The sequence below is a fragment of the Salmonella sp. HY31 genome, assembly GCF_042604575.1.
GTDB lineage: Bacteria > Pseudomonadota > Gammaproteobacteria > Enterobacterales > Enterobacteriaceae > Salmonella > Salmonella diarizonae.
The window spans coordinates 4769320-4826990 of record NZ_CP170479.1 but is presented as its reverse complement, the minus strand read 5'-3'; the positions used below and the strand labels follow the sequence as shown (position 1 = coordinate 4826990).

At 52.2% G+C, this 57671-nt stretch carries 47 protein-coding genes, 3 tRNA genes, 3 rRNA genes and 3 pseudogenes (2 of these 56 only partly in view); 27 read left to right on the top strand and 29 right to left on the bottom strand.

Features of this window, described 5'->3' with window-relative positions; genetic code table 11:
* A protein-coding gene (gene yidC / locus ACE15A_RS23110; RefSeq protein ID WP_023247200.1) for a membrane protein insertase YidC crosses the window boundary here: on the top strand, positions 1 to 1380 show its 3' portion. It extends 267 nt beyond the left edge of the window; 1380 of the gene's 1647 nt are visible here — the last part of the coding sequence; its start codon lies beyond the left edge, outside the window; its stop codon occupies positions 1378 to 1380.
* A 295-nt stretch (positions 1381 to 1675) separates the two neighbouring features.
* Here the strand turns inward: yidC and ACE15A_RS23105 are convergent.
* Positions 1676 to 2734: pseudogene (locus ACE15A_RS23105) on the bottom strand (hypothetical protein).
* A gap of 175 nt (positions 2735 to 2909) precedes the next feature.
* Here ACE15A_RS23105 and mnmE point away from each other — a divergent pair.
* The 5 genes from mnmE (at position 2910) to ACE15A_RS23080 (ending at position 8046) form a co-directional block, all read left to right on the top strand.
* A complete protein-coding gene (gene mnmE / locus ACE15A_RS23100) occupies positions 2910 to 4274 on the top strand; it encodes a tRNA uridine-5-carboxymethylaminomethyl(34) synthesis GTPase MnmE (RefSeq protein ID WP_053511050.1) in 1365 nt (454 codons plus the stop codon).
* Positions 4275 to 4433: 159 nt separating this feature from the next.
* The gene (locus ACE15A_RS23095; protein WP_023247197.1) at positions 4434 to 5621 is read left to right on the top strand and encodes an MFS transporter; all 1188 of its coding nucleotides are present in this window, start codon (positions 4434 to 4436) and stop codon (positions 5619 to 5621) included.
* A complete protein-coding gene (gene yidZ / locus ACE15A_RS23090) occupies positions 5590 to 6549 on the top strand; it encodes an HTH-type transcriptional regulator YidZ (RefSeq protein ID WP_023247196.1) in 960 nt (319 codons plus the stop codon). The genes ACE15A_RS23095 and yidZ overlap by 32 nt, the downstream gene beginning before the upstream one ends.
* Before the next feature lie 157 nt (positions 6550 to 6706).
* On the top strand, positions 6707 to 7462 hold the full coding sequence (locus ACE15A_RS23085; RefSeq protein WP_023247195.1) for a 4'-phosphopantetheinyl transferase superfamily protein: 756 nt from the start codon (positions 6707 to 6709) through the stop codon (positions 7460 to 7462).
* Entirely contained in the window at positions 7462 to 8046 is a 585-nt protein-coding gene (locus ACE15A_RS23080; RefSeq protein ID WP_077918443.1) for an NADPH-dependent FMN reductase, read from the top strand. Before ACE15A_RS23085 ends, ACE15A_RS23080 begins: the two co-directional genes overlap by 1 nt.
* Positions 8047 to 8128: 82 nt before the next feature.
* Here the strand turns inward: ACE15A_RS23080 and adeP are convergent, their stop codons facing one another.
* A complete protein-coding gene (adeP, locus tag ACE15A_RS23075) occupies positions 8129 to 9466 on the bottom strand; it encodes an adenine permease AdeP (protein ID WP_053511052.1) in 1338 nt (445 codons plus the stop codon).
* 168 nt (positions 9467 to 9634) lie between these two features.
* Here adeP and yieH point away from each other — a divergent pair, with 168 nt between their 5' ends.
* Positions 9635 to 10300: a 6-phosphogluconate phosphatase gene (gene yieH / locus ACE15A_RS23070; protein WP_023247192.1), complete on the top strand. Its 666-nt coding sequence runs from the start codon at positions 9635 to 9637 to the stop codon at positions 10298 to 10300.
* Positions 10301 to 10428: 128 nt separating this feature from the next.
* Here the strand turns inward: yieH and phoU are convergent, their stop codons facing one another.
* From phoU to asnC, 20 genes are all read right to left on the bottom strand, one after another.
* Positions 10429 to 11154 carry a phosphate signaling complex protein PhoU gene (gene phoU, locus ACE15A_RS23065; RefSeq protein WP_000377800.1) on the bottom strand — a complete coding sequence of 242 codons (726 nt, stop codon included), beginning with the start codon at positions 11152 to 11154 and terminating at the stop codon, positions 10429 to 10431.
* 14 nt (positions 11155 to 11168) lie between these two features.
* A complete protein-coding gene (pstB, locus tag ACE15A_RS23060; RefSeq protein ID WP_053511054.1) occupies positions 11169 to 11942 on the bottom strand; it encodes a phosphate ABC transporter ATP-binding protein PstB in 774 nt (257 codons plus the stop codon).
* 106 nt (positions 11943 to 12048) lie between these two features.
* Entirely contained in the window at positions 12049 to 12939 is an 891-nt protein-coding gene (gene pstA, locus ACE15A_RS23055; protein WP_053511057.1) for a phosphate ABC transporter permease PstA, read from the bottom strand.
* Positions 12939 to 13898: a phosphate ABC transporter permease PstC gene (pstC, locus tag ACE15A_RS23050; protein ID WP_000741630.1), complete on the bottom strand. Its 960-nt coding sequence runs from the start codon at positions 13896 to 13898 to the stop codon at positions 12939 to 12941. The genes pstA and pstC overlap by 1 nt, the downstream gene beginning before the upstream one ends.
* 126 nt (positions 13899 to 14024) lie before the next feature.
* The gene (pstS, locus tag ACE15A_RS23045; protein WP_023247190.1) at positions 14025 to 15065 is read right to left on the bottom strand and encodes a phosphate ABC transporter substrate-binding protein PstS; all 1041 of its coding nucleotides are present in this window, start codon (positions 15063 to 15065) and stop codon (positions 14025 to 14027) included.
* Positions 15066 to 15355: 290 nt separating this feature from the next.
* Positions 15356 to 17185 (bottom strand): glutamine--fructose-6-phosphate transaminase (isomerizing), encoded by a 1830-nt coding sequence (gene glmS, locus ACE15A_RS23040; RefSeq protein WP_053511059.1) that lies wholly within the window; start codon positions 17183 to 17185, stop codon positions 15356 to 15358.
* A gap of 239 nt (positions 17186 to 17424) precedes the next feature.
* Complete coding sequence (gene glmU, locus ACE15A_RS23035) at positions 17425 to 18795, bottom strand: bifunctional UDP-N-acetylglucosamine diphosphorylase/glucosamine-1-phosphate N-acetyltransferase GlmU (RefSeq protein ID WP_064055826.1); 1371 nt, start codon at positions 18793 to 18795, stop codon at positions 17425 to 17427.
* 310 nt (positions 18796 to 19105) lie between these two features.
* Positions 19106 to 19525, bottom strand: a complete 420-nt coding sequence (locus tag ACE15A_RS23030) for a F0F1 ATP synthase subunit epsilon (protein WP_001251972.1) — start codon at positions 19523 to 19525, stop codon at positions 19106 to 19108.
* Positions 19526 to 19545: 20 nt separating this feature from the next.
* The gene (gene atpD / locus ACE15A_RS23025; protein WP_000190499.1) at positions 19546 to 20928 is read right to left on the bottom strand and encodes a F0F1 ATP synthase subunit beta; all 1383 of its coding nucleotides are present in this window, start codon (positions 20926 to 20928) and stop codon (positions 19546 to 19548) included.
* A 26-nt stretch (positions 20929 to 20954) separates the two neighbouring features.
* Positions 20955 to 21818: a F0F1 ATP synthase subunit gamma gene (atpG, locus tag ACE15A_RS23020; protein ID WP_000896506.1), complete on the bottom strand. Its 864-nt coding sequence runs from the start codon at positions 21816 to 21818 to the stop codon at positions 20955 to 20957.
* Between the two features lie 50 nt (positions 21819 to 21868).
* Positions 21869 to 23410, bottom strand: coding sequence for a F0F1 ATP synthase subunit alpha (atpA, locus tag ACE15A_RS23015; RefSeq protein ID WP_001176751.1), 1542 nt, complete (start codon positions 23408 to 23410; stop codon positions 21869 to 21871).
* Positions 23411 to 23422: 12 nt separating this feature from the next.
* Positions 23423 to 23956, bottom strand: coding sequence for a F0F1 ATP synthase subunit delta (gene atpH / locus ACE15A_RS23010; RefSeq protein ID WP_001288957.1), 534 nt, complete (start codon positions 23954 to 23956; stop codon positions 23423 to 23425).
* 14 nt (positions 23957 to 23970) lie between these two features.
* Positions 23971 to 24441 carry a F0F1 ATP synthase subunit B gene (gene atpF / locus ACE15A_RS23005; protein ID WP_001052212.1) on the bottom strand — a complete coding sequence of 157 codons (471 nt, stop codon included), beginning with the start codon at positions 24439 to 24441 and terminating at the stop codon, positions 23971 to 23973.
* A 59-nt stretch (positions 24442 to 24500) separates the two neighbouring features.
* On the bottom strand, positions 24501 to 24740 hold the full coding sequence (gene atpE, locus ACE15A_RS23000; RefSeq protein WP_000429386.1) for a F0F1 ATP synthase subunit C: 240 nt from the start codon (positions 24738 to 24740) through the stop codon (positions 24501 to 24503).
* Positions 24741 to 24786: 46 nt separating this feature from the next.
* Complete coding sequence (atpB, locus tag ACE15A_RS22995) at positions 24787 to 25602, bottom strand: F0F1 ATP synthase subunit A (RefSeq protein WP_000135628.1); 816 nt, start codon at positions 25600 to 25602, stop codon at positions 24787 to 24789.
* An 8-nt stretch (positions 25603 to 25610) separates the two neighbouring features.
* Positions 25611 to 25991 (bottom strand): F0F1 ATP synthase subunit I, encoded by a 381-nt coding sequence (atpI, locus tag ACE15A_RS22990; protein ID WP_023247186.1) that lies wholly within the window; start codon positions 25989 to 25991, stop codon positions 25611 to 25613.
* Between the two features lie 615 nt (positions 25992 to 26606).
* Entirely contained in the window at positions 26607 to 27230 is a 624-nt protein-coding gene (gene rsmG, locus ACE15A_RS22985; RefSeq protein ID WP_023247185.1) for a 16S rRNA (guanine(527)-N(7))-methyltransferase RsmG, read from the bottom strand.
* Positions 27231 to 27328: 98 nt separating this feature from the next.
* The gene (gene mnmG / locus ACE15A_RS22980) at positions 27329 to 29218 is read right to left on the bottom strand and encodes a tRNA uridine-5-carboxymethylaminomethyl(34) synthesis enzyme MnmG (RefSeq protein ID WP_023247184.1); all 1890 of its coding nucleotides are present in this window, start codon (positions 29216 to 29218) and stop codon (positions 27329 to 27331) included.
* A 378-nt stretch (positions 29219 to 29596) separates the two neighbouring features.
* On the bottom strand, positions 29597 to 30040 hold the full coding sequence (gene mioC, locus ACE15A_RS22975; RefSeq protein WP_023247183.1) for an FMN-binding protein MioC: 444 nt from the start codon (positions 30038 to 30040) through the stop codon (positions 29597 to 29599).
* Between the two features lie 89 nt (positions 30041 to 30129).
* Entirely contained in the window at positions 30130 to 30588 is a 459-nt protein-coding gene (asnC, locus tag ACE15A_RS22970; protein WP_000433017.1) for a transcriptional regulator AsnC, read from the bottom strand.
* A 150-nt stretch (positions 30589 to 30738) separates the two neighbouring features.
* Between asnC and asnA the strand changes: the two genes are divergently transcribed.
* The gene (gene asnA, locus ACE15A_RS22965) at positions 30739 to 31731 is read left to right on the top strand and encodes an aspartate--ammonia ligase (protein WP_053511063.1); all 993 of its coding nucleotides are present in this window, start codon (positions 30739 to 30741) and stop codon (positions 31729 to 31731) included.
* Between the two features lie 4 nt (positions 31732 to 31735).
* Here asnA and viaA read toward each other — a convergent pair whose 3' ends face one another.
* Positions 31736 to 33187, bottom strand: coding sequence for an ATPase RavA stimulator ViaA (gene viaA / locus ACE15A_RS22960; protein WP_023247180.1), 1452 nt, complete (start codon positions 33185 to 33187; stop codon positions 31736 to 31738).
* Positions 33181 to 34677: an ATPase RavA gene (gene ravA / locus ACE15A_RS22955; protein WP_129382518.1), complete on the bottom strand. Its 1497-nt coding sequence runs from the start codon at positions 34675 to 34677 to the stop codon at positions 33181 to 33183. Before ravA ends, viaA begins: the two co-directional genes overlap by 7 nt.
* A gap of 348 nt (positions 34678 to 35025) precedes the next feature.
* Between ravA and kup the strand changes: the two genes are divergently transcribed.
* From kup to rbsR, 7 genes are all read left to right on the top strand, one after another.
* Positions 35026 to 36894, top strand: a complete 1869-nt coding sequence (kup, locus tag ACE15A_RS22950) for a low affinity potassium transporter Kup (RefSeq protein WP_000102340.1) — start codon at positions 35026 to 35028, stop codon at positions 36892 to 36894.
* A gap of 216 nt (positions 36895 to 37110) precedes the next feature.
* Positions 37111 to 37530: a D-ribose pyranase gene (gene rbsD, locus ACE15A_RS22945; RefSeq protein ID WP_053511065.1), complete on the top strand. Its 420-nt coding sequence runs from the start codon at positions 37111 to 37113 to the stop codon at positions 37528 to 37530.
* 7 nt (positions 37531 to 37537) lie between these two features.
* Positions 37538 to 39043: a ribose ABC transporter ATP-binding protein RbsA gene (gene rbsA / locus ACE15A_RS22940; protein ID WP_001664794.1), complete on the top strand. Its 1506-nt coding sequence runs from the start codon at positions 37538 to 37540 to the stop codon at positions 39041 to 39043.
* Positions 39044 to 39048: 5 nt separating this feature from the next.
* Positions 39049 to 40014: a ribose ABC transporter permease gene (gene rbsC / locus ACE15A_RS22935; RefSeq protein ID WP_023247177.1), complete on the top strand. Its 966-nt coding sequence runs from the start codon at positions 39049 to 39051 to the stop codon at positions 40012 to 40014.
* A gap of 24 nt (positions 40015 to 40038) precedes the next feature.
* The gene (gene rbsB, locus ACE15A_RS22930) at positions 40039 to 40929 is read left to right on the top strand and encodes a ribose ABC transporter substrate-binding protein RbsB (protein ID WP_001056260.1); all 891 of its coding nucleotides are present in this window, start codon (positions 40039 to 40041) and stop codon (positions 40927 to 40929) included.
* Between the two features lie 131 nt (positions 40930 to 41060).
* Entirely contained in the window at positions 41061 to 41990 is a 930-nt protein-coding gene (gene rbsK / locus ACE15A_RS22925) for a ribokinase (protein ID WP_053511066.1), read from the top strand.
* 3 nt (positions 41991 to 41993) lie between these two features.
* A complete protein-coding gene (gene rbsR, locus ACE15A_RS22920) occupies positions 41994 to 42992 on the top strand; it encodes a ribose operon transcriptional repressor RbsR (protein ID WP_000224487.1) in 999 nt (332 codons plus the stop codon).
* Here the strand turns inward: rbsR and mdtD are convergent.
* Together mdtD and ACE15A_RS22910 are read right to left on the bottom strand one after the other, a co-directional pair.
* Entirely contained in the window at positions 42958 to 44385 is a 1428-nt protein-coding gene (gene mdtD, locus ACE15A_RS22915; protein ID WP_129382517.1) for a multidrug transporter subunit MdtD, read from the bottom strand. The two genes, rbsR and mdtD, sit on opposite strands and share 35 nt — an antisense overlap.
* Before the next feature lie 11 nt (positions 44386 to 44396).
* The gene (locus ACE15A_RS22910; protein WP_053511072.1) at positions 44397 to 45101 is read right to left on the bottom strand and encodes a FadR/GntR family transcriptional regulator; all 705 of its coding nucleotides are present in this window, start codon (positions 45099 to 45101) and stop codon (positions 44397 to 44399) included.
* A gap of 475 nt (positions 45102 to 45576) precedes the next feature.
* On the opposite strand from ACE15A_RS22910, the gene ACE15A_RS22905 reads away from it, so the two are divergent.
* The 6 genes from ACE15A_RS22905 to ACE15A_RS22880 all read left to right on the top strand — a co-directional run bounded on the left by ACE15A_RS22905 (position 45577) and on the right by ACE15A_RS22880 (position 50908).
* Positions 45577 to 47118 (top strand): 16S ribosomal RNA (locus ACE15A_RS22905).
* An 85-nt stretch (positions 47119 to 47203) separates the two neighbouring features.
* A tRNA-Glu gene (locus ACE15A_RS22900) sits at positions 47204 to 47279 on the top strand.
* 190 nt (positions 47280 to 47469) lie between these two features.
* Positions 47470 to 50377, top strand: a 23S ribosomal RNA gene (locus ACE15A_RS22895).
* 197 nt (positions 50378 to 50574) lie between these two features.
* Positions 50575 to 50690: ribosomal RNA gene (gene rrf / locus ACE15A_RS22890) — 5S ribosomal RNA — on the top strand.
* The 16S, 23S and 5S rRNA genes sit together here with 3 tRNA genes alongside, the layout of an rRNA operon.
* 57 nt (positions 50691 to 50747) lie before the next feature.
* A tRNA-Asp gene (locus tag ACE15A_RS22885) sits at positions 50748 to 50824 on the top strand.
* Positions 50825 to 50832: 8 nt separating this feature from the next.
* A tRNA-Trp gene (locus ACE15A_RS22880) sits at positions 50833 to 50908 on the top strand.
* Between the two features lie 93 nt (positions 50909 to 51001).
* Here ACE15A_RS22880 and hdfR read toward each other — a convergent pair.
* The gene (gene hdfR / locus ACE15A_RS22875) at positions 51002 to 51850 is read right to left on the bottom strand and encodes an HTH-type transcriptional regulator HdfR (RefSeq protein ID WP_077944465.1); all 849 of its coding nucleotides are present in this window, start codon (positions 51848 to 51850) and stop codon (positions 51002 to 51004) included.
* A gap of 106 nt (positions 51851 to 51956) precedes the next feature.
* Here hdfR and maoP point away from each other — a divergent pair, with 106 nt between their 5' ends.
* Positions 51957 to 52295, top strand: a complete 339-nt coding sequence (gene maoP, locus ACE15A_RS22870; RefSeq protein ID WP_000840996.1) for a macrodomain Ori organization protein MaoP — start codon at positions 51957 to 51959, stop codon at positions 52293 to 52295.
* A 24-nt stretch (positions 52296 to 52319) separates the two neighbouring features.
* Here the strand turns inward: maoP and ACE15A_RS22865 are convergent.
* Positions 52320 to 53228: pseudogene (locus tag ACE15A_RS22865) on the bottom strand (YifB family Mg chelatase-like AAA ATPase); the annotation flags it as partial.
* An 85-nt stretch (positions 53229 to 53313) separates the two neighbouring features.
* On the opposite strand from ACE15A_RS22865, the gene istA reads away from it, so the two are divergent.
* Complete coding sequence (gene istA, locus ACE15A_RS22860; RefSeq protein ID WP_000952373.1) at positions 53314 to 54486, top strand: IS21-like element IS21 family transposase; 1173 nt, start codon at positions 53314 to 53316, stop codon at positions 54484 to 54486.
* A complete protein-coding gene (istB, locus tag ACE15A_RS22855) occupies positions 54486 to 55283 on the top strand; it encodes an IS21-like element IS21 family helper ATPase IstB (RefSeq protein ID WP_000544830.1) in 798 nt (265 codons plus the stop codon). Before istA ends, istB begins: the two co-directional genes overlap by 1 nt.
* A gap of 59 nt (positions 55284 to 55342) precedes the next feature.
* On the opposite strand, the pseudogene ACE15A_RS22850 reads toward istB, so the two are convergent.
* Positions 55343 to 55975 (bottom strand): annotated as a pseudogene (locus ACE15A_RS22850) (magnesium chelatase domain-containing protein); the annotation flags it as partial.
* Positions 55976 to 56326: 351 nt separating this feature from the next.
* Between ACE15A_RS22850 and ilvL the strand changes: the two are divergent.
* From ilvL to ilvG, 3 genes are all read left to right on the top strand, one after another.
* Positions 56327 to 56425 carry an ilv operon leader peptide gene (ilvL, locus tag ACE15A_RS22845; RefSeq protein ID WP_024149608.1) on the top strand — a complete coding sequence of 33 codons (99 nt, stop codon included), beginning with the start codon at positions 56327 to 56329 and terminating at the stop codon, positions 56423 to 56425.
* A gap of 86 nt (positions 56426 to 56511) precedes the next feature.
* Entirely contained in the window at positions 56512 to 56562 is a 51-nt protein-coding gene (gene ilvX, locus ACE15A_RS22840) for a peptide IlvX (protein WP_193394364.1), read from the top strand.
* 2 nt (positions 56563 to 56564) lie between these two features.
* Positions 56565 to 57671 carry the 5' portion of an acetolactate synthase 2 catalytic subunit gene (gene ilvG / locus ACE15A_RS22835; RefSeq protein ID WP_053510955.1) on the top strand. 540 nt of this gene lie beyond the right edge of the window, so only the first 1107 of its 1647 coding nucleotides appear in the window; its start codon is at positions 56565 to 56567; its stop codon lies beyond the right edge, outside the window.

Sequence of the window (57671 nt, the reverse complement as noted above, 5' to 3'; positions counted from 1 at the left end):
GAACTGGGTTCCAGCGAACCGTTCCAACTGCTGGAAACCACCCCGCAGTTTATCTATCAGGCGCAAAGCGGCCTGACAGGGCGCGACGGCCCGGATAACCCGGCTAACGGCCCGCGTCCGCTGTATAACGTCGAGAAAGATGCGTTTGTACTGGCCGACGGTCAGAACGAACTGCAGGTTCCGATGACTTATACTGACGCCGCAGGCAACACGTTTACCAAAACGTTTGTCTTTAAGCGTGGCGATTATGCGGTTAATGTGAACTATAGCGTGCAGAACACCGGCGAAAAACCGCTGGAAGTCTCCACCTTTGGTCAGTTAAAACAATCCGTCAACCTACCGCCTCATCGCGACACCGGCAGCAGCAACTTTGCGCTGCATACCTTCCGCGGCGCAGCGTACTCCACGCCAGATGAGAAGTATGAGAAATACAAATTCGACACCATTGCCGATAACGAAAACCTCAACGTCAGCTCCAAAGGCGGTTGGGTGGCAATGTTGCAGCAGTATTTCGCTACCGCATGGATTCCGCGTAACGACGGCACCAACAATTTCTACACCGCCAATCTGGGCAACGGTATTGTCGCTATCGGCTATAAAGCGCAGCCGGTACTGGTACAGCCAGGTCAGACTGGCGCGATGACCAGCACCCTGTGGGTCGGCCCGGAAATTCAGGATAAAATGGCGGCTGTTGCACCGCACCTGGATTTGACCGTGGACTACGGCTGGTTGTGGTTCATCTCTCAGCCACTGTTCAAGTTGCTGAAGTGGATCCACAGCTTCGTGGGCAACTGGGGCTTCTCCATTATCATCATTACCTTTATCGTTCGCGGTATCATGTACCCGCTAACCAAAGCGCAGTACACGTCAATGGCGAAGATGCGTATGCTGCAGCCAAAAATTCAGGCGATGCGCGAACGTCTTGGCGATGATAAACAGCGCCAAAGCCAGGAGATGATGGCCCTGTACAAAGCGGAGAAGGTTAACCCGCTGGGCGGCTGCTTCCCGCTGATCATCCAGATGCCTATCTTCCTGGCGTTGTACTACATGCTGATGGGTTCCATTGAATTGCGTCATGCGCCGTTCGCACTGTGGATTCATGACCTGTCTGCACAGGACCCGTACTACATTCTGCCGATCCTGATGGGCGTAACGATGTTCTTCATTCAGAAGATGTCGCCGACCACCGTGACCGACCCGATGCAGCAGAAGATCATGACCTTTATGCCGGTCATCTTTACGGTGTTCTTCCTGTGGTTCCCGTCAGGTCTGGTGCTCTACTATATCGTCAGCAACCTGGTAACCATCATTCAGCAGCAGTTGATTTACCGTGGTCTGGAAAAACGTGGCCTGCATAGCCGCGAGAAGAAAAACTCCTGACCGTAAGGCCGGATAAGGCGTTTATGCCGACGTCCGGCTAATCTAACGGATGGTCAGTCAAGCCCTGAAAAAAACCGCAATGCGTAGCGTTGCGGTTTTTTTACCACTCGTAATATGGCCATCTTCTTCATTTCAGCCTGGCAGAACAAATATTATTCTGACGCGCTAATATTTTCACCCATACGCGAAATTTAAATGAGCCAAAATAAGTATAGTTAATTGCTCGGTTGATTCCTGGCTATTAAAAAGACTTAATGCCTTGTTGTTAGAGCACGGTGTTAAAACCCGCATACATCTATTGCATGATAAAATCAGATGGCTCGCTCATCAATTTTATTGAATCCCTTACTAAAGAACACACTATGCTACTCCATTTCTCAGGCAATTTCATTTCGTCCCCAAACATCTTTCCGAAAATTTGATTCGAAACGATGCTAACCATATCGGTGGTTATTGTTTTTTTGACCTCGCCGTCAGTAGAGGTTTGATTAATAAAACTGCCCCAGACTTTATCTTTATTTAACAATGTTAACACACAATGCTTTATTGAACTTTGTGCACAGGAACTATTTAACCGTAGGTCACACACACCTAAGTTATTTTTTACATGTTCAAAAACCCCCTCTTTTACTTGTTTTGATAATTTCACCTATTTCTCGCCAGAATGAATATCTATTGCTTTATTCACCATTGCCGAGATATAGGTTTCTTTTTCTTCATTTTGCCACAACCTGAAATTATCACCTTTTTGTACTGAGGTAATGAAGTTCAACACGCTCTGGTAAAACTCATTGAAATCTAAGTTAAATTCACCTATTCCATACGATGCTAAATAACAACCATCTTTTAACCATAATATACTATCAGAGCTTGATTGAGATTCACTTTCTTGAAAGATTATGGATAAATTTGGTGTGCTTGTTTCGCATTCCTGTTGAGAATGCGGCATTTGGCTGGTGTTAAAAATAAATGTTTTCCCAAGTATAGTATAATTACACAATCCTTCACTCATTTCTATATACAGAAAAACATCCCCATAGTTATCTTTAAGATACAAACTCCCCGTAGAAGACTCTTCAGCAAAATCATGAATAAATCTTTCCTGATATCCTGGTGAAGCTAGCTCTTTTAACCTAAAGAAACAAGATGTAATGTCTGTATCCTTTAAATCTGGTGTGGGGTTACATAATTTATGTAAACAATTTAAAGCTTCTCTTTGCCCTGTATCAAAGAAAAAATCTTTTATGCACTCCCATATAGTCATATGTGGGAGCTCATCGGAAGAGAACATTTTATTTATTGTTTCGCTGCTGATAGTAGCAGTAAAATATGAATGACCAACAGAAATCCCCATATGTCCGTCCTGTGAGTTCATAAAAAAACAAATATTATTATATTTGCTATTCCGCCTGATGGTGATAAGCTTTTTACCTTATTTGTAGGCCTGTCGGCTCCCGGAAACAGACATAGTCTGGTAAAAAAGGAACGGCTGACGACCGCCTTTTTATTCGTATTTTACGAGACATATCATGAGCCATAACGACACTATTGTCGCCCAGGCTACCCCACCGGGACGCGGTGGCGTCGGTATCCTGCGTATTTCCGGTTTGAATGCTAAAGAGGTCGCTCAGGCGGTACTGGGCAAACTGCCCAAACCACGCTACGCTGATTACCTGCCATTCAAAGATGCCGACGGCGCCACGCTGGATCAGGGCATCGCGCTGTGGTTCCCCGGCCCGAACTCCTTTACCGGCGAAGATGTGCTGGAGCTACAAGGGCATGGCGGTCCGGTGATCCTCGATCTGCTGTTAAAACGCATTCTGACGATTCCAGGCGTGCGAATTGCCCGACCAGGCGAGTTCTCAGAGAGAGCGTTCCTTAACGATAAGCTCGATTTAGCCCAGGCGGAAGCCATTGCCGACCTGATCGATGCCAGTTCCGAACAGGCGGCGCGTTCGGCGCTGAACTCGTTACAGGGAGCATTTTCCGCCCGCGTTAACCACCTTGTGGAAGCACTTACTCACCTGCGAATCTACGTCGAAGCGGCTATCGATTTTCCGGATGAGGAGATCGACTTTCTTTCTGACGGCAAAATCGAAACGCAGCTCAATGGCGTCATCGCCGATCTTGACGCCGTGCGCGCCGAAGCGCGCCAGGGCAGCCTGCTGCGCGAAGGGATGAAGGTGGTGATTGCCGGACGCCCGAATGCCGGAAAATCAAGCCTGCTAAATGCGCTGGCGGGCCGTGAAGCGGCGATTGTTACCGATATCGCAGGTACCACGCGTGACGTGCTGCGCGAGCATATCCATATCGATGGAATGCCACTGCATATCATCGATACCGCCGGTCTACGCGATGCCAGCGACGAAGTAGAGCGTATCGGTATCGAACGCGCCTGGCAGGAGATTGAACAGGCCGATCGCGTGCTGTTTATGGTGGATGGCACCACGACGGACGCCGTTGACCCTGCCGACATCTGGCCGGACTTTATCGCCCGTCTGCCCAAAAATCTACCGATTACCGTGGTCCGTAACAAGGCGGATATCACCGGCGAGACGCTGGGTATTAGCGAAGTAAATACTTACACACTTGTTCGCCTCTCGGCACGTACCGGCGAAGGCGTCGACGTGTTACGCAATCATCTCAAGCAGAGTATGGGGTTTGATACCAATATGGAAGGCGGCTTTCTGGCCCGCCGCCGTCACCTACAGGCGCTGGCGGAAGCCGCTGAACATCTTGAACAGGGCAAAGCGCAGCTATTAGGCGCATGGGCGGGAGAACTGCTGGCGGAAGAGTTACGCCTGGCGCAGCAAAGCTTAAGCGAGATTACTGGCGAGTTTACCTCCGACGATCTGCTGGGACGAATTTTCTCCAGCTTTTGTATTGGTAAATAACATTGATCGTGCCGGATGGCGGCTGACGCCTTATCCGGCCTACGTAAATGCCGGGGTGATATCTCATTGCCTCACAGGAAATTGCTGTTGTCCAAATGGCAACTCGTCTCGCGCAACGCCGCCCCGTATCCTTAGCACCACACTTTTCGTGAGGCCGCTATGAAACGTTTTCTACTGTGTAGTTTTGCCCTGGTTTTACTCTATCCTGCCGGTATTGATATGTATCTGGTCGGTTTACCGCGTATAGCCGCCGATCTGAACGCTAGCGAGGCGCAGTTGCATATCGCCTTCTCCGTTTACCTGGCCGGAATGGCGACGGCTATGCTGTTTGCCGGGAAGATAGCCGACCAGTCAGGTCGCAAGCCGGTCGCTATCGTCGGCGCGATCGTCTTCATGATGGCCTCACTGCTTTGTTCATGGGCGTCGGAAGGTTCGCTGTTTCTGAGTGGGCGTTTTCTTCAGGGGGTGGGAGCAGGCGGCTGCTACGTGGTGGCGTTCGCCATTCTGCGCGACACGCTCGACGAGCGTCGCCGGGCGAAAGTGCTGTCGTTATTGAATGGGATTACCTGCATTGTGCCGGTACTCGCCCCGGTGATGGGGCATTTGATTATGCTTCGTTTCCCCTGGCAAAGTCTGTTCTATACGATGTCCGCGATGGGCATTATTGTGGGCCTGTTATCACTGTTTATCCTACGCGAGACGCGCCCGGCAAGGCTGGCTCCACGCGATTTATCACGATCGTCGCACGCCGCCGAGTCGCTGATTAACCGTTTTTTTCTGAGTCGACTGGCGATCACCTCCCTTAGCGTGTCAGTGATCCTGACCTTCGTCAATGCCTCTCCGGTGCTGCTGATGGAGGTGATGGGATTTAGCCGTGGCGACTATGCCGTTACAATGGCGCTCACGGCAGGCGTCAGCATGGTTGTCTCTTTTTCTACCCCTTTTGCGCTAGGGTTATTTAAGCCGCGAACCTTAATGCTCGTCTCACAGGGGCTGTTTTTGACGGCTGGCGTGACGTTAAGCCTTGCTCATACCAATACCGTCACGCTCTTTGGCCTGACGCTTATCTGCGCCGGATTCTCGGTCGGTTTTGGCGTCGCGATGAGCCAGGCGCTGGGGCCGTTTTCGCTGCGCGCCGGTGTGGCCAGTTCCACGTTGGGTATCGCGCAGGTTTGCGGTTCATCACTGTGGATTTGGCTGGCGGCAATAGTCGGTATCAGCGCGCTGAATATGCTGATCGGGATTCTGATTGGCTGTAGCATAGTGAGTATTCTGCTGATACTCTCCGTCGCACCTAATAGGTCCGTATCCGAGCATGAAGAAATCCCTTACCAGTCTCGATCTTAATCTGCTGTTATGTCTACAGTTACTGATGCAGGAGCGCAGCGTCACTAAAACCGCAAAACGGATGAACGTAACGCCCTCTGCGGTCAGTAAATCGTTGGCGAAACTCCGGGCATGGTTTGACGATCCGCTGTTCGTCAATACGCCGCTGGGTCTGACGCCGACACCGCTGATGGTCAGTATGGAGCAAAGTCTGGCGGACTGGATGCAGATGGGTAATCAACTGCTTGATAAGCCGCATCATCAAACGCCGCGCGGTTTAAAATTTGAGTTGGCGGCAGAGTCGCCGCTGATGATGATTATGTTTAATTCGCTGTCGCAGCAGATTTATCAACGCTATCCACAGGCTACTATTAAGGTTCGCAACTGGGATTATGACTCGCTGGAGGCGATTACGCGTGGGGAAGTCGATATCGGATTTACCGGACGCGAAAGCCATCCCCGCTCGCGAGAATTGCTCAGTCTGTTGCCGCTCGCGATCGATTTTGAGGTGCTGTTTAGCGATTTGCCGTGGGTCTGGCTGCGGGAGGATCATCCGGCGTTGCGCGAAGCGTGGGATCTGGACACTTTTCTGCGCTACCCGCATATCAGTATTTGCTGGGAGCAAAGCGATACCTGGGCGCTGGATGATGTCCTGCAAGAAATGGGGCGCAAACGCCATATCGCGTTGAGCCTGCCGGGGTTCGAGCAGTCGCTCTTTATGGCCGCCCAGCCGGATCACACCCTGATAGCAACCGCGCCGCGCTATTGTCAGCACTACAATCAACTCCACCAGCTACCGTTAGTGGCGCGCCCCCTGCCTTTTGATGCGCAACGGCGGGAAAAACTCATGGTACCGTTTACCCTGTTATGGCACAAACGTAACAGTCATAATCCTAAGATTGTTTGGCTACGACAGGCTATCAACGCGCTCTGCCGTCGCCTTATCTAACCACCTATGTTGATAAATTAACCTTCCTCTTATCAGAAATGTAACCGTCTGATTAAAGAACCTTCTGAAATTGAATTTTTAGCGCGTAAAACCTATCCATAATTTACGTTAATGTTACTCTCGTCATTATCACGGCCCATTAATCACGGAGCGAAAAATGGCGACTCACTTTGCCAGAGGGATACTTACGGAGGGACAGTTGGTTTCAATTCGTCTCTCTTCGCCTTGTCATATTGAAGCCAGAAACCTACCTGCTCACCGACGAACGCGTTTTCTCGCCTCCAGAGGCCTTCTCGCCGAACTGATGTTTATGCTGTACGGGATTGGCGAGCTACCGGAAATCATTATTCAGGCGAAAGGTAAACCCGCGTTTCGTGATAAAAATCTGCCAGGGTTTTCTATCTCCTATGCCGGAAATATGGTTGGCGTGGCGTTGACCACCGAAGGAGAGTGTGGGCTGGATATGGAGTTGCAGCGCACCTCACGCGGCTTTCACAGCCCGCATTCGCTCGAACGCCACCCTTTCTCCCGTAATGAAAATTTATGGGTAGCCAATCAAAACGATCCCAACGAAGCACGAGCGCAACTCATTACATTGCGTCAGAGCGTGTTAAAACTCACCGGCGATGTCATGAATGGCGATCCGCGGGAGCTGCAACTTTTACCCGTTGCCGGACGCCTCAAGTGCGCGCATGTCACGCAGCTTGAAGCCGTGTGTGATGCGGAAGATGTGCTGGTGTGGTCCGTGGCCGTTACGCCAGCGATAGAAAAGTTGAAGGTGTGGGAGTTCGATGGAAAACTGGGTTGGAAAAGCCTGCCCGATATCCAGACGCGCGCCAATGAGCCACCCGGTCGCCTGATGCGATTCGCCCAACTCCCCGCCGTCAAATCGTATACGCTTAATCGTTCGTAATGAAAAAAGGGGCACGTATGTCTGAAACACTGAATGTGGTTACATTGCTGGGAAGTTTGCGCAAAGGTTCCTTTAACGGAATGGTGGCGCGTACGCTGCCTAAAGTCGCGCCGGCAGGAATGACGGTATCGCCGCTGCCTTCGATCGGAGATATTCCGCTGTATGACGCCGATATCCAGCAAGAAGAAGGATTTCCGGCCAGCGTAGAGGCACTGGCAGAGCAGATTCGCAACGCCGACGGCGTCATCATTGTGACGCCGGAATATAACTATTCAGTTCCAGGCGGCCTGAAGAATGCCATCGACTGGCTATCCCGTCTGCCTGAACAGCCGCTGGCGGGTAAGCCGGTCCTTATCCAGACCAGTTCAATGGGGGCGATTGGCGGCGCGCGCTGTCAGTATCATCTGCGCCAGATTCTGGTGTTCCTCGACGCGATGGTGATGAATAAACCGGAATTTATGGGCGGCGTGATTCAGAATAAAGTCGACCCGCAAGCCAGAGAAGTAATCGACCAAAGCACACTGGACCATTTAACGGGCCAACTGACCGCGTTTGGCGACTATATCCAGCGCGTAAAAGCGTAATCCGCAATGCCCGGCAGCGACGCTTACCGGGCTTACGCCAGGCCGGATAAGGTATTCACACCGCTATCCGGCAATACATGGATTAATGCGCGTCGATAAAGACAATCTTCAACACGAATAACAGCGCGACAATCACCACGCATGGGCTGAGATCGCGCAGGCGGCCGGTACCAATTTTCATCACGCAGTACGAGATAAATCCCAGCGCGATACCTTCGGTAATGGAGAAGCTAAACGGCATCATCACGGCGGTAATAAAGGCCGGAACGGACTCCGTTAAATCCTGCCACTTCACACGCGCCAGGCTGGATGTCATTAACACGCCCACGTAAATCAGCGCGCCGGCCGCGGCATAACCTGGCACCATCCCCGCCAGCGGCGACAGGAAAATGACCAGCAAGAATAGCAAACCGACTACCACGGCAGTGAGGCCGGTACGTCCGCCCACAGAGACGCCAGAAGAGGATTCAATATACGCGGTAACAGAGGAAGTACCGATAAACGCCCCGGTGACAGAAGAGACGCTATCGACAAACAGCGCCTGCTTCATGCGCGGAAATTTACCTTTCTCATCCGCCAGACCGGCTTTATCCGTCACGCCAATCAGCGTACCGGAAGAGTCAAACAGGTTCACCAGCATAAAAGAGAAGATGACGCCTGCCAGCCCCAGATTCAGCGAGCCGGCCAGATCGACATGACCAATTACCGTAGAGACGCTTGGCGGCGCGGAAACGATGCCGTTGTAATGCACATCGCCCAACATCCAGCCCAGCAGCGTGGTGACTATAATAGAGACCAGCACTGCCGCATGAATGTTGCGGGACGCCAGAATAGCGATGATAAAGAAGCCCAGAATGCCCAACAATACGCTGTGGGAAGTCAGGTTGCCGATGCTGACCAGAGTTTCCGGATTGGCGACGATCACGCCGGCGTTTTTCAGGCCCATCATACCGATGAACAGACCGATACCACTAGTGATACCCACGCGCAGGCTGACAGGAATGTTGGCGATCATCCAGTAACGCACGCGGAAAATGGTCAGCAGCAGCAGTCCGATTGCGCCCCAGAAAATCGCGCCCATCCCAACTTGCCACGGCAGTCCCATCGCCTGGACAACGACAAAGGCGAAGAAAGCGTTCAACCCCATCGCTGGCGCGAGCGCCACCGGCAGGTTAGCGAACAGGCCCATCAGAATACTGCCAAAGGCCGCAATCAGACAGGTGGTCACAAAGACGGCGCTGGTGTCCATGCCAGCTACGCCCAGAATTTGCGGGTTAACAAAAACGATATAAACCATCGTCAGGAAAGTGGTAAAACCGGCGATCACTTCGGTTCGTGCCGTCGTGCCATGTTCGCGTAGTTTAAACACGCGTTCCAGCATACCCTGACCAGAAGCCTGGGTGGTGTGTTGTTGACTCATTATCAATTTCCGGAGAAAGGAGGGAAAATTCGCCGTTATCCTATACCAAAATACGACACCTGGCGCAGTTGTGTGGTAATTTTTTTCACTCAATTTGTTAGTACGGCAACGATTGCGTCTCTCAATTCAACATTACGTAAACGTTAAACTTATTAAAATGGAAATGACATGTCCCAAATCGAAGCGGTGTTTTTTGACTGCGACGGCACGCTGGTCGACAGTGAAGTGATTTGTTCGCGCGCCTATGTCGCTATGTTCCGGCAGTTCGGCATTACGCTTGAGCTCGCGGAAGTATTCAGACGCTTTAAAGGCGTAAAGCTCTACGAAATTATCGATACCATCAGTAAAGAGCATGGCGTTGCGCTGGCAAAGGCGGAGCTGGAACCCGTGTATCGCGCCGAGGTTGCTCGTCTGTTCGATGCAGATCTGGAAGCCATTGCGGGCGCGAATATCCTGCTGGAGAGTATTAAGACACCCATGTGCGTGGTATCTAACGGGCCAGTCAGTAAGATGCAGCATTCGCTGGGTAAACTGGGCATGTTGCATCATTTTCCCGATTTGCTGTTTAGCGGTTACGATATTCAACGCTGGAAGCCCGATCCGGCGCTAATGCTCCATGCGGCGAACGCCATGAAGGTCAATGTTGAGAAGTGTATTCTGGTGGATGATTCCAGCGCAGGCGCACAGTCAGGAATCGCGGCAGGAATGGAAGTATTTTATTTCTGCGCCGATCCGCATAACAAGCCGATCGATCACCCTAACGTGACGACGTTTACCGATTTGGCGCAGTTGCCGGGATTATGGAAAGCGCGCGGGTGGGAGATTACGCGCTGAAAAAACAAAGCCGGATGGCTCGTAGGCCGGATAAGCGTTAGCATCATCCGGCGAATTACCCGGTGGCGCAAGCTTACCGGGCCTACGTTTTGTGGCGCTTTCGGATCGTTGCCCCCCCACCACAAACCTTATTCTTTTGGATCTTTACCCGCCAGCAGCTTATCCAGTTCGTCGCCGCCGACGTGACGGAAATCCTGTCCCTTCACGAAGTAGAAGATATATTCGCAAATATTCTGGCAGCGGTCGCCGATACGCTCGATAGAACGGGCGCAGAACAACGCGGTCAGCACGCTGGGAATCGTGCGCGAATCTTCCATCATGTAGGTCATGAGCTGACGCACGATTCCTTCATACTCCTGGTCAACCTTCTTATCTTCACGATAGATGCGCACCGCTTCGTCGAGATCCATCCGCGCGAATGCGTCCAGTACGTCGTGTAGCATCTGTACGGTATGGCGGCCCAGCGATTCCAGACTCACCAACAGCGGCTGATGCTGTTGGGAGAATTTTTCCAGCGCGGTACGGCAGATTTTATCCGCCACGTCGCCAATACGCTCCAGTTCGGCGATAGTTTTGATAATCGCCATTACCAGACGCAGATCGCTCGCCGTCGGCTGGCGCTTGGCGATAATACGCACGCAGGCTTCGTCGATGGCAACTTCCATCATATTGACCTGATGGTCGCCTTCTACCACGCGTTTCGCCAGCTCGCTGTCCTGGTTGTGCATGGCGGTGATAGCGTCAGAAAGCTGCTGTTCCACCATGCCGCCCATGGTCATTACCTGAGTGCGGATGCTTTCCAGTTCAGCGTTGAACTGGCCGGAAATATGTTTATTAAGGTTCAGACTGTCCATTACGCACTCCTGAATTAACCGTAACGACCGGTGATATAGTCTTCTGTTTGTTTCTTCGCGGGCTTGGTGAACAGATCGTCCGTATTGCTGAACTCAATCAACTCGCCCAGGTACATAAACGCCGTATGATCGGAACAACGTGCCGCTTGCTGCATGTTGTGGGTCACGATCACCACGGTGTAATCCTGTTTTAGCTCGGTGATCAGCTCTTCAATACGCCCGGTGGAGATAGGGTCCAGAGCTGAACATGGCTCATCCAGCAGCAACACTTCCGGACGAATGGCGATACCGCGCGCAATGCACAGACGCTGCTGCTGACCACCGGAGAGAGAGTACCCGCTCTGGTGCAATTTATCTTTGGTTTCGTTCCATAATGCGGCTTTGGTCAACGCCCACTGCACGCGCTCATCCATATCGGCGCGAGGCAGCTTCTCAAACAGACGCACGCCAAAGGCGATGTTGTCATAGATGGACATCGGGAACGGCGTCGGCTTCTGGAATACCATCCCCACTTTCGCGCGAAGCAGCGCGATATCCTGGGTGTTGGTGAGAATATTGTCGCCATCCAGCAGAATTTCACCTTCGGCGCGCTGCTCCGGATAAAGCGAATACATTTTATTGAAGGTGCGCAGCAGCGTCGATTTACCGCAGCCGGATGGCCCGATAAATGCCGTTACCTGATTCTTCGCGATATCCAGATTAATGTTCTTCAGGGCATGGAATTTGCCGTAGTAGAAGTTCAAATCACGAACCTGAATCTTACTCGGGGCAGTTTCAACCATACTCATTTCACTCTTTTCCTCATCATGCCTGATAGCGCGTAGCTTTAAGGCCTACAAATGTATGCAACCCGTAGGCCGGATAAGGCGTTTATGCCGCCATCCGGCAATGTCTTTAACCGTGTTTTTTCTTCGCGAAAACAACACGCGCCAGAATATTTAGTAGCAGCACGCACAGGGTAATAATCAGCACGCCCGCCCAGGCCAATTGTTGCCATTCAGCAAACGGGCTCATCGCGAATTTAAAGATGGTTACCGGCAGGTTGGCGATCGGCTGCATCATGTCGGTGCTCCAGAACTGGTTGGAGAGCGCGGTAAACAACAATGGCGCAGTTTCCCCGGCAATACGGGCAACCGCCAGCAGCACACCGGTAATAATCCCGGATATGGACGCTTTCAGCGTAATGGCAGAGATCATTTTCCATTTCGGCGTTCCCAACGCATAGGCTGCTTCACGCAGGCTGTCCGGTACCAGCTTCAACATGTTCTCGGTAGTACGGATAACGATCGGCACCTGCAACAGCGCCAGCGCAATCACACCCGCCCAACCGGAGAAGTGCTGCATCTGCGCCACCACGATGGTGTAAACAAACAGCCCCACAACAATTGACGGCGCGGAAAGCAGAATGTCGTTAATAAAGCGAATGATTTCCGTCAGCCAGGATTTGCGGCCATATTCCGCCAGATAGATCCCGGCCATAATCCCCAGCGGCGTACCCAATACGGTAGCCCAGAGAATCAACAATCCACTCCCCGCCAGGGCGTTCGCCAGCCCGCCGCCCGCCGTGTTCGGCGGCGGCGTCATTTCGGTAAACAGCGCCAGCGACATACCATCAATGCCGCGCGTGATGGTGGACATCAAAATCCAGATCAGCCAGAACAGGCCAAATGCCATCGTCGCCATTGAGAGCGTTAATGCGATACGGTTCTTCATGCGGCGACGCGCCTGCATCTTGCGACGGGATTCCGCGAGCTGCGCGGTGTTCTGCATATCAAGCGTAGCCATTAACGTGCTCCCTCGTTCTTCGCAAGACGCATAATCATGAACTTAGACGCCGCCAGAACGATAAAGGTGATCACAAACAGGATCAGTCCCAGTTCCATCAACGCTGCCACGTGCAGGCCCGATTCCGCTTCGGCGAATTCGTTGGCCAGGGCGGAAGTGATGCTGTTGCCCGGCATATACAGTGACGCGCTGTCGAGCTGATAAGTGTTGCCGATGATAAAAGTGACCGCCATCGTCTCACCCAGCGCACGTCCCAGTCCCAGCATAATGCCGCCAATGACGCCATTTTTGGTGAACGGCAGCACGATGCGCCAGATAACTTCCCAGGTAGTACAGCCGATACCATAGGCTGACTCTTTCATCATTACCGGCGTTTGCTCGAAGACGTCGCGCATAACCGCCGCAATATAGGGGATTATCATGATGGCGAGGATGACGCCTGCCGCCAGAATGCCGATACCAAACGCCGGACCGGAGAACAACGCGCCGACAAAAGGAATGTTGGAAAGAATATTGCCGACCGGCTCCTGGAAGTACGTCGCAAACAGCGGCGCGAAGATAAACAGCCCCCACATGCCGTACACAATACTGGGGATAGCCGCCAGCAGTTCAATGGCAATGCCCAGCGGACGCTTCAGCCAGCCTGGCGCCAGCTCGGTTAAAAACAGGGCAATGCCGAAACTGACCGGAACGGCAATCAGCAATGCGATAAAGGAGGTCACCAGCGTGCCGTAAATGGGCACCAGCGCGCCGTAGATATCGTTTGGCGCATCCCACTCCTTAGTCCAAAGGAATGAGAAACCAAATTTCTGAATACTTGGCCAGGAGGAGATGATCAATGAGACGATAATACCGCCCAACATCAATAGCACAATCAGCGCAGCCAGTTTTACCAGCGCGCTGAAAATCATGTCGCCTTTTTTACCCGGCGGGTTAAAAGCAGGCTTGGTTGCAGCCATAAATCACTCTTTAAGTTAAACGCGTTTACGAAGTTGCCGGATGGCGCTGCGCTTATCCGGCCTACAGTCAGAACCGTAGGACGGGTAAACGTAAGCGTCACCCGCCATTTTCGTCAGAATACTAAATTAATACAATGCCTTACCGCTGCTGTCTTTTATGCTGGTCTTCCAGGCGGTACGAATCTGCTCAACGACGTTATCCGGCAGGCTGGCGTAATCCAGATCATTCGCCTGCTTAGCGCCATTTTTGTATGCCCAGTCGAAGAACTTCAACACTTCAGAACCCTGCTCAGGTTTCTTCTGCACTTTGTGGACCAGGATAAACGTGGTGGAGGTGATTGGCCACACATCGTCACCTTTCTGGTTGGTCAGATCCTGTGCGAAGGTTTTGCTCCAGTCTGCGCCTTTCGCCGCATTAGAGAAGCTCTCTTCCGTCGGGCTTACCGGTTTGCCATCAGCAGAAATCAGTTTGGTGTAGGCCAGATTGTTCTGCTTGGCATACGCATACTCAACGTAGCCGATAGCGCCTGGCAGACGCTGTACAAACGCTGCGATGCCGTCGTTACCTTTCCCCCCCAGGCCGGTTGGCCAGTTCACGGTAGAACCCGCGCCCACTTTCGATTTCCACTCGTCGTTGACTTTCGCCAGGTAACTGGTGAAAACGAAGGAAGTGCCGGAACCGTCAGCGCGACGCACCACGGCGATATTCTGTGAGGGCAGCTTCACGCCCGGGTTCAGTTTGGTGATGGCTTCATCATCCCACTTTTTGATTTTACCGAGGTAGATGTCGCCCAGCGTTTTACCGTCCAGCACCAGTTCGCCGGATTTGAGCCCTGGAATATTCACCGCCAGCACCACGCCGCCAATGACGGTCGGAAACTGGAACAGGCCTTCCTGATTCAGTTTTTCATCAGACAGCGGCGCATCGGACGCGCCAAAATCAACGGTATTTGCGGTAATTTGTTTCACGCCGCCGGAAGAGCCTATTCCCTGGTAATTGACTTTGTTACCGGTTTCTTTCTGGTAGGTATCCGCCCATTTGGCATATACCGGCGCAGGAAACGTTGCACCGGCACCTGTCAGGCTTGCTGCTGCAAAGGCAGAGAACGCGCTCATCGATAAGGTCGCGGCGACAACAGTTGCGACAGTGGTACGCATAACTTTCATAATGTCTCCTGCACGGTTTCGGTAAATCATTGTTTGAGTTGCTACGATGAGCAAAATAGGACAAACAGGTGACAGTTAAATGTACTTAATATTACAGTTTTATGACAATCAACAATATCGACATCACGATTTTATAAACATATTAAAAAACAATATGTTATTTATTATCACTATCGTCATATTGCAAAAAAATTTTCTTTTTATGACACGGAGAACAGGCAGGAAAGATGACAGTTTGTCATCATAAAATAATAAGAGAAATGCCCCGCTGCTGCGGGGCATGGAGGGGGTTATTCCACCGTTACTGATTTCGCCAGGTTACGCGGCTGGTCAACATCGGTGCCTTTAATCAGCGCCACGTGATACGCCAGCAGTTGCAGCGGAACAGTGTAGAAGATGGGCGCAATGACCTCTTCCACATGCGGCATCTCAATGATGTGCATGTTGTCGCTGCTGACGAAACCCGCATCCTGATCGGCGAAGACATAAAGCTGACCGCCGCGAGCGCGAACTTCTTCGATGTTGGATTTCAGTTTCTCCAGCAGTTCGTTGTTCGGCGCCACCACAATAACCGGCATATCGGCGTCAATCAGCGCCAGCGGGCCGTGTTTCAGCTCGCCTGCCGCGTAAGCTTCAGCATGAATGTAAGAGATTTCTTTCAGCTTCAGCGCGCCTTCAAGCGCAATCGGATATTGATCGCCACGACCGAGGAACAGCGCGTGATGCTTGTCGGAGAAATCTTCTGCAAGCGCTTCGATGCGTTTGTCCTGCGAGAGCATCTGCTCAATACGGCTCGGCAGCGCCTGTAGGCCATGAACGATGTCATGCTCAATGGACGCATCCAGGCCTTTCAGACGCGCCAGTTTCGCCACTAGCATTAGCAAAACGGTCAGTTGGGTGGTGAACGCCTTCGTAGAAGCAACGCCGATTTCCGTCCCGGCGTTAGTCATCATCGCCAGATCGGATTCACGCACCAGAGAAGAGCCCGGTACGTTACAAATGGCGAGCGATCCGAGGTAGCCCAATTCTTTGGATAAACGCAGGCCCGCTAAGGTGTCTGCCGTTTCGCCAGACTGGGAGAGCGTGATCATCAGGCTGTTACGGCGCACCGCAGATTTGCGATAGCGAAATTCCGAGGCAATTTCCACGTCACACGGAATTCCGGCCAGCGCTTCAAACCAGTAGCGAGAGACCATCCCGGAGTTGTACGACGTACCGCAGGCGATAATCTGGATATGTTCAACCTGAGACAACAATTCGTTGGCTTTCGGCCCTAGCTCGCTTAAATCCACCTCACCGTGGCTGATACGCCCGGTCAGCGTATTTTTAATCGCGTTCGGCTGTTCGTAGATCTCTTTCTGCATATAGTGGCGGTAAATGCCTTTATCACCGGCGTCATACTGCAGATTAGATTCAATATCCTGACGTTTCACTTCCGCACCGGTTTTATCGAAAATAGCGACCGAACGACGGGTCACTTCTGCGATATCGCCCTCTTCCAGGAAGATAAAGCGGCGGGTCACCGGCAGTAGGGCCAACTGATCGGAAGCGATAAAGTTTTCGCCCATGCCCAGACCGATAACCAGCGGGCTACCCGAACGGGCAGCCAGCAACGTATCCGGATGGCGGGTATCCATGATCACCGTGCCATATGCGCCACGCAGTTGTGGGATCGCACGTAGAACCGCGTCTCGCAGAGTACCGCCTTGTTTCAGCTCCCAGTGCACTAAGTGAGCAATTACTTCCGTGTCGGTCTCGGAAGCAAAGGTGTAACCGCGCGCTTTTAACGCTTCACGCAGCGGTTCATGGTTTTCGATGATGCCGTTATGCACCACCACGATGTGTTCAGAAACATGCGGATGCGCGTTTGCTTCTGAAGGTTCACCGTGCGTTGCCCAACGCGTGTGAGCAATCCCCGTCCCGCCGTGCAGCGGATGTTCTTCCGCGGCCTGAGACAGCATTTGTACCTTACCGAGACGACGTAGACGGGTCATGTGCCCTTGCGCATCCACCACGGCCAGGCCGGCCGAGTCGTAACCACGGTATTCCAGACGACGTAAACCTTCGAGAAGGATTTCAGCTACATCACGCTGCGCGATAGCGCCAACAATTCCACACATAGTTTAATTTCCTGATTATGGCATTTCGCCATGCGTTGTCGCTAACCTGTATGCCCGTCGTGGCGGGCGCCCCGAGCCTTGTAGAGAGTGGGGTTATTTTTATAAGTACTGCTCATTGAGCGGAGGATTATTTTATCCTCTCATCTCCGGTCTGCCGGATGGCGCTGACGCTTATCCGGCCTACAAAAACAGGTTGAATGTCGGGCGGGCAAGCGAAGCGCTCCCGCCATGATCGTGATTTACTTTTTCTTCACCGGACGCTGCCAGCCTTGCTTATGAACCTGCGGCACGCGGCTTAATACCAGTTCATTGTCGGCTACGTTACGGGTGACGGTAGTCCCTGCGGCGATGGTGGCCCCTTTACCGACAGTAACCGGCGCCACCAGTTGGGTATCGGAGCCAACAAACACATCGTCGCCAATAACCGTTTTGAATTTGTTCGCGCCATCATAATTACAGGTGATGGTCCCCGCGCCGATATTCACGTTGTCGCCGATATCCGCATCGCCCAGGTAGGCCAGATGGCCGGCTTTAGAACCCTTACCGAGGCGCGCTTTTTTCATCTCAACGAAATTGCCGACGTGAGCGCCCGCTAACAGCTCCGCGCCGGGACGCAGGCGGGCAAACGGGCCGATGGTACAGGCCGGATCTAAGCGCGCATCTTCCACCACGCTATAGGGGCTGATTTCACAGTCATCGCCAATCACGCTGTTTTTGATAATGCAGCCCGCGCCAATCTTCACCCGATGACCGAGCGTCACGTTACCTTCGATGATAACATTAGTATCAATTTCCACATCACGTCCGTGAACCAGATTACCGCGCAGATCAAAACGTGCCGGGTCACGCAGCATCACTCCTGCCAGCAGCAGTTTCTCTGCCTGCTCGGCCTGGTAAATACGTTCCAGACGAGAAAGCTGCAGACGGTTATTCACACCGTCCGTTTCACTGATGCGGGCCGGATGTACCGCGGCGATTTCCCGTCCTTCCTGATAAGCCAGCGCAATGATATCAGTGATGTAATATTCACCCTGCGCATTATTGTTAGTCAGCTTAGACAACCAGCGTTTCATGTCCGCGCCGTTGGCAATCAGAATACCGGTGTTAATTTCCTGGATCTGACGCTGTTCATCAGTGGCGTCTTTATGTTCAACGATGCCAGTCACTTTACCGTTTTCACGCGTAATACGACCATAGCCGCTCGGATCGTCCAGCTTCACGGTTAATAACCCAATACCGCCCTGCGGTTTGGCATCGCGCAGGCGCTGTAAGGTTTCAACCGAAATCAGCGGCACGTCGCCGTAAAGCATTAAAATATCTTCATCGTCGCTAAAGAAGGGCGCGGCCTGCTGCATTGCGTGACCTGTTCCCAACTGTTCCGCCTGAAGCACCCAGTTCAGGTTATCGTTTTTCAGCGTCTGTTTAAGCAGGTCGCCACCATGGCCGTAGACCAGATGTACCTGTGAGGCGCCTAATTCATTAGCAGCATCAATGACATGCTGCACCATTGCTTTACCCACAAGTGTGTGCAGCACTTTAGGAATATCGGAATACATGCGCGTGCCTTTACCTGCGGCAAGGATCACTACGCTCATAGCACTATTTAACATACGCGTCCTGACTGTAATTTGAGAACGAATTTATACTGTTTCACTTTGAAAATACTACATTTTTTTCATCGTAAAATGGAAGGAGGATAAAACGCTCGATCGCGGGGTTCCTCCGACGGCGATGGCGACATTTTCGACCATTGACGCGGTGTTTGTCTTGTGAAAAGTCGCGCTATGCCTTGATTAAAGCGTTAGGGTGATGTTTTTGCTATTTTTTTGAGCCATGAAGTAAGATTCGGCATAGGTCATAAATCACAGGTAAAAAAAAACCAGCCTGAGATCAGACTGGTTTTATGCTTTCAAGCCGGTGTTACATCGCTTTTTTGGTCAACTCGATAACGCGTAGTTTAGCGATCGCTTTGGCCAGTTCCGCAGACGCCTGAGCGTAATCCACGTCACCGTGCGAGCTCTTAATGTGCTCTTCGGCTTTACGCTTCGCTTCCAGGGCTCGCGCTTCGTCGAGATCCTGACCGCGAATCGCAGTATCCGCCAGAACGGTCACGGTGCCAGGCTGCACTTCCAGAATGCCGCCGGACAGATAGATAAACTCTTCATGACCGTGCTGCTTAACGATGCGAATCATACCAGGCTTAATGGCGGTGAGCAGCGGCGCGTGACCCGGGTAAATTCCCAGTTCGCCTTCGCTACCCGTAACCTGGATTTTCTCGACCAGACCGGAGAACATTTGTTGCTCCGCGCTGACGACATCCAGGTGGTAAGTCATTGCCATATCACCCTCCGATTAAGGCGTTAAAGTTTTTTGGCTTTTTCCACGGCTTCGTCGATGGAACCGACCATGTAGAACGCCTGCTCCGGCAGGTGATCGTATTCGCCTTCCATGATGCCTTTAAAGCCACGGATGGTGTCTTTCAGGGAGACGTATTTGCCCGGAGAACCGGTAAATACTTCCGCCACGAAGAACGGCTGGGACAGGAAGCGCTGAATCTTACGAGCACGCGCTACCACCAGTTTATCTTCTTCAGACAGTTCATCCATACCCAGGATGGCGATGATGTCTTTCAGTTCCTGATAACGCTGCAGGATGGACTGAACGCCACGCGCGGTGTCGTAGTGTTCCTGGCCTACTACCAGCGGGTCCAACTGACGGCTGGTGGAATCCAGCGGGTCAACGGCCGGGTAGATACCCAGGGATGCGATCTGACGGCTCAGTACCACGGTTGCATCTAAGTGAGCAAAGGTGGTGGCTGGAGATGGGTCAGTCAAGTCATCCGCTGGTACGTATACCGCCTGTACGGAGGTGATAGAACCGGTTTTGGTGGAGGTGATACGTTCCTGCAGAACGCCCATCTCTTCCGCCAGAGTCGGCTGATAACCTACCGCGGAAGGCATACGACCCAGCAGTGCGGATACTTCCGTACCGGCGAGGGTATAACGGTAGATGTTGTCGACGAACAGCAGAACGTCACGACCTTCATCACGGAATTTTTCCGCCATGGTCAGGCCGGTCAATGCAACGCGCAGACGGTTTCCCGGTGGCTCGTTCATCTGGCCATACACCAGGGATACTTTATCGATAACGTTAGAGTCGGTCATTTCGTGGTAGAAGTCGTTACCCTCACGAGTACGTTCACCTACGCCCGCAAACACAGAGTAACCGGAGTGCTCGATCGCGATGTTACGGATAAGCTCCATCATGTTTACGGTTTTACCTACACCCGCGCCACCGAACAGACCGACTTTACCGCCCTTCGCGAACGGACACATCAGGTCGATAACTTTGATACCGGTTTCCAGCAGTTCCTGAGAGTTTGACAACTCTTCGTAGGACGGCGCCGCGCGGTGAATCGCCCAACGCTCTTCTTCGCCGATCTCGCCTTTCATATCGACCGGTTCACCCAGGACGTTCATGATACGACCCAGCGTTGCTTTACCTACCGGGACTTCGATCGGGTGTTCGAGATCTTTTACATCAAGACCGCGACGCAGACCGTCAGAAGACCCCATCGCGATGGTACGCACGATACCGCCGCCAAGCTGCTGCTGAACTTCCAGCACCAGCTTCTCATTACCATTCTGCACCTCAAGAGCATCGTACACGCGTGGTACGGCATCCTGAGGGAACTCGACGTCGACCACGGCGCCGATTACCTGGACAATCTTTCCAGTAGCCATCTTAAATCCTCTACGAAATAACCTGGTTAAACCGCGGCGGCCCCCGAGACGATCTCGGTGAGTTCCTGAGTAATGCTGGCCTGACGAGCTTTGTTGTATACCAACTGCAGCTCTTTAATCAGGCTGCCGCCATTATCGGTTGCGGCTTTCATCGCCACCATTCGTGCGGCCTGCTCGCTGGCCAGGTTTTCTACCACGCCCTGATAAACCTGAGATTCCACATAACGACGCAGGAGAGTATCCAGCAGCGCTTTCGGATCTGGCTCATACAGGTAATCCCAGGCTTTACGCTTCAGATCATCATCTTCTGACGCCGGCAGCGGCAGCAGTTGAGTGATCGTCGGCACCTGAGACATGGTGTTAATAAATTTGTTGCTGACAATGTAAAGCTTGTCCAGACGGCCTTCGTCGTAGGCCTGCAACATCACTTTAACCGGACCGATCAGTTCGGACAGAGAAGGGTTATCCCCCATACCTGTCACCTGAGCGACAACGTTGCCGCCTACGGAATTAAAGAATGACACGCCCTTAGAGCCGATCATTGCGAGTTCGCACTGAACGCCTTTATCGGACCATGCCTTCATATCCGCCAGCAGCTTTTTGAACAGGTTAATGTTCAAGCCGCCGCACAAACCACGGTCGGTCGACACTACCAGATAGCCCACGCGTTTAACGTCGCGCTCTTCCAGGTAGGGGTGCTTATATTCCAGATTACCGTTCGCAAGGTGACCAATCACTTTGCGCATGGTCTCTGCATAAGGACGGCTGGCCGCCATGCGATCCTGCGATTTACGCATTTTGGAAGCGGCGACCATCTCCATCGCTTTAGTGATCTTTTGCGTGTTCTGGACGCTTGCGATCTTACTACGTATCTCTTTTGCGCCGGCCATGAGCTTCTCCTCAATGCCTTGCGGCCTGCCCTAAGGCAAGCCGCCAGACGTTACCAGGACTGGGTTGCTTTGAAGGAATCGAGGATGCCTTTCAGCTTGCCTTCGATTTCATCGTTATAGCCACCGGACTGGTTGATCTCTTGCATCAGCGGAGCGTGATCACGGTCGACGTAAGCCAGCAATGCGGCTTCGAAGCTACCGATTTTCGCCAGTTCGACATCCGCCAGATAACCACGTTCTGCTGCGAACAGAACCAGAGACTGCTGCGCGACGGACATCGGCGCATACTGTTTCTGTTTCAGCAGTTCGGTCACTTTCTGACCGTGGTCAAGCTGTTTACGGGTGGCATCGTCAAGGTCGGATGCAAACTGAGAGAACGCCGCCAGTTCACGATACTGCGCCAGCGCGGTACGAATACCACCGGACAGTTTTTTCATGATCTTGGTCTGGGCTGCGCCACCTACACGGGATACGGAGATACCCGGGTTAACCGCTGGACGAATACCGGCGTTAAACAGGTTAGATTCCAGGAAGATCTGACCATCGGTAATCGAAATTACGTTGGTCGGAACGAACGCGGAAACGTCACCTGCCTGCGTTTCGATAATCGGCAACGCGGTCAGTGAGCCAGTTTTCCCTTTTACTTCACCTTTGGTGAAGGCTTCGACGTAGTCGGCGTTAACACGCGCAGCACGCTCCAGCAGACGAGAGTGGAGGTAGAATACGTCTCCCGGGAATGCTTCACGTCCAGGCGGACGACGGAGCAGCAGGGAAATCTGACGATAAGCAACAGCCTGTTTAGACAGGTCATCGTAAATGATCAGCGCATCTTCGCCACGGTCACGGAAGTATTCACCCATTGCGCAACCGGCATACGGTGCCAGATATTGCAGTGCAGCGGATTCGGACGCAGTCGCCACCACAACAATGGTATTAGCCAGCGCGCCGTGTTCTTCCAGTTTACGCACCACGTTAGAGATGGTGGACGCTTTCTGGCCGATAGCGACATAGATACATTTGATGCCGGAGTCGCGCTGGTTGATGATGGCGTCGATAGCCAGCGCGGTTTTACCGGTCTGACGGTCACCGATGATCAGTTCACGCTGACCACGACCGATTGGAATCATGGAGTCAACGGCTTTATAACCGGTCTGCACCGGCTGATCGACAGACTGGCGATCGATAACGCCCGGCGCGATAGCTTCAACGGCAGAGAAGCCGTCATTATCAACCGGACCTTTACCGTCGATTGGCGCCCCCAGGGTGTTTACCACACGTCCCAGCAGGCCGCGGCCAACAGGAACTTCCAGGATACGACCCGTACATTTAACTTTCATGCCTTCGGCAAGGTCAGCGTACGGACCCATGACTACCGCACCCACAGAGTCGCGCTCCAGGTTCAGTGCGATAGCGTAACGGTTCCCCGGCAGGGAGATCATTTCACCCTGCATACAATCGGCGAGGCCGTGAATGCGGATAACCCCGTCACTTACAGAAACAATAGTACCTTCGTTGTGAGCTTCACTCACAACATTGAACTGAGCAATGCGCTGCTTGATCAGTTCGCTGATTTCGGTGGAATTCAGTTGCATGCTCCAGTCCCCTTAAGACTGCAAGACGTCTGCAAGGCGCTCAAGACGGCCGCGTACGCTGCCATCAATGACCATATCACCCGCCCGGATGATAACGCCTGCCATTACAGACTTATCGATTTTGCAATTCAGCTTCACTTTGCGTGACAGACGTTTTTCCATCGCGGCGCTGATTTTCGAAAGCTGCTCTTCACTCAATGCGGTTGCCGACGTAACTTCTACCTCGGAGGTAGCTTCACTGGCGGCACGCAGGTGAATAAACTGCTCCAGAACATCCGGGAGCGCGTTCAGACGATTATTTTCAGCCATCACCCGAATCAGGTTCTGACCATTTTCGTCTAACTGCTCACCGCAGACTGCGATAAACGACTCAGCGAGCGTTTCCGGCGCCAGCGCGCCAGAGAGAAGCTCTGCCATTTGTTCGTTCTTGGTTACCTCGGCGGCAAACGCCAGCATATCCTGCCAGCGCTCTACACTTTGGTGTTCAACGGCAAAGTCAAAAGCTGCTTTGGCGTAGGGGCGAGCTACCGTAACAAATTCAGACATCAGCCCCTCCCTCCTTACAGTTCAGCGACAAGTTTATCCACGATGTCGCTGTTAGCAGCTTCATCCACGGAACGTTCGATGATCTTCTCGGCGCCAGCAACAGCCAGGATAGCAACTTGCTTACGCAGCTCTTCACGGGCGCGTTTACGCTCGGCTTCAATTTCAGCCTGCGCCTGCGCCACGATTTTAGTACGTTCCTGCTCTGCTTCAGTTTTGGCTTCGTCCAGGATCTGAGCGCGGCGTTTGTTTGCCTGCTCGATGATTACCTGAGCTTCCGCTTTCGCTTTTTTCAGCTGGTCGGTCGCGCTGGCCTTTGCAAGGTCAAGATCCTTATGTGCTCGTTCAGCAGAAGCAAGACCGTCAGCAATTTCTTTCTGACGTTTCTCGATGGCAGCCATTAACGGCGGCCATACGTACTTCATGCAAAACCAGACAAAGAGAATAAACGCGATGGCCTGGCCGAGGATTGTTGCGTTAAGATTCACAGCACAATGCCTCTATCTAGTTAACCTTCTGATATTGCTCTTAATTCAAGCAACGCTTACTACGCGACAGCGAACATCACGTACAGACCCAGACCTACAGCGATCATCGGGATAGCATCCACCAGACCCATAACGATAAAGAACTGAGTACGCAGCAGAGGAATCAGATCAGGTTGACGCGCCGCGCCTTCCAGGAATTTACCCCCGAGGATGCCGATACCGATCGCAGCACCGATTGCCGCCAGACCCATCATCACAGCGGCAGCCATGTACAGCAGATCCATATTCAGGTTTTCCATGACAGTCTCCAGTTTGTTTCAGTTAAAACGTAGTAGTGTTGGTAAATTAATGCTCTTCGGACGCCATCGACAGATAGACAATCGTCAGAACCATGAAAATGAAGGCTTGCAGCGTAATAATCAGGATGTGGAAAATGGCCCACGGCACATTCAGAATCCACTGTGACCACCACGGCAACAGACCAGCAATCAGAATGAAAATCAGCTCACCGGCATACATGTTGCCGAACAGTCGCAGACCGAGAGAAACCGGTTTGGACAGCAGACTTACCCCTTCAAGGATTAAGTTGACAGGAATGAACGCCCAGTGATTGAACGGCTGCAGCGTCAACTCTTTTGCGAAGCCGCCGATGCCTTTCATTTTGATGCTGTAGTACAGAATAAGGATGAATACGCCCAGCGCCATCGACAGGGTGATGTTAACGTCAGCAGACGGCACCACGCGCGTTGCCGGCAGACCCAGCCAATGCTCAGCGATATACGGCAGCAGGTCGATAGGCAGTAAGTCCATCAGGTTCATCAGGAATACCCAAACGAAAATCGTCAGGGCCAGCGGCGCAATCAGCTTGCTTTTGCCATGGTACATGTCTTTGACGCTGCCATGCACAAAGCCGACTATCAGCTCAATCGCGGTCTGAAACTTGCCTGGCACGCCGCTGGTCGCTTTTTTAGCAACGCTACGGAACATCACCAGGAACAACAGACCCAGCACCACCGAGAAGAACATGGAGTCAATATTGAGCGTCCAGAAGGTGGCTGGGGGGTTCTGCGGATCCACCAGCGAGAATGTACGCAGGTCCAGCTGAAGGTTATTCAGGTGGTGTCCTATGTAATCCTGCGGCGTCATATTTTCTGAAGCCATGATGCCTTTTACCCTTTGTTGTTAATTACAGCCGGCGCCAGTATCTGAACCACCAGCACCAAAACCCACGTAACGATCAGCGGCAAAAACACCGCCTTTAAAACCGCCAACGCCACCACCAGTAAAACCAGCATCGCTAACACCTTAAAGGCTTCACCGAAGGCGAAAGTCCAGGACACGCGGCCCTTAGCAGGTGTATGCGCCTGGTGACGCCAGGCAAATATCATAAACAACATATTAGGCAGTGCCACTGCCAATCCCCCGCACAATGCGGAGATGCCCCAGAAGGGGTCTTTGAGGCAAAACAGCAAGCCACTTGCTATTACCGCCAGAAACTGAATGAACAGAAGCTTACGAGCAACGTTTCGACTCTCGAGCGACACAGACATCACGTTTTTACTCCTGCTCCCTTCGAGGTAGGCCGCGTGTCGTATAAAACGTTCTTTAAGACTTAGAGTCAAGCATCAAAAAGCGGTCAAATTATACGGTGCGCCCCCGTGATTTCAAACATTAAGTAGCCAAAAGGTGAATAAATGTTTAAATATTTTTCTCTGGCCCGCATTTTTAACTTTTAGCCAAAGTGTGAACGATCGTACAAAACTGCAAATAGCGCGAAAACACTGGCGATAAAGTGTGCACCAGATCACATATTAAACATATTCACGCTTACGCAATTCATTTACGTGTCAATTCATGCCTTTTCATCTTTTTGATATTTAAGCGTAAAACCAGGCACTGTTTTAAAAATACCGGCTTACACCCTTAAAACGCCCCATTGACATTTATAATAAAAATTTAACAAGCAAAAGTGGTTTTTTGATTCGATTTTTAGCAGGCTTATATTTACAAAGTTGATTACTCTCTATTTTAACAAAAGCAGCAGCGTTGTAATGTTGAAAAGAAACCGTAAATTCAGGGTTAAATGTAACAACGCTGAAATGCGTTACGCCTGTCGATTTTTAACACAAGCTGCGTCGTTTTTTTTCTATTTTTTTTGATAAAAATTAAACTTTGTTTGACTTAATAATCACCAGGTGCCGCTCCCCTTCCAGTTGCGGAACGCGTAATTTTTCAACAGATTCGACGCTAAAATCATCAGGTAGCGAGGCAATCTCATCCTCTGGCAATTGCCCTTTTAAGGCATAAAAACGCCCTTTCTCTCCTGGCAGATGATGACACCAGCTCACCATATCATTCAACGATGCGAAAGCGCGGCTGATAACGCCATCAAACGGTGGCTCGGAGGGATAGGCTTCAACGCGGCTTTGAACCGGCGTGATGTTTTCCAGTTTAAGTTCATGCTGAACCTGACGCAGAAAACGCACCCGCTTGCCCAGGCTGTCGAGTAAGGTGAAATGCGCGTCAGGGAGAACAATAGCCAGCGGAATGCCCGGCAGTCCCGGTCCCGTTCCTACATCGATAAAACGCTGTCCCTGGAGATATGGCGCAACAACAATGCTGTCGAGGATGTGGCGAACAACCATTTCAGCCGGATCGCGAACGGACGTCAGATTATAGGCTTTATTCCATTTATGCAGCATATCAACGTAGGCGACCAGCTGCGTTTTCTGGTGATCGGTAAGCGAAATGCCAGCCTCATCCAGCAGGCGAGAAAGTTTGTTAAGCACAGTAGATACCTGTAGTTTTCTTTGCCGGACGGCGGCGTTGCCTTATCCGGCCTACCAATTTTAGGACGGGAAAGCGCAGAGCCCCGTCAAAAAGGTTATTAAGCGCTGCGACGCAGCATACCTTGTTTTTTCAGCCATACCAGCAGAATGGAGATTGCCGCTGGCGTGACGCCGGAGATACGCGATGCCTGGCCGATAGACGCCGGTTTATGATCGTTCAGCTTGGCGATAACTTCGTTCGACAGACCGGAAACCTGACGATAATCCAGCGTGGCAGGCAACAACGTATTCTCGTTACGTAGTTGTTTTTCAATCTCATCCTGCTGGCGAGCGATATAGCCTTCGTATTTAACCTGGATTTCCACCTGCTCAGCGGCTTGCTCATCTTCAAGCGCAGGCGCGAATGCAGAAAGCGAAGTGAGCTGCGCGTAGGTCATTTCCGGACGACGCAACAGATCTTCGCCGCTGGCCTCACGGGAGAGAGGCGTGGTCAAATGCGCATTCACTTCATCAGCGGATTCCGCAGACGGCGTTACCCATGTCGATTTCAGCCGCTGACGTTCGCGTTCGATATTTTCCAGCTTCTCGTTGAATCGCGCCCAGCGTTCATCATCCACCAGACCCAGCTCGCGGCCCATTTCGGTCAGACGCAGATCGGCGTTGTCCTCACGCAGCATCAGGCGATATTCGGCGCGGGAGGTAAACATGCGATACGGCTCTTTGGTGCCCAGCGTACACAGATCGTCCACCAGCACGCCGAGATAAGCCTGAGAACGCGCAGGCGCCCAGCCCTCTTTGTCGGCGGAAAGACGCGCGGCATTCAGACCAGCGAGCAAGCCCTGCGCCGCAGCCTCTTCATAGCCGGTAGTACCGTTGATTTGACCAGCAAAGAACAGGCCGTGAATAAATTTACTTTCCAGTGTCGGTTTCAGATCGCGCGGGTCGAAGAAATCATACTCAATCGCGTAACCAGGGCGAACGATCTTCGAGTTCTCCATGCCCTGCATGGAACGGACAATCTGCATCTGCACGTCAAACGGCAGGCTGGTGGAGATACCGTTAGGGTAAATCTCGTTAGAGGTCAGCCCTTCCGGCTCAAGGAAGATCTGATGCTGGTTACGATCGGCAAAACGCATCACTTTGTCTTCGATCGACGGACAGTAGCGCGGGCCGATCCCTTCGATCACCCCGGCATACATTGGGCTACGATCGAGATTATTACGGATCACGTCATGGGTTTTCTCATTGGTATGCGTGATGTAACACGGCACCTGTTGCGGATGCTGAGAAGTATTCCCCATAAACGAGAAAACCGGCATCGGGTTATCGCCATGCTGTTGAGCCAACACGCTGAAATCGATAGTGCGCGCATCAATACGCGGCGGCGTACCGGTCTTCAGGCGGCTAACGCGTAGCGGGAGTTCACGCAGACGGTGAGACAGCGGGATAGACGGCGGATCGCCGGCACGGCCGCCGCTGTAGTTATCCAGCCCAATATGGATTTTTCCATCCAGGAACGTGCCCACCGTCAGTACAACGGCTTTGGCGCGGAATTTGAGGCCCATTTGGGTCACTGCGCCGACGACACGATCATTCTCGACAATCAGATCTTCAACGGCTTGCTGGAAGATCATCAGGTTCGGCTGGTTCTCCAGCGCGGTGCGTATCGCCTGACGATACAAGACTCGATCCGCCTGGGCGCGGGTGGCGCGAACGGCCGGGCCTTTGCTGGCGTTTAGTATCCTAAACTGGATACCTGCCCGATCGATCGCTTTCGCCATCAGACCGCCGAGCGCATCCACTTCTTTTACCAGATGTCCCTTCCCAATACCGCCAATCGCCGGGTTGCAGCTCATTTGTCCCAGCGTGTCGATATTGTGTGTCAAAAGCAGAGTCTGTTGACCCATACGCGCTGCGGCCATTGCGGCCTCAGTGCCTGCATGACCCCCGCCAATGATAATGACGTCAAAAGGATCCTGATAAAACATGGTAATTGCCTCGCATAACGCGGTGTGAAAATGGATTGAAGCCCGGGCGGTGGATTCTACTCAACTTTAGCTGATGGAGAAAGCCCCGGGATCCTAGCTATTAAAAAGAAGATCTTTTTATTTAGAGATCTGTTCTATTGTGATCTCTTATTAGGATCGCATCAGGCTGTGGATAACCCGGAACCTGTAATAAAGATCAATGCGTTGGAAAGGATCACTAGCTGTGAATGATCGGTGATCGTGGCCCGTATAAGCTGGGATCAAAACAGGCAGTTATACACAACTCAAAAAGTGAACAATGGTTATTCTTTGGATAACTACCGGTTGATCCAAGCTTTCCACCAGAGTTATCCACAGTTGATCGCACGATCTTTACACTTATTTGAGTAAATTAATCCAGGATCCGAGCCAAATCTCCGCTGGATCTTCCGGAATTTCGTGTTCAAGGATGTTGATCTTCAGTGTTTCTCCAACCTGTTTTGCGCCAGCGCCTTTCAGTTCCGTTTCTATTTTCTCAATCGCGCCGCAAAACGTGTCATATTCTCGGCTGCCAATACCAATTGCGCCAAAACGTACCGCGGAAAGATCGGGTTTTTGCGTTTGAAGGTCTTCATAGAAGGGGGTCAGGTTGTCCGGAATGTCTCCGGCGCCATGCGTTGAACTGACTATCAGCCAGATCCCGGAAGCTGACAGATCCTCTAATAGCGGACCGTGTACCGTTTCGGTTGAAAAACCGGCAGCTTCCAGCTTTTCCGCCAGATGTTCCGCGACGTATTCGGCGCCGCCCAGGGTGCTGCCGCTGATAAGAGTAATGTCTGCCATTGATCGCTCGCTCAGGTAAAGAGGCCGCATTGTACTCTGTGAACGAGTTGGGATCTACCTGTGGAAAAATGTGGGATTAAAAAAGCCGATCATGGCCTTATAGTGCGCATGATCGGGTTCTGCAAGACGATCAGTGTCTCAGTGGACTGAATTTCATCAATTGTTTGAATCTTGTTGATAAGTACGTGCTGGAGTGCGTCGATTGATTTACACATCACTTTTATAAAGATGCTGTAGTGACCGGTGGTGTAATACGCTTCCGTCACCTCATCCAGGCTTTCCAGCCGGGCCAGCGCGGAGGGATAGTCTTTGGCGCTTTTTAGAATGATGCCAATAAAGCAGCCCACATCGTAGCCCAATTGTTTAGGGCTGACGTCAATACGTGCGCCGGTAATAATCCCGGCCTGCTTCATTTTCTCTACGCGAACATGAATGGTTCCAGGGCTAACGCCAAATTGTTTGGCCAGTTCGGCGTAGGCGGTACGGGCATTTTCCATTAAGGCGTCAAGGATGCCGCGGTCCAGATTGTCGATCTGATAATTTTCCATCGCTTTTTCTTATGAAGATTAATGATTCTCTTTATTTTAGCTGTTATTTTTAACGAATCAAAATTGAAGTTGGCTTTTTGTTTGTTGATTATTGAATAGTGGCCTCGTTTTGTTGCTTAATCATAGGCAACAGGACGCAGGAGTAAAAAAATGAAAACCGCTTACATTGCCAAACAACGTCAAATTAGCTTCGTGAAATCACATTTCTCTCGCCAGTTGGAGGAGCGTCTGGGTCTGATTGAGGTCCAGGCGCCGATTCTGAGCCGCGTAGGGGATGGCACGCAGGATAATTTGTCCGGCTGTGAAAAAGCGGTGCAGGTAAAAGTGAAAGCATTGCCTGACGCCCAGTTCGAAGTGGTGCATTCACTGGCGAAGTGGAAACGTCAAACCCTGGGGCAACATGACTTCAGCGCGGGCGAAGGGCTGTACACGCACATGAAAGCCCTTCGCCCCGATGAAGACCGACTCTCTCCGCTCCACTCGGTCTATGTGGATCAGTGGGACTGGGAGCGTGTCATGGGCGACGGCGAGCGCCAATTTTCCACCCTGAAAAGCACAGTAGAGGCTATATGGGCAGGAATTAAGGCTACGGAAGCGGAAGTGCACAAACAGTTTGGTCTGGCACCGTTCCTGCCGGATCAGATCCACTTTGTTCACAGTCAGGATCTGTTGTCACGCTATCCTGATCTCGATGCCAAAGGTCGTGAACGTGCGATCGCGAAAGCGTTAGGCGCGGTATTTTTAGTTGGGATCGGCGGCACGCTTAGCGATGGTCAACGTCATGATGTTCGCGCGCCGGACTATGACGACTGGAGCTCTGCATCTGAGCTGGGTCACACTGGTCTGAACGGCGATATCCTGGTGTGGAACCCGGTGCTGGAAGATGCGTTTGAGCTTTCCTCTATGGGTATTCGCGTAGATGCCGATACGCTGATGCGCCAGTTGGCGTTAACCGGTGATGAAGATCGCCTGCAACTGGAGTGGCATCAGGCGCTGCTGCGCGGCGAAATGCCGCAGACCATCGGCGGTGGGATTGGACAGTCGCGTCTGACGATGTTGTTGCTGCAATTACCGCATATTGGTCAGGTGCAGTGCGGCGTATGGCCCGCGCAGGTTCGCGAAAGCATTCCTGCCATTTTATAAGCCGTTAGCGCCGCCAGCGTCGCAACAGGCGGCTTCGCATCCCGGTGTCAAAGCGCCAGATATGATCAAAAATGCGCATGATGCCGGGTTTGCCGTGTGCCGACATCGCCACCGCGTGGAATCGGTGCTGGTGACGGCGCTGCAACTCTCCCACTTTGCTCACCACGTCATCCGGCAAGCGTTGGGCGATAAAATCTGAAATGACCACCGCATCGGCATCAAACCATTCCCGTCCCTGCATCCGTTCAATAATGACGCGAAAACAGCTAGCGATATCCGTGCCGCCGCGAAAACGTTGGCTTAAAAAGCGGATGGCCTGCTCGATACCTTCCGGGCCGGAGAGTTCATAACGCACAACGTCAGTGGAAAACAGCATAATAAAACAGCGGCGGTTATCCGCCAGCGCAACGCGCATCAACGCCAGGCAGAACGCTTTTGCGCACTGCTCGTTAAATCCTCCCATCGAGCCTGAAGTATCGACGCAGACAATAAACGGCCCGCGCGGCTGCTCGTCGACATCCTGGTGTACTACCGGCCGTTCGGTCACTTTCTCACGCCATGCTTCGCCATGCAGGCGATAGGTGAGGAGCTGTTTTTCCACCAACCGGCGGTAGAATTCATATTCCAGCTCGGTGATGCCGAGCGTCGCCAGCTCTGGCGGCAACAGGCGCAGGATATCATCGCCTTGCTGAATACCGTCAACCTGCTCCGGCACCGTAGCGGGCTCGCGTACCAGTGTACGAAAGCTTTCCATCGGCGCGTCTTTTTTCGGTACCGATTTGGCTTCCCGCGAACGTCCCAGTTGTTCCGCCAGTTGCTTTAGTTCCGGCTGGGCGGCGAGAAATTCGCCGTATTTTACGATCAGTTGATAATCACCGCGTTTAAGCTGGCCCGCGCTCATATCCCACAGGCGGCCTGCGGCATTATCATTTTCCGCCAGCGTCGGTTCCAGTTGCCCGCTCAGCGTCATCCGTTCCTGAACGTCACTCAGCAACTGCTCGCGCTCTTCTTCCAGTAGTTGCTGGTTTAACGTGGTGGTCTGCACGATCAGACTTAACCGCCAGCGTTGCAAAAAAAGCGTGTGTAGCGCAGGGGTAAAGGTACTGTTGCTCTCCGTCAACTGCTTCGCTTGTGCGGCATATGGTGAATGTAGACGATGAAGCAACGCCAGTATTTGCGGCAGTCGCACGATGAACTGTGGTGTAGAGAGAAGCTGGCTTTGCTGATAGCACATAACCTCTTCCGTGAGTTCCGGCGGAACGCGTGCGTCTTTTAGCCGACTGCGTAGCGCCTCCCGCCAGCGCGGGAGATCGGCGGTCACGGCGTTTTTTAAACGCGGAAACTTTTCAAAGAAAATGACCAGTTGCGGAGAGGCCAGTAACGCGAGGATCATCTCTTCGACCATTCCCTCTTCGCTGACGGCCAGCATGACGTTTAGCGTATCCAGCGTCAGCATTGTTGCGCCTGGCGGATCTGTTCTCCTACATCTTGCAGGCTGGCTTCAATGCGCCCTAACCAGTCTCTGTGAATAAACAAGCAATGTTGCTGCTCGCTGAAGCGGGTATGCTGCTGGCGCCAGTCGTTTTCTAACGCTTCCAGGTGCTGTTTGATCTCCGCAGGCATACTGTCTTCAGCCGCTCCTGGCAACGCCAGACGGGTACCTTGTAGACTGATGTCGCGCACCACCAGATGTTGGGTGTTATCGACTTCCATATTCAGCGTTTGGGCAAAGCCGATTCCGTTCAGTTTGCCGCGGATCTCGCCGCCTTTGGTCAGCCACATTTCCAACGCGCTGCGGTCAAATGTAATATGGATCACTTCCATATCATGCAGTTTTAACGGTTTTTGTAGCAGTAACGTCAGAGTTGAAGCGCTGGCCTCCGGCGGTAAAGTGTAATATGGGCGACGACTGAACATACCACCTTGTTTAATGACGGTGAATGCGGTTTTATCGCTTTGTTGTTGTTGCAACTGGAGGCGGAGCTGGACGATACCGCCGAGGCGAGTCAACATGGCCTGCTGCTGCCAGGCGTGTCCGGTCATCAATATTTCCAGTTGCTGTTGCATGAGATTCAGACTCTGCGCGTCATACCACAAGCAATCTTTTAGCAGGATAAGGTCAATCGGCGCAACCGCGTCGCGTCCGCTAAAGAAGGCGCTGGCCTGTAACAGGCGGATGGCTTTCTTCCAGCGACGGTCGGAGACATAAGGCGCATTTGGCAATTTATCCAACTGTTGGCGCAGAGTAAATATCAGCTCAAAGACCGGATCAGGGAGTGAAATCGCGCCGATATCTTTTTGCCACTGTTGATATTCTTCATCGCTAACCTGTAACGAGGCGGGAACCGGGTTATCGCTCTCATCCTGCTGACTAACCAGCATAGAGCGGAAATTGGCTTTATCCTGAACTTTATCCAGCCACAGGCGAATCAACATTCGGTCGTACAACGCTTCCAGGCTGCTGTCCGCTTCGGGCAGTTCGTTAGAGGCCGCCACCAGCAGCCGCATCGGGATTTTTTCCTCAAACGCGCCGTTGCGGAAATGGCGTTCGTTAATGGCGGTCAGCAATGTGTTAAGGATAGCGGGCCCTGCTTTCCAGATTTCATCAAGAAAAACGATTTCGGCTTCGGGAAGATAGCCGGTCGTTAAGCGTTCATAGCGACCTTCATCTTTCAGCGCCTGAATAGAGAGCGGGCCAAAAACCTCTTCCGGCGTGGAAAAGCGAGTCATCAGATATTCAAAAGCGCGGGCGCGCTGGAAAGCAAACTTCAGACGGCGGGCAATCAGACTCTTGGCGATACCGGGCGGGCCCAACAAAAAGACGCTCTCACCGCTTAGCGCTGCCAGTAGACAAAGGCGTATGGCGTGACTACGTTCATACAGCCCCTTCTCAAGGGCGCTGCTCAGACGGGAAATTCTTTCCGCTAATAAATATGGGTGAGCCATAATAAAGAGGCGTCCTTTCGTCAAATGGATCATGCTAATTGCGAGTATAGACGTTTCACCACCGGGGCTGTAATCGTCTGATGCGCTGTTTATTTTTCTTTGAGCCAGGTTAATCTGGCTTCATTTAGGGGTACGATTTTATGATTAATCGTGCATACTGTGCGCTTTTTTGTGGGCCAAGGGACTAAGCACACATTTCATATCTATACACTCATTCATTCAAACTACATCAAGGCGGCAAAGGAGTGAATCCCCTGGCACTGACATTAAACGTGTGACTGGGATAAGCGAATGCAGCCGACAAGGAGGTAGCGTGGAGGGTGACGTGTATAAACGAAAGATGAGTCTATGAGCACTGATAATAAGCAATCGTTGCCTGCGATTACCCTCGCAGCTATTGGGGTTGTCTACGGTGATATTGGTACCAGCCCGCTTTATACGCTTCGTGAATGTTTGTCCGGTCAGTTTGGTTTTGGCGTTGAACGAGATGCCGTGTTTGGTTTTCTGTCGCTGATCTTCTGGCTACTCATCTTTGTGGTTTCCATCAAATATCTCACCTTCGTGATGCGCGCCGATAACGCGGGTGAAGGCGGGATTTTGACGCTGATGTCGCTTGCCGGACGTAATACCTCGGCGCGCACCACATCCATGTTAGTTATCATGGGACTGATAGGCGGCAGCTTTTTCTATGGCGAAGTGGTGATTACGCCGGCGATTTCGGTGATGTCGGCTATTGAAGGCCTGGAGATTGTCGCGCCGCAGCTGGATACCTGGATTGTCCCGCTCTCCATTATTGTGCTGACTCTGTTGTTTATGATTCAGAAGCACGGTACGGGAATGGTAGGGAAACTCTTCGCGCCGATCATGCTGACCTGGTTTTTAATCCTGGCGGTACTTGGCCTGCGCAGTATTATTGCCAATCCCGAAGTGTTACATGCGCTGAATCCTGTCTGGGCGGTACGTTTTTTCCTTGAATATAAAACCGTATCGTTTATTGCATTGGGCGCGGTGGTGCTGTCGATTACCGGCGTAGAGGCGTTGTACGCCGATATGGGACACTTCGGTAAGTTCCCGATTCGCCTGGCGTGGTTTACCGTGGTATTGCCGTCGTTAGTGCTGAACTACTTTGGTCAGGGCGCATTGCTATTAAAGCATCCGGAAGCGATTAAAAACCCCTTCTTCCTGCTGGCGCCGGACTGGGCGTTAATTCCTCTGCTGATTCTGGCCGCGCTGGCGACGGTTATCGCCTCCCAGGCGGTAATTTCCGGCGTCTTTTCGCTGACGCGTCAGGCCGTGCGTCTTGGCTATTTGTCGCCGATGCGTATTATTCATACCTCCGAGATGGAGTCCGGTCAGATCTATATCCCTTTCGTTAACTGGTTGCTTTATTTTGCGGTCGTGGTTGTTATTGTTAGCTTTGAGCACTCCAGCAACCTGGCGGCGGCCTATGGTATCGCCGTGACTGGTACGATGGTGCTGACGTCTATTCTTTCTACGACCGTGGCGCGTAAGAACTGGCACTGGAACAAATACTTTGTCGCGCTGATCCTCGTGGCGTTCCTGTGCGTGGATATCCCGCTGTTCTCGGCTAACCTCGACAAATTGTTGTCCGGTGGTTGGCTACCGCTGAGCCTGGGCCTGATCATGTTCACAATCATGACCACCTGGAAGAGCGAGCGTTTCCGTCTGTTGCGTCGTATGCATGAACACGGTAATTCGCTGGAAGCGATGATTGCTTCACTGGAGAAGTCACCGCCGGTTCGGGTGCCGGGTACTGCCGTATACATGTCGCGCGCGCTCAATGTGATCCCTTTTGCTTTACTGCATAACCTGAAGCACAACAAAGTGTTGCATGAGCGCGTAATCTTACTGACGTTGCGTACGGAAGATGCGCCTTATGTGCATAACGTTCGCCGGGTGCAGATTGAGCAGTTGTCTCCGACATTCTGGCGCGTGGTGGCGAGCTACGGCTGGCGCGAAACGCCAAACGTAGAAGAGGTGTTCCACCGCTGCGGTCTGGAAGGACTTAGCTGCCGGATGATGGAAACGTCATTCTTTATGTCGCACGAGTCGTTGATTGTCGGCAAACGCCCGTGGTATTTGCGTTTGCGCGGTAAACTGTATTTATTGTTGCAACGCAACGCCCTGCGTGCGCCGGATCAGTTCGAGATCCCGCCTAACCGCGTGATTGAGTTAGGAACGCAGGTCGAGATTTAATCCCTTATCAACATGCCGGGGGCCGCGTTGGCTTACCCGGCCTGGCCCATCCGTAGGCTCTCGCAAGATAATCGCCATTGGGTGATTATCTTCACGTCATACCCGGTAGCGAAACGTTTCGACGGCGATCACAATTCTGTTACGTCATGATGGTTTAATGAACACTTCCGGGTTTACACTGCGGCCAGCGAAACGTTTCGCTAGTGGAGCAGAAAAATGAAGAAAGGCACCGTACTCAACTCTGAAATCTCGTCGGTCATTTCCCGTCTGGGGCATACTGATACTCTGGTGGTCTGTGATGCGGGTTTACCCATCCCGAATAGCGCCGCGCGTATCGATATGGCACTCACCCAGGGCGTACCTTCTTTTATGCAGGTGGTGAATGTCGTGACCCAGGAAATGCAGGTTGAGGCGGCGATTCTTGCAACGGAAATCAAACAACAGAATCCGCAGCTCCACGAAACGTTGCTCACTCACCTTGAGCAACTGCAACAACACCAGGGAAACACCATAAAAATTAGTTATACGACACACGAACAATTCAAAAAATTGACTGCAGACAGTCAGGCGGTGATTCGCAGCGGGGAATGTTCCCCGTATGCGAACGTTATTCTTTGCGCTGGCGTCACTTTCTGAGGCCGCTATGGACGCATTACTGCAACTCAAGGGGATCGATAAAGCGTTCCCCGGCGTGAAGGCTCTCTCTGGCGCCGCGTTAAACGTTTATCCTGGCCGCGTTATGGCGCTGGTGGGGGAAAATGGCGCCGGAAAATCCACCATGATGAAAGTATTAACCGGCATCTATACGCGAGATGCGGGATCGTTGTTATGGCTGGGTAAAGAGACCACCTTTAATGGGCCTAAATCGTCTCAGGAAGCCGGGATCGGCATTATTCATCAGGAACTGAATCTGATCCCGCAGTTGACCATTGCGGAAAACATCTTCCTGGGCCGTGAGTTTGTAAATCGCTTTGGCAAAATCGACTGGAAAAAGATGTATGCCGAAGCCGACCAACTCTTAGCCAAACTCAATCTGCGCTTTAAGAGCGATAAGCTGGTGGGCGAACTCTCTATCGGCGATCAGCAAATGGTGGAAATCGCCAAAGTGCTGAGCTTCGAATCCAAAGTCATCATTATGGATGAACCGACCGATGCGCTGACCGACACTGAAACCGAATCTCTGTTCCGCGTGATCCGCGAATTAAAATCGCAGGGGCGCGGTATTGTCTATATATCTCACCGTATGAAAGAGATTTTCGAAATTTGCGATGACGTGACGGTCTTCCGTGATGGGCAGTTTATCGCCGAGCGTGAAGTGGCCACGTTGACCGAAGATTCTCTTATCGAAATGATGGTGGGACGTAAGCTGGAAGATCAGTACCCGCATCTGGATAACGCGCCGGGTGAGATTCGCCTGAAGGTTGATAACCTGTGCGGGCCGGGCGTGAATGATGTTTCCTTTGTGCTGCGAAAAGGCGAGATTCTTGGTATTTCCGGCCTGATGGGAGCCGGGCGCACCGAGTTGATGAAAGTATTGTACGGCGCGATGCCGCGTACCAGCGGTTACGTGACGCTCGATGGACACGAAGTGGTGACGCATTCTCCGCAGGACGGGCTGGCCAATGGCATCGTTTATATCTCTGAAGACCGTAAGCGCGATGGGCTGGTACTGGGCATGTCAGTTAAAGAGAATATGTCGCTGACTGCGCTGGGTTATTTCAGCCGCGCTGGCGGAAGCCTGAAGCACAAAGACGAGCAGCAGGCGGTGGGGGATTTTATCCGTCTGTTCAACGTCAAAACGCCGTCAATGGAACAGGCGATAGGCCTGCTTTCCGGCGGTAATCAGCAAAAGGTGGCGATTGCCCGCGGGTTGATGACGCGCCCGAAAGTACTCATTCTCGACGAGCCGACCCGCGGCGTGGACGTCGGCGCGAAGAAAGAGATTTACCAGCTTATCAACCAGTTTAAGGCCGACGGCCTGAGCATCATTCTGGTCTCATCTGAGATGCCAGAAGTATTAGGCATGAGCGATCGCATCATCGTCATGCATGAAGGGCATCTCAGCGGTGAATTTACTCGCGAGCAGGCCACCCAGGAAGTGTTAATGGCTGCCGCAGTGGGCAAGCTTAATCGCGTGAATCAGGAGTAAAAAAGATGACAACTCAGGCTGTTTCTGGTCGCCGTTATTTCACTAAAGCATGGTTGATGGAGCAGAAATCGCTCATTGCCCTGTTGGTTCTGATTGCGATTGTTTCGACGTTGAGCCCCAACTTTTTTACCGTTAATAATCTGTTCAACATTCTTCAACAGACCTCCGTTAACGCCATTATGGCGGTGGGGATGACGTTGGTGATTCTGACATCAGGGATCGATCTGTCCGTCGGTTCCCTGCTGGCGCTCACCGGCGCGGTTGCCGCTTCAATCGTCGGCGTTGAAGTGAATGCGCTGGTGGCGGTTGCCGCCGCGCTGGCGCTGGGCGCTGCGATTGGTGCCGTCACTGGCGTTATCGTCGCGAAAGGCCGCGTACAGGCATTTATCGCTACGCTGGTGATGATGCTGCTACTGCGCGGCGTGACAATGGTTTACACCAATGGTAGTCCGGTCAACACCGGCTTTACCGATAACGCCGATCTGTTTGGCTGGTTCGGTATCGGCCGTCCGCTGGGCGTTCCTACGCCGGTCTGGATCATGGCTATCGTCTTTATCGCCGCCTGGTATATGCTGCATCACACCCGTCTGGGACGCTATATCTACGCGCTGGGCGGTAACGAAGCGGCGACGCGGCTGTCTGGCATTAGCGTGAGCAAAGTGAAAATTATCGTCTATTCACTTTGCGGCCTGACAGCGTCGCTGGCGGGCATCATTGAAGTGGCGCGCCTCTCTTCCGCGCAGCCGACGGCGGGTACCGGCTATGAGCTGGATGCTATTGCCGCCGTGGTGCTGGGCGGCACCAGCCTTGCAGGCGGTAAAGGACGCATTGTTGGGACATTGATCGGCGCATTGATTCTCGGTTTCCTTAATAATGGTTTGAATTTGTTAGGTGTTTCCTCCTATTACCAGATGATCGTCAAAGCGGTGGTGATTTTGCTGGCGGTGCTGGTAGACAACAAAAAGCAGTAACAACGACTACAGGACATCTTAAATATGAACATGAAAAAACTGGCTACCCTGGTATCTGCTGTTGCGCTGAGCGCCACCGTGAGCGCGAATGCAATGGCGAAAGACACCATTGCGCTGGTGATCTCTACCCTCAATAATCCCTTCTTCGTTTCGTTAAAAGACGGGGCGCAAAAAGAGGCAGATAAACTGGGTTATAACCTGGTGGTGCTGGACTCCCAGAACAATCCTGCCAAAGAGCTGGCGAACGTGCAGGATTTAACCGTCCGCGGGACCAAAATCCTGCTGATCAACCCGACTGACTCCGATGCGGTGGGTAACGCGGTGAAGATGGCGAATCAGGCGAAGATTCCGGTTATCACGCTTGACCGCCAGGCAACCAAAGGCGATGTCGTCAGCCATATCGCGTCTGATAACGTGCTGGGCGGCAAGATCGCTGGCGACTATATCGCTAAAAAAGCTGGTGAAGGCGCAAAAGTGATTGAGTTGCAAGGCATTGCCGGAACATCCGCAGCGCGTGAGCGTGGCGAAGGTTTCCAGCAAGCGGTAGCCGCACACAAATTTAATGTCCTGGCCAGCCAGCCAGCCGATTTCGACCGTACTAAAGGTCTGAACGTCATGCAGAACCTGCTGACCGCGCATCCGGATGTTCAGGCTGTCTTCGCCCAGAACGACGAAATGGCGCTGGGCGCACTGCGCGCACTGCAAACTGCCGGTAAAGCAGATGTGATGGTGGTTGGATTTGACGGCACGCCGGATGGCGAAAAGGCTGTAAAAGATGGCAAACTGGCAGCGACTATCGCTCAGTTACCGGATCAAATCGGCGCCAAAGGCGTTGAAGTGGCGGATAAGGTGCTGAAAGGCGAAAAAGTTCAGGCCAAATATCCGGTTGACCTGAAACTGGTCATCAAGCAGTAATAAACGACACGGGTCAACTATGGCCTGATGGCGACATAAATACGCGAGCCTCCGCTGAGGTGAACGTAAAAAAGAAAAGCAGGGCACGCGCCACCCTAACCGGTGGCGCACTTTGACTTGGAACCCCGAATATGAAAACCGCAGGTAATCTCATCGTCCTTGGCAGTATTAATGCCGATCATATCCTTAATCTTGAGTCCTTCCCTACCCCGGGTGAAACGGTAACCGGTAGCCATTATCAGGTCGCGTTTGGCGGGAAAGGCGCGAATCAGGCGGTTGCTGCGGGACGTAGCGGGGCAAATATTGCGTTTATCGCCTGCACGGGCGATGACGATATTGGCGACAGTATTCGTAAACAATTAGTCCGCGATCGTATTGATATTGAGCCAGTTAGCGTCATTAAAGGCGAGTCTACCGGGGTGGCGCTGATTTTCGTTAATGGCGAAGGCGAGAACGTCATCGGTATTCATGCCGGGGCGAATGCCGCGTTATCGCCGGCGTTGGTTGATGCGCAACGTGAACGTATCGCGCAGGCGGATGCGTTACTGATGCAACTGGAATCGCCGCTGGAAAGCGTACTGGCGGCGGCGAAAATCGCCCATCAACATCATACTACTGTTGCGCTTAACCCGGCGCCTGCCCGTGAGTTACCGGATGAACTGCTGGCGCTGGTGGATATCATCACGCCAAATGAAACGGAAGCTGAAAAGCTGACGGGCGTGCGTGTGGATAATGACGACGATGCCGCGAAAGCTGCGCAGGTTTTGCATGATAAAGGCATTCGAACCGTATTAATTACCTTAGGAAGTCGTGGCGTCTGGGCCAGCGTAAACGGCGAGGGCCGCCGCGTTCCTGGATTTAGCGTTGAGGCTATCGATACCATTGCCGCCGGAGATACGTTTAACGGCGCCTTTATCACCGCAATACTGGAGGAGACGCCGCTGCCGGAAGCGATTCGCTTTGCTCATGCCGCCGCGGCGATTGCCGTCACGCGTAAAGGCGCGCAACCTTCCGTTCCGTGGCGCGAAGAGATAGAAGCGTTTTTACATCAGCAGGGGTAACGCTTGGCTACTATGAAAGATGTTGCCCGCCTGGCGGGAGTCTCTACATCGACAGTCTCTCACGTTATTAACAAAGATCGCTTTGTGAGTGAGACGATTACCGAAAAAGTTGAAGCGGCGATTAAATCGCTTAACTATGCGCCTTCCGCGCTGGCGCGAAGCCTCAAATTAAACCAGACCCGCACGATTGGAATGCTGATTACCGCCAGTACCAACCCTTTTTATTCCGAACTGGTGCGCGGCGTTGAGCGAAGCTGTTTTGAGCGCGGCTATAGTCTGGTGCTGTGCAATACCGAAGGCGACGAGCAACGGATGAACCGCAACCTGGAGACGCTGATGCAAAAACGGGTAGACGGTTTACTGCTGCTTTGTACCGAAACGCATCAGCCTTCTCGTGAAATCATGGAACGTTATCCGTCTATTCCTACCGTCATGATGGACTGGTCGCCGTTTGATGGTGAGGGCGATAGCGATCTTATTCAGGATAATTCGTTGTTAGGCGGCGATCTTGCGACGCAACACCTTATCGATAAAGGATTTACCCGAATTGCCTGTATTACCGGCCCGCTGGACAAAACGCCTGCGCGTTTGCGGCTGGAAGGGTATCGGGCGGCGATGAAACGAGCAGGGCTGGCTATTCCGCAAGGCTATGAGATCACTGGCGATTTTGAATTTGGCGGCGGCTTTGACGCCATGCAAGCGTTACTTGCCCATCAACAGCGACCACAAGCGGTTTTTACTGGAAACGATGCGATGGCTGTCGGCGCCTATCAGGCGCTATATCAGGCGGGGCTTCGTATCCCGCAGGATATGGCAGTAATTGGATATGATGATATTGAGCTGGCGCGCTATATGACGCCGCCGCTGACGACTATCCATCAGCCGAAAGATGAATTGGGCGAGCTGGCTATTGATGTGTTGATTCATCGGATGGCGCAGCCCGCCTTGCAACAACAGCGACTTCAGCTTACTCCGGTTTTGACGGTGCGTGGGTCGGTTTAGATTTATGCCGTTCTTTAATCAGATTGTTGCCGTCTTTGGCTCTTAGCAGCATGAACATCAGCGCGGACACGATAGTGATCACTCCCATTGTGATAAAGGTATAGTGGAACTGTTCTACGGTACTGGTGCCCGCAAAACCTTCATAGATACGTAATACCGCCGCGCTGATCGCCACGCCTAAGCTGATAGACAATTGCTGCGTGACGGCCAGCACGCTGTTGCCGCTGCTGGCATTATCGTCCGTCAGATCCGCAAGAGTAATCGTATTCATTGCCGTAAATTGAGTGGACATCGCCATTCCAAGAATGAATAGCGGCAGTACTAGCATCCAGATCGACATGGCGGGAGATTGAAATGAAAACTGGGCAATCATCAGGCCGATAAATACCGTAATGCCGACCAGCGTCTTCCTGTATCCCAAACGTCGTAAAACCTGCGTTACGGTCGATTTCGCGATAATAGAACCCAAGGCTGTTGGCGCCATCATGCAGCCGGCAATCAGTGCCGGGTAGCCAAAACCAACCTGTAGCATTAACGGCATCAAAAAAGGTACGCAGCCTGTGCCCAGACGCGTAGCGAGGTTGCCGGCAATACCGACGGAAAATGTGCGTGTCTTAAACAGCGATAGTGATATTAACGGTGTCGGATGACGGCGGGCGTGGCGGATATAGGCCAATAGCAGAACGATACTGCAAAAAATAATGGCGGATGCGATCCATGTCGCCACAATTTTCTCGCCAAACAGTTCCATTCCGCTGGAAAACAATACCAGACTTAACCCAAAGAGAAAGAAGCCGGTCATGTCAAACTTGCGACGCGGCGTGGTGAAGTTGGGCATATATTTGCGAGCATACAGAATGCCTATAACGCCAATGGGAATATTAATCAGGAAGATCCAGTGCCAGCTTGCCCAGGTCACCAGCACGCCGCCTAATACCGGCCCCAGAATAGGACCTACCAGCCCCGGCATAGTGACAAAGTTAAGGACGGGCAGTAACTCACTACGCGGATAGGCCCGCAATAACGCCAGTCGTGCCACCGGCATCATCATCGCTCCGCCGACGCCTTGTACGACGCGAAAAATAACCAATTCAGATAGTGAACTGGAGAGCGCACAGGCCAGCGAGCCTAACGTAAACAGACTTACGGCAATCATAAAGACGTGACGCGTACCGAAGCGATCGGCCAGCCAGCCGCTTACCGGAATTAACATGGCTACTGTCAGGGTATAACTGATAATAGCGGACTGCATAGCGAGTGGTGAACGGTTAAGGCTATGCGCAATAGCCGGTAAAGCGGTATTCAAAATGGTGGCGTCTAGCGCCTGCATAAAGAAAGCCATTGCCGCTATCCACGGCAGGCCAGCCATACTGCGCGCTTTTTTGCTGGTCATTCAATATCCTGTTAATTATCTGGTCTCTCGTTGGGCGCTATCAACAACGCCTGGCAGGACTGGAAAGCGCGTTCGCCGTTGCCATCCGCGATGGCATCAACAATGGCCTGGTGCAAATCCAGCTTTACCACCTCGTTATAGGTGATTGAGGTAAAGTAAGTGCGGTAAACCGAATGAAATAGCGTAGCAAAAGAGATCAAAAAGGGATTGGCGCTCATTTCGTAGATATGCCCGTGCCACGTCATATCTACTTCAATCCAGCGTTCACGCTTAAAATGCTTTTTCAGCGCAACCATCTCTTCCATTAAGGTATTCAGCCGCGCTTTCTGCTCAGGTGTGCCGATAATCGCCGCCAGTCGGCAGGCTTGCGGTTCCAGACTGATTCGCATTACCAGGAAATGGTCCACTACCTGATGGAAGTTTTCTTCCGTCATCCACCAGGTTAGCAACTCTTGATCCAGAAAGTTCCAGTTTCCCTGCGGCATCACCCGCGTTCCAATGCGCGGACGGGGTAGCACCATACCTTTAGCCGTCAACGTTTTCACCGCTTCGCGAACTGCCGTTCGACTTACGCCGTATTGCTCGCCCAGTTCTATTTCGCCGGGAAGAATCGTACCAGGGGCGTAGTCACCCTTTAATATCCGCTGCGCCAGCTTTTCAGCCAGAACATAGGATAGATTTTTCTGTGCGGCTAATTGTTGTGCGCTTAAAGGCATGAATGTTCTTCCTTTCTCTTTCGTTTGGTTATTAGTATGCCACTAGGAAGTGTGATTGCGGTTGCAATAACGGCAATTTGCTTATTTTATGGCACGTTAAGCTTGCTGTTGGTGAAAAAAGAAACACTCAGAAAATTATTTTAAATTTCCTCTTGTCAGGCAGAAATAACTCCCTATAATGCGCCACCACTGACACGGAACAACGGCACACAGGCCGCCGGGTCAGCGGGGTTCAGACCAGAGCCTCACGGAGAAAAGCGAAAATAAACGCTTGACTCTGAAGCGGGAAAGCGTAATATGCACACCCCGCGCCGCTGAGAAAAGCGCAGCGGCACTGCTCTTTAACAATTTATCAGACAATCTGTGTGGGCACTCGAGGATACGGATTCTTAACGTCCCTGGACGAAAAATGAATACCAAGTCTCTGAGTGAACACGTAATTCATTACGAAGTTTAATTCACGAGCATCAAACTTAAATTGAAGAGTTTGATCATGGCTCAGATTGAACGCTGGCGGCAGGCCTAACACATGCAAGTCGAACGGTAACAGGAAGCAGCTTGCTGCTTTGCTGACGAGTGGCGGACGGGTGAGTAATGTCTGGGAAACTGCCTGATGGAGGGGGATAACTACTGGAAACGGTGGCTAATACCGCATAACGTCGCAAGACCAAAGAGGGGGACCTTCGGGCCTCTTGCCATCAGATGTGCCCAGATGGGATTAGCTTGTTGGTGAGGTAACGGCTCACCAAGGCGACGATCCCTAGCTGGTCTGAGAGGATGACCAGCCACACTGGAACTGAGACACGGTCCAGACTCCTACGGGAGGCAGCAGTGGGGAATATTGCACAATGGGCGCAAGCCTGATGCAGCCATGCCGCGTGTATGAAGAAGGCCTTCGGGTTGTAAAGTACTTTCAGCGGGGAGGAAGGTGTTGTGGTTAATAACCGCAGCAATTGACGTTACCCGCAGAAGAAGCACCGGCTAACTCCGTGCCAGCAGCCGCGGTAATACGGAGGGTGCAAGCGTTAATCGGAATTACTGGGCGTAAAGCGCACGCAGGCGGTCTGTCAAGTCGGATGTGAAATCCCCGGGCTCAACCTGGGAACTGCATTCGAAACTGGCAGGCTTGAGTCTTGTAGAGGGGGGTAGAATTCCAGGTGTAGCGGTGAAATGCGTAGAGATCTGGAGGAATACCGGTGGCGAAGGCGGCCCCCTGGACAAAGACTGACGCTCAGGTGCGAAAGCGTGGGGAGCAAACAGGATTAGATACCCTGGTAGTCCACGCCGTAAACGATGTCTACTTGGAGGCTGTGCCCTTGAGGCGTGGCTTCCGGAGCTAACGCGTTAAGTAGACCGCCTGGGGAGTACGGCCGCAAGGTTAAAACTCAAATGAATTGACGGGGGCCCGCACAAGCGGTGGAGCATGTGGTTTAATTCGATGCAACGCGAAGAACCTTACCTGGTCTTGACATCCACAGAAGTTTGCAGAGATGCGAATGTGCCTTCGGGAACTGTGAGACAGGTGCTGCATGGCTGTCGTCAGCTCGTGTTGTGAAATGTTGGGTTAAGTCCCGCAACGAGCGCAACCCTTATCCTTTGTTGCCAGCGATTAGGTCGGGAACTCAAAGGAGACTGCCAGTGATAAACTGGAGGAAGGTGGGGATGACGTCAAGTCATCATGGCCCTTACGACCAGGGCTACACACGTGCTACAATGGCGCATACAAAGAGAAGCGACCTCGCGAGAGCAAGCGGACCTCATAAAGTGCGTCGTAGTCCGGATTGGAGTCTGCAACTCGACTCCATGAAGTCGGAATCGCTAGTAATCGTGGATCAGAATGCCACGGTGAATACGTTCCCGGGCCTTGTACACACCGCCCGTCACACCATGGGAGTGGGTTGCAAAAGAAGTAGGTAGCTTAACCTTCGGGAGGGCGCTTACCACTTTGTGATTCATGACTGGGGTGAAGTCGTAACAAGGTAACCGTAGGGGAACCTGCGGTTGGATCACCTCCTTACCTGAAAGAAACGGTCTTTGCAGTGCTCACACAGATTGTCTGATGAAAAGTGAAAAGCAAGGCGTCTTGCGATTGAGACTTCAGTGTCCCCTTCGTCTAGAGGCCCAGGACACCGCCCTTTCACGGCGGTAACAGGGGTTCGAATCCCCTAGGGGACGCCACTTGCGCGGTAATGTGTGAAAGGCGTTGCCATCAGTATCTCAAAACTGACTTACGAGTCATGTTTGAGATATTTGCTCTTTAAAAATCTGGATCAAGCTGAAAATTGAAACAAGAACAATTCCGATTGTTCATGAGTCTCTCAAATTTTCGCGACACGATGATGTTTTACGAAACATCTTCGGGTTGTGAGGTTAAGCGACCAAGCGTACACGGTGGATGCCCTGGCAGTCAGAGGCGATGAAGGACGTGCTAATCTGCGAAAAGCGCCGGTAAGGTGATATGAACCGTTATAACCGGCGATGTCCGAATGGGGAAACCCAGTGTGACTCGTCACACTATCATTAACTGAATCCATAGGTTAATGAGGCGAACCGGGGGAACTGAAACATCTAAGTACCCCGAGGAAAAGAAATCAACCGAGATTCCCCCAGTAGCGGCGAGCGAACGGGGAGGAGCCCAGAGCCTGAATCAGCATGTGTGTTAGTGGAAGCGTCTGGAAAGGCGCGCGATACAGGGTGAGAGCCCCGTACACAAAAGCGCACATGCTGTGAGCTCGATGAGTAGGGCGGGACACGTGGTATCCTGTCTGAATATGGGGGGACCATCCTCCAAGGCTAAATACTCCTGACTGACCGATAGTGAACCAGTACCGTGAGGGAAAGGCGAAAAGAACCCCGGCGAGGGGAGTGAAACAGAACCTGAAACCGTGTACGTACAAGCAGTGGGAGCCTCTCTTTATGGGGGGTGACTGCGTACCTTTTGTATAATGGGTCAGCGACTTATATTCTGTAGCAAGGTTAACCGCATAGGGGAGCCGAAGGGAAACCGAGTCTTAATTGGGCGTTAAGTTGCAGGGTATAGACCCGAAACCCGGTGATCTAGCCATGGGCAGGTTGAAGGTTGGGTAACACTAACTGGAGGACCGAACCGACTAATGTTGAAAAATTAGCGGATGACCTGTGGCTGGGGGTGAAAGGCCAATCAAACCGGGAGATAGCTGGTTCTCCCCGAAAGCTATTTAGGTAGCGCCTCGTGAACTCATCTCCGGGGGTAGAGCACTGTTTCGGCTAGGGGGCCATCCCGGCTTACCAACCCGATGCAAACTGCGAATACCGGAGAATGTTATCACGGGAGACACACGGCGGGTGCTAACGTCCGTCGTGAAGAGGGAAACAACCCAGACCGCCAGCTAAGGTCCCAAAGTCATGGTTAAGTGGGAAACGATGTGGGAAGGCCCAGACAGCCAGGATGTTGGCTTAGAAGCAGCCATCATTTAAAGAAAGCGTAATAGCTCACTGGTCGAGTCGGCCTGCGCGGAAGATGTAACGGGGCTAAACCATGCACCGAAGCTGCGGCAGCGACACTGTGTGTTGTTGGGTAGGGGAGCGTTCTGTAAGCCGTTGAAGGTGTCCTGTGAGGGGTGCTGGAGGTATCAGAAGTGCGAATGCTGACATAAGTAACGATAAAGCGGGTGAAAAGCCCGCTCGCCGGAAGACCAAGGGTTCCTGTCCAACGTTAATCGGGGCAGGGTGAGTCGACCCCTAAGGCGAGGCCGAAAGGCGTAGTCGATGGGAAACGGGTTAATATTCCCGTACTTGGTGTTACTGCGAAGGGGGGACGGAGAAGGCTATGTTGGCCGGGCGACGGTTGTCCCGGTTTAAGCGTGTAGGTGTGTGTTCCAGGTAAATCCGGTTCACTTTAACACTGAGGCGTGATGACGAGGCACCACGGTGCTGAAGCAACAAATGCCCTGCTTCCAGGAAAAGCCTCTAAGCATCAGGTAACATCAAATCGTACCCCAAACCGACACAGGTGGTCAGGTAGAGAATACCAAGGCGCTTGAGAGAACTCGGGTGAAGGAACTAGGCAAAATGGTGCCGTAACTTCGGGAGAAGGCACGCTGACACGTAGGTGAAGTGATTTACTCATGGAGCTGAAGTCAGTCGAAGATACCAGCTGGCTGCAACTGTTTATTAAAAACACAGCACTGTGCAAACACGAAAGTGGACGTATACGGTGTGACGCCTGCCCGGTGCCGGAAGGTTAATTGATGGGGTCAGCGCAAGCGAAGCTCCTGATCGAAGCCCCGGTAAACGGCGGCCGTAACTATAACGGTCCTAAGGTAGCGAAATTCCTTGTCGGGTAAGTTCCGACCTGCACGAATGGCGTAATGATGGCCAGGCTGTCTCCACCCGAGACTCAGTGAAATTGAACTCGCTGTGAAGATGCAGTGTACCCGCGGCAAGACGGAAAGACCCCGTGAACCTTTACTATAGCTTGACACTGAACATTGAGCCTTGATGTGTAGGATAGGTGGGAGGCTTTGAAGCGTGGACGCCAGTCTGCGTGGAGCCGACCTTGAAATACCACCCTTTAATGTTTGATGTTCTAACGTGGACCCGTAATCCGGGTTGCGGACAGTGTCTGGTGGGTAGTTTGACTGGGGCGGTCTCCTCCTAAAGAGTAACGGAGGAGCACGAAGGTTGGCTAATCCTGGTCGGACATCAGGAGGTTAGTGCAATGGCATAAGCCAGCTTGACTGCGAGCGTGACGGCGCGAGCAGGTGCGAAAGCAGGTCATAGTGATCCGGTGGTTCTGAATGGAAGGGCCATCGCTCAACGGATAAAAGGTACTCCGGGGATAACAGGCTGATACCGCCCAAGAGTTCATATCGACGGCGGTGTTTGGCACCTCGATGTCGGCTCATCACATCCTGGGGCTGAAGTAGGTCCCAAGGGTATGGCTGTTCGCCATTTAAAGTGGTACGCGAGCTGGGTTTAGAACGTCGTGAGACAGTTCGGTCCCTATCTGCCGTGGGCGCTGGAAGACTGAGGGGGGCTGCTCCTAGTACGAGAGGACCGGAGTGGACGCATCACTGGTGTTCGGGTTGTCATGCCAATGGCACTGCCCGGTAGCTAAATGCGGAAAAGATAAGTGCTGAAAGCATCTAAGCACGAAACTTGCCCCGAGATGAGTCTTCCCTGAGACCTTGAGTCTCCTGAAGGAACGTTAAAGACGATGACGTTGATAGGCCGGGTGTGTAAGCGCAGCGATGCGTTGAGCTAACCGGTACTAATGAACCGTGAGGCTTAACCTTACAACGCCGAAGATGTTTTGGCGGTTGAGAGACGATTTTCAGCACTGATTCAGAGTTGAGTACGCAATAATTTGCGCAGCAGCAAGGCGGCAAGCGAAGGAAAGGAAGGAGCATACAGAAGTATGTGCCTGACTTTACGAATGCAGCCAACACCGCTGATGCGATAAAGAATTGCGTACAGAGCACAAAAGAATTTGCCTGGCGGCCGTAGCGCGGTGGTCCCACCTGACCCCATGCCGAACTCAGAAGTGAAACGCCGTAGCGCCGATGGTAGTGTGGGGTCTCCCCATGCGAGAGTAGGGAACTGCCAGGCATCAAATTGCAGTAATCCGGGGTGACAGCCGGTGGTAGTAAAGTAAAAGAATTCGGTGGAGCGGTAGTTCAGTTGGTTAGAATACCTGCCTGTCACGCAGGGGGTCGCGGGTTCGAGTCCCGTCCGTTCCGCCACCCTAATTAGGGGCGTAGTTCAATTGGTAGAGCACCGGTCTCCAAAACCGGGTGTTGGGAGTTCGAGTCTCTCCGCCCCTGCCAGAAATAATCCTTAGCAGATGCTAAGGATTTTTTTTTGCCTAAAATTACCTGGTCAGGTAATCGTAAACTCCCTTCTTTTTCTCTTCATCATTTTCATTTTTCATCCAGCACATCAGTTTTTAACAGATCGCGGATAAGCGAATATTTATCGCTGTTTTGCAGCCAAATGGCGTATAGCGGCCTTGAAAGCGTTGCGCTATCGGCAACGGTATGTAATCCGCCCTTTTCGTTTGCCCAGTTTACAGGAAGCCAGCTACAGCCATTTAATGCGCTAAGCTGCTGTCGGGCGAGTTCGGCTGAGCTGGTTGTTAATACCGGCACTTCATCTGCTGCGATCAATCCTGTTTCATGCTGTTGGAAGTCTGGTCCCCACTCCAGCCGCAGATAATTGAGTTCTGATTTCATACGGGCAGGGCTGCTGCAATATAGCGCCAGAGTGAAGTGCCCTAACAGTTGACTGCTGAATTCATCCATTTTGGGCGCTTCGGTAGTAATGAGGAGATCAAGCTGGCGTTCATGAAGTTGCTTCACAAGCGATTGCCGTTGAGCGATTCTGGCTTCGAATTGCAGGCCGCTTTGCGGCTCCTGTAGTTGGTACAGTCGGCCCAGCCAGTCGTTAAGCATACACTCCCATAAAGACGCGCTGGCGCCGATGGAAAACTCGTTATGACGCGAGGTATTCGCCACCTCTTTACGTGCCGCCTGCCACGTATTCATCAGCGTTTCCGCATACGGTAAAAGCTTTTCGCCAGCCGCGGTTAAACGGATATTGTTTCTGTGCCGCGTAAAGAGGTTTACGCCCAGTTGATTCTCCAGTTGCCTGATACGGAAGCTCACCGCGGATTGCGTCAGGTAAAGTGCTTCTGCGGCCCGCCCGAAATGTCGCGTCCGGCTAACTTCCAGGAAAGTTTTTAACAATTCCGTATCCACTGTGCTCTCCACAAAATTATTTGTCGTTATGATTTAAATGTTTTGTTTTACACTCTGTCAAGCGTAACTAATACTCCGCGCCATAAATAGCTCAGACAAAGAATTAGGAGCGTGCAGGATGGCGGAAAGCTTTACGACGACTAATCGATATTTTGACAATAAACATTATCCACGTGGATTCTCTCGTCATGGGGATTTCACGATTAAAGAGGCACAATTGCTTGAGCGTCATGGTCATGCCTTTAATGATCTGGATCTTGGTAAGCGTGAGCCAGTAACTGAAGAAGAGAAGCTGTTTGTAGCGGTATGTCGCGGTGAACGCGAGCCGGTAACGGATGCAGAACGCGTCTGGTCTAAGTATATGACGCGTATCAAGCGCCCAAAACGCTTTCACACTTTGTCTGGCGGCAAGCCGCAAGTTGAAGGCGCAGAAGACTACACCGAAGCTGATGATTAATAAAAAGGGCGTAATGCCCTTTTTTTACGCCAATAGCTTTTGCAAATGAATTAACAACCTGTCTATCGCCCGATAGCTTACCGCCTCCTGCAAATGCTGACGCGAGATACTGTCTGCCTGTTCTATGTCGGCAATGGTTCTGGCCACCTTTAGCAAGCGCTGCCAGGCGCGAATGGATAATCCAAGATGCACCAGCGTGCCCTCAAGCCAGCGGGCGTCATCGTGATGCAAAACACAGTATTTTTGGATCTCGCGACCTTCCAGATGCGCGTTTAACTTCTTCTGGCGTTGGTACTGCCGCTCCTGGGCGGCGATGACCCGCTTTTTTACCGTAGCGCTGTTCTCACCCTTTGAGGCGTGTTGGCAAAGAATCCCGGGCGGAGGAAGCGGTATCTCAAGCGAAAGGTCGAAACGATCAAGAAACGGGCCTGACAACCTATTAAGGTAACGTAGTGTCTGTTCTGGCGTGCAGCGATTATGGTTTCCCTGATAATGTCCGGTCGGGCTGGGATTCATTGCGGCGATTAACTGGAATCTGGCAGGGTACGTTATTTTCGCTCTGGTGCGAGATAAATGAATTTGGCCGGATTCTATAGGTTCACGTAGTGCATCCAGTGTGCGTCGCTCAAATTCAGGCAATTCATCAAGAAACAAAATTCCGTTGTGCGCCAACGATATCTCTCCCGGTGCGGGTATTGCGCCGCCGCCGACCATAGCAGTAAGTGAGGCGCTATGATGAGGTGAGCGAAAGGGACGTTGCTGCCATTGTTTTTGTACCGTATCGGCATTAACCAGACTGAGGATCGCGGCGCTTTCCAACGCCTCTTCATTACTTAATGGTGGAAGAATCCCGCTCAGTCGACTGGCCAGCATGGTTTTACCCGTACCCGGCGGGCCGATCAATAACAGGTTATGTCTGTCAGCGCCAGTGATATAAGACGGTAATTCACCATTTGGATTGTCCGCTCCACCCAACATGTTGTTTCCTTAAGGTTCTCACACCAGAAAGGACATCAACATGCTGAGCAGAGAGGACTTTTACATGATAAAGCAAATGCGCCAGCAGGGCGCGTACATTGTCGATATTGCGACTCAGATTGGTTGCTCTGAACGGACGGTCAGACGCTACCTCAAATACCCTGAACCGCCAGCCAGAAAGACCCGCCACAAAATGGTTAAGCTGAAACCGTTTATGGATTACATCGACATGCGCCTGGCAGAGAATGTCTGGAATAGTGAGGTTATCTTCGCGGAGATTAAGGCAATGGGTTATACGGGCGGACGTTCCATGCTGCGTTACTACATCCAGCCCAAACGTAAAATGCGTCCGTCAAAAAGAACAGTTCGCTTCGAAACTCAGCCTGGATACCAGCTCCAGCACGACTGGGGCGAAGTTGAGGTGGAGGTTGCCGGGCAACGGTGCAAAGTTAACTTTGCGGTTAATACGCTGGGGTTCTCCCGCCGCTTCCATGTCTTCGCAGCACCAAAACAGGATGCTGAGCATACCTACGAATCACTGGTTCGCGCCTTCCGCTACTTCGGTGGTTGTGTGAAAACGGTGCTGGTTGATAACCAGAAGGCTGCGGTGCTGAAGAATAACAACGGGAAAGTCGTGTTCAACTCCGGATTCCTGTTGCTGGCCGACCACTATAACTTCCTGCCACGGGCATGCCGTCCACGCAGGGCCAGAACAAAAGGTAAGGTTGAGCGAATGGTGAAATACCTCAAGGAGAACTTCTTCGTCCGGTACCGCAGGTTCGACAGCTTCACTCATGTTAATCAACAACTGGAGCAATGGATAGCCGATGTGGCTGACAAACGGGAACTTCGCCAGTTCAAAGAAACGCCGGAACAGCGCTTCGCGCTGGAGCAGGAACATCTGCAGCCGTTACCGGATACGGACTTCGATACCAGTTACTTCGATATCCGCCATGTGTCCTGGGACAGCTATATCGAGGTTGGTGGTAATCGTTACAGCGTTCCCGAAGCGCTGTGTGGTCAGCCGGTATCGATACGAATATCGCTGGATGACGAGTTGCGGATCTACAGTAATGAGAAACTGGTGGCCTCACATCGCCTCTGTTCGGCATCGTCTGGCTGGCAGACAGTGCCGGAGCATCACGCCCCGCTCTGGCAGCAGGTCAGTCAGGTGGAACATCGACCACTGAGTGCCTATGAGGAGCTGTTGTGATGCATGAGCTGGAAGTCCTGCTGAGTCGCCTGAAAATGGAGCATCTGAGTTATCACGTTGAAAGCCTGCTGGAACAGGCAGCTAAAAAAGAGCTGAACTACCGGGAGTTCCTGTGCATGGCGCTACAGCAGGAATGGAACGGCAGGCATCAGCGCGGTATGGAGTCCAGGCTGAAGCAGGCTCGTCTGCCGTGGGTCAAAACGCTGGAGCAGTTCGACTTTACCTTCCAGCCGGGCATCGACCGTAAGGTTGTCCGGGAACTGGCTGGTCTGGCGTTCGTGGAGCGCAGCGAAAACGTGATCCTGCTGGGACCTCCTGGTGTCGGAAAAACTCATCTGGCCATAGCTCTTGGCGTGAAAGCGGTGGATGCGGGACATCGGGTACTGTTTATGCCACTGGACAGACTGATCGCGACACTGATGAAAGCGAAACAGGAAAACCGTCTGGAGCGTCAGCTGCAGCAACTGAGTTATGCCCGGGTGTTGATCCTGGATGAAATAGGCTATCTGCCGATGAACAGAGAGGAAGCCAGCCTGTTCTTCCGGCTACTGAACCGTCGATATGAAAAAGCGAGCATCATACTGACGTCAAACAAAGGGTTCGCAGACTGGGGAGAAATGTTCGGAGATCACGTGCTGGCAACAGCGATACTGGATCGGTTGCTACATCACTCAACCACGCTGAATATCAAAGGAGAGAGTTACCGGTTAAAAGAGAAACGTAAAGCTGGAGTGCTGACCAAAAACACAACGCCAATCAGTGATGATGAAATGGTGAAAAGCGGACAGCATCAGTAACGAAAGTATCTTAGCGGGCATGAAAATGGCAAATAACGGTCAAACATCGTGGCGTTGACATGTCCACCTGCCGCTGTAATCTCCAGGCCGCGTTTACCCTGCTCCTGACCGATTACATCGCTAAGATCGGCAGTTGTGGTAGGCGATGCCATATCCTGGGCTAAGGGTCTTTCCAGGGCGTGCTTCCCTTCCAGAAAGGCGCAGACGGTTTGTAGATGATCGGCGATAAAACAACCTTCTTTGCTGATAAGCCCAACCTCCGCCGCGTTCTCTGTTGCGACGATAATATTTCTGCCAGCCCTGATGGCTTCAGTTGCGCTTGATATTGCGCCAGGAACGCCGCGTAATGCGCCTGTAAGCGCTAACTCACCTACCAGCTCATATGCCTCAAGATTCAACGCCGTAAGCTGCTCAGACGCGGCCAGAAGCGCAACAGCAATAGGCAGGTCATACCTTCCGCCTTCTTTCGGTAGATCGGCTGGAGCAAGGTTAATGGTTATCTTTTTAGCCGGAAATTCATATCCGCTATTAATGATCGCACTGCGTACCCGATCACGCGCCTCTTTTACCGTGGTTTCCGGTAGGCCTACCATAGTTAATCCCGGTAACCCATTACTGATATGCACCTCTATAGTGATAGGCGGCGCATTGACGCCAAGTGCGGCGCGGGTATGAACAATCGACAGTGACATAATCCCTCCTGTTGCGTGGATTATGCGGAATAGAAGAGAACATTGAATTACTGATTTTTTGTTTTTTAGTGGTGGATTCCTGAATTTTGGCGTCATTTTCAGGTAATAAACATAAATCTGGAAGAACACTCGCAGAAGCGAAAAGGAGGAAAACAGGAGGGAAAGCGCACCAAAAGAGGGAAGAAAACGTGAAAATTTTTCAGTTGCTAATTTTTCTTATAAAAAACAAAGAGCTTTTAGGTATACACCTGCACTATCTGAAACGTGGTTAAAAAAATATCTTGTGCTATTGGCGAAACCTATGGTAACTCTTTAGGTATTCCTTCGAACAAGATGCAAGAATAGACAAAAATGACAGCCCTTCTACAAGTGATTAGCCTGGTCGTGATTAGCGTGGTGGTGATTATTATCCCACCGTGCGGGGCTGCACTTGGACGAGGAAAGGCTTAGAAATCAAGCCTTAACGAACTAAGACCCCCGCACCGAAAGGTCCGGGGGTTTTTTTTGGCCTGAAAAACTTAAGCGAGGAGCAGATCGTGAATAACAGCATAAAATTCTGTTTCTCCAGAATTATGACGGGGATGTAACTATGAACGGGGCACAGTGGGTGGTACATGCTTTGCGAGCTCAGGGGGTGAAAACCGTATTTGGTTATCCTGGCGGCGCAATTATGCCGGTTTACGATGCGTTGTATGACGGTGGTGTGGAGCATCTGTTGTGCCGTCATGAGCAGGGCGCGGTGATGGCTGCGATCGGTTATGCCCGTTCTACCGGTAAAACCGGTGTTTGTATCGCCACCTCCGGCCCTGGCGCCACTAACCTGATCACTGGCCTGGCGGATGCGTTGTTAGATTCGGTACCCGTCGTCGCGATCACGGGTCAGGTTTCCGCTCCGTTCATCGGCACCGATGCGTTCCAGGAGGTGGATGTGTTAGGGCTGTCGCTGGCATGTACCAAGCACAGCTTTCTGGTGCAGTCGCTGGCAGAGCTGCCTCGTATCATGGCAGAGGCTTTTGAAGTCGCCAATGCTGGCCGTCCCGGACCCGTTCTGGTGGATATCCCTAAAGATATCCAGTTAGCCAGCGGAGCGCTGGAGCCCTGGTTCACTACCGTTGCTAACGAAGCGATATTCCCCCATACCGCGGTTGAGAAGGCGCGTAACATGCTGGCGCAGGCGCAGAAGCCGATGCTGTACGTCGGCGGCGGTGTTGGTATGGCGCAGGCGGTTCCGGCGCTGCGTAAATTTATCGCGGTAACGCAAATGCCGGTTACCTGTACGCTGAAAGGGCTGGGCGCTGTTGAAGCTGATTATCCGTACTATCTGGGAATGCTGGGAATGCACGGTGCCAAAGCCGCAAATTACGCGGTGCAGCAGTGCGATCTGCTGATTGCCGTCGGGGCGCGTTTTGATGACCGGGTGACCGGTAAGCTGAATACGTTTGCGCCGAACGCCAGTGTGATCCATTTAGATATTGATCAGGCCGAATTGAACAAATTACGCCAGGCGCACGTAGCGTTACAGGGCGATCTGAATACGCTGTTACCTGCGTTACAGCAACCGTTATCTATCGATGAGTGGCGGCAGCATAACGCTGCAATGCGTTCCGAGCACGCCTGGCGCTATGACCATCCTGGCGAGGCTATCTATGCGCCGTTGTTGTTGAAGCAATTGTCGGAACGCAAACCCGTAGACAGT

Excerpts from the sequence above, each read along its gene's own strand:
- mnmE (WP_053511050.1), top strand. The coding sequence starts at position 2,910 with ATGAGCCATAACGACACTATTGTCGCCCAGGCTACCCCACCGGGACGC.
- ACE15A_RS23095 (WP_023247197.1), top strand. The coding sequence starts at position 4,434 with ATGAAACGTTTTCTACTGTGTAGTTTTGCCCTGGTTTTACTCTATCCT.
- yidZ (WP_023247196.1), top strand. The coding sequence starts at position 5,590 with ATGAAGAAATCCCTTACCAGTCTCGATCTTAATCTGCTGTTATGTCTA.
- ACE15A_RS23085 (WP_023247195.1), top strand. The coding sequence starts at position 6,707 with ATGGCGACTCACTTTGCCAGAGGGATACTTACGGAGGGACAGTTGGTT.
- ACE15A_RS23080 (WP_077918443.1), top strand. The coding sequence starts at position 7,462 with ATGAAAAAAGGGGCACGTATGTCTGAAACACTGAATGTGGTTACATTG.
- adeP (WP_053511052.1), bottom strand. The coding sequence starts at position 9,466 with ATGAGTCAACAACACACCACCCAGGCTTCTGGTCAGGGTATGCTGGAA.
- yieH (WP_023247192.1), top strand. The coding sequence starts at position 9,635 with ATGTCCCAAATCGAAGCGGTGTTTTTTGACTGCGACGGCACGCTGGTC.
- phoU (WP_000377800.1), bottom strand. The coding sequence starts at position 11,154 with ATGGACAGTCTGAACCTTAATAAACATATTTCCGGCCAGTTCAACGCT.
- pstB (WP_053511054.1), bottom strand. The coding sequence starts at position 11,942 with ATGAGTATGGTTGAAACTGCCCCGAGTAAGATTCAGGTTCGTGATTTG.
- pstA (WP_053511057.1), bottom strand. The coding sequence starts at position 12,939 with ATGGCTACGCTTGATATGCAGAACACCGCGCAGCTCGCGGAATCCCGT.
- pstC (WP_000741630.1), bottom strand. The coding sequence starts at position 13,898 with ATGGCTGCAACCAAGCCTGCTTTTAACCCGCCGGGTAAAAAAGGCGAC.
- pstS (WP_023247190.1), bottom strand. The coding sequence starts at position 15,065 with ATGAAAGTTATGCGTACCACTGTCGCAACTGTTGTCGCCGCGACCTTA.
- glmS (WP_053511059.1), bottom strand. The coding sequence starts at position 17,185 with ATGTGTGGAATTGTTGGCGCTATCGCGCAGCGTGATGTAGCTGAAATC.
- glmU (WP_064055826.1), bottom strand. The coding sequence starts at position 18,795 with ATGTTAAATAGTGCTATGAGCGTAGTGATCCTTGCCGCAGGTAAAGGC.
- ACE15A_RS23030 (WP_001251972.1), bottom strand. The coding sequence starts at position 19,525 with ATGGCAATGACTTACCACCTGGATGTCGTCAGCGCGGAGCAACAAATG.
- atpD (WP_000190499.1), bottom strand. The coding sequence starts at position 20,928 with ATGGCTACTGGAAAGATTGTCCAGGTAATCGGCGCCGTGGTCGACGTC.
- atpG (WP_000896506.1), bottom strand. The coding sequence starts at position 21,818 with ATGGCCGGCGCAAAAGAGATACGTAGTAAGATCGCAAGCGTCCAGAAC.
- atpA (WP_001176751.1), bottom strand. The coding sequence starts at position 23,410 with ATGCAACTGAATTCCACCGAAATCAGCGAACTGATCAAGCAGCGCATT.
- atpH (WP_001288957.1), bottom strand. The coding sequence starts at position 23,956 with ATGTCTGAATTTGTTACGGTAGCTCGCCCCTACGCCAAAGCAGCTTTT.
- atpE (WP_000429386.1), bottom strand. The coding sequence starts at position 24,740 with ATGGAAAACCTGAATATGGATCTGCTGTACATGGCTGCCGCTGTGATG.
- atpB (WP_000135628.1), bottom strand. The coding sequence starts at position 25,602 with ATGGCTTCAGAAAATATGACGCCGCAGGATTACATAGGACACCACCTG.
- atpI (WP_023247186.1), bottom strand. The coding sequence starts at position 25,991 with ATGTCTGTGTCGCTCGAGAGTCGAAACGTTGCTCGTAAGCTTCTGTTC.
- mnmG (WP_023247184.1), bottom strand. The coding sequence starts at position 29,218 with ATGTTTTATCAGGATCCTTTTGACGTCATTATCATTGGCGGGGGTCAT.
- mioC (WP_023247183.1), bottom strand. The coding sequence starts at position 30,040 with ATGGCAGACATTACTCTTATCAGCGGCAGCACCCTGGGCGGCGCCGAA.
- asnC (WP_000433017.1), bottom strand. The coding sequence starts at position 30,588 with ATGGAAAATTATCAGATCGACAATCTGGACCGCGGCATCCTTGACGCC.
- asnA (WP_053511063.1), top strand. The coding sequence starts at position 30,739 with ATGAAAACCGCTTACATTGCCAAACAACGTCAAATTAGCTTCGTGAAA.
- viaA (WP_023247180.1), bottom strand. The coding sequence starts at position 33,187 with ATGCTGACGCTGGATACGCTAAACGTCATGCTGGCCGTCAGCGAAGAG.
- ravA (WP_129382518.1), bottom strand. The coding sequence starts at position 34,677 with ATGGCTCACCCATATTTATTAGCGGAAAGAATTTCCCGTCTGAGCAGC.
- kup (WP_000102340.1), top strand. The coding sequence starts at position 35,026 with ATGAGCACTGATAATAAGCAATCGTTGCCTGCGATTACCCTCGCAGCT.
- rbsD (WP_053511065.1), top strand. The coding sequence starts at position 37,111 with ATGAAGAAAGGCACCGTACTCAACTCTGAAATCTCGTCGGTCATTTCC.
- rbsA (WP_001664794.1), top strand. The coding sequence starts at position 37,538 with ATGGACGCATTACTGCAACTCAAGGGGATCGATAAAGCGTTCCCCGGC.
- rbsC (WP_023247177.1), top strand. The coding sequence starts at position 39,049 with ATGACAACTCAGGCTGTTTCTGGTCGCCGTTATTTCACTAAAGCATGG.
- rbsB (WP_001056260.1), top strand. The coding sequence starts at position 40,039 with ATGAACATGAAAAAACTGGCTACCCTGGTATCTGCTGTTGCGCTGAGC.
- rbsK (WP_053511066.1), top strand. The coding sequence starts at position 41,061 with ATGAAAACCGCAGGTAATCTCATCGTCCTTGGCAGTATTAATGCCGAT.
- mdtD (WP_129382517.1), bottom strand. The coding sequence starts at position 44,385 with ATGACCAGCAAAAAAGCGCGCAGTATGGCTGGCCTGCCGTGGATAGCG.
- ACE15A_RS22910 (WP_053511072.1), bottom strand. The coding sequence starts at position 45,101 with ATGCCTTTAAGCGCACAACAATTAGCCGCACAGAAAAATCTATCCTAT.
- maoP (WP_000840996.1), top strand. The coding sequence starts at position 51,957 with ATGGCGGAAAGCTTTACGACGACTAATCGATATTTTGACAATAAACAT.
- istA (WP_000952373.1), top strand. The coding sequence starts at position 53,314 with ATGCTGAGCAGAGAGGACTTTTACATGATAAAGCAAATGCGCCAGCAG.
- istB (WP_000544830.1), top strand. The coding sequence starts at position 54,486 with ATGCATGAGCTGGAAGTCCTGCTGAGTCGCCTGAAAATGGAGCATCTG.
- ilvL (WP_024149608.1), top strand. The coding sequence starts at position 56,327 with ATGACAGCCCTTCTACAAGTGATTAGCCTGGTCGTGATTAGCGTGGTG.